A 40,532-nucleotide genomic window follows, 5' to 3' on the forward strand; every position below is an offset into this window, starting at 1 on the left:
CGCCGCCGACAATGGCGATGATATTGTGGTACATAATGCCTCCTCAGAGATCCAGTCCGGCGGCAACGTGACGAATCCCGCGAATGCCCAGACCGGCGTCGGCATTGATCATCACGCCGCTCAGCGTGCGGTTATTGCGCCGTGACGCCAGCATCACATACGGGCCGGTAAAATCTGCCGGCTCCGGGAAAAACTGCAGTGGCAAAATGGCGGCAATTTTTTCCGGCGTTAGCGACTGCATAATCGATGTATCGCTCTGACCCAGCGCCTGCGGGCCGCGCAGGTCGGTCGCCATACCGCATGGCCCCACGCCGTTGACGCGAACTTTGGGTGCCAGCTCGTAGGCTAACTGGCGAATCAGACCGGTTGCTGCATGCTTGCTGGCGGTATACAGCGGACCGCCGCCTCCGGGGTACCATGCTGCGTTGGACAGGGTAAATATGATGCTGCCTTCGCTGGCGATAAGCGCGGGGGCGCAGGCTTTGGCCCCCAACAGATAACCCAGCACGTTGACATTGAATAACTCGTGAAAGCCGGTTTCCAGCGCCTCGGCAGAGGTGTTTACCAGTGAGGCGTTATGATCCCAAATTCCCGCATTGCCGATAAAGCAATCGAGCGTACCGTATCGTGTGAGAATGTTATCCACCGCGCGCTGATAGTCGGCGTAGCGGGTGACATTCCCCTCCACCGCCAGCACATGCTCACCAAAACGCTCGCGCAGGTAGGCGACTTTGGCAGCGGAGAGCTCCAGTGTAGCGACCCGCGCACCTTCTTCAATAAAGCGCTCGACCAGCGCCAGGCCCAGGCCGGAACCGCCGCCGGTAATAAAAACGACGTTATCGCGCAAATCGCTCATCAGGCCTCCTCAGGCATATCAATAAATACCTCGCCGCCTTCCACATGCACCGCATAGGTGATCAGCTGATCGGTGGCGGGCAGGCACAACGCTTTGCCGGTTTTCAGGCAGAAACTGGCGGCGTGCAGTGGGCACTCCACGGTGGCATCGTCTTCCAGATACCCTTCCGACATCGAGGCATTACCGTGGCTGCAGCGGTCGTTAATGGCATAAAACGCACCGCCAACGTTAAACAACGCGATGACCGGCGAGGTGTCGAGCCGCAGCGCTTCACCCTCCGGCAAATCCCCTACGGGGCAGGCAAATACACGATTCATCAGAACAGTACACTCAGGTTATGGGAGGAGATCACCGCCTGATCCAGCACGATCTCACGCTCCAGTAAACGCCACTCATCGCCCGGCAAGCGGCGTACTTTGTCCACACGCATGCCAACGTATAAGGTTTCATCCCGCTCTTTTTGTGCGCGAGACAGCAGGTAGTTCAGTCGGACGCGAAACACATCGGGAACGTCGGTTTCGCTAACTTGCAGGTTGCTGATCATATGCCGAGTGCGCGACGGCGGCTCTTCTGCCCAGGCCATACCGGTTTCCAGACGTGCAATGCGGCGCTCGAGCTGATCTTTGTTGTCGTTGAAAATCCAGGTAGTCGGCGGCTGCACCCCTTTGCGGCGGTCGCGAGTCTGGGCATTCACCGTCGTACGCATGGTGTAACGGATCTCGTCGTCAAGCTGCGCCAGCCAGTCGCGAAACTTCCAGTCATCCAGCAAGCTGGCTTCGTGGTAGAGAAACTGGGTAATGCGATGATGTAGTTCCAGAGAAACTAACGCGCTCATTTCATTACCTCCTGCTGGTAAGCGGTGGTTTTTTCCTGCACTTCCTGCCAGCTTTCGCTGCTTAGCAAATCGGCCCAACGCTGGTACATCCCGCGTGCGGCGGTTTCCGAGAAGATGTAATTGGTGATCCCCGGAATGCCGTCTTCACGACGTTTTTCCTGACCTAAGCCCATTTCCAGACACAGCTGGCTGTTCCGAGCGCGGTGGCCTTTGAGCAGCTTCTGGATCTCGCACCAGTTTTCTGAATCATCTTGTTCAAGAAAACCGGCGGGGCCGAAGGCGCGCGTGGCGCTGTTTTCAAACGCGGCTTTCACGTCATCAGAGGCCGCTTTATCGGCAATACAGAACGCCCACACTTCGACCTGATCCGGCCCGCGCGGGTGCCAGATGCGTAGTGTGGCGGTGCCGTTCAGCCAGGACAGCGTCGGGAAAATGTTGTTATGACCCGCCAGACGCAGGGCGCGAACCTTGCCCAGACGTTGCTCGGCTTCGGCGTAGGTGTCGCGATAGTAGCTGGAGACGTCGCCGTCGACCCAGACGTTGGCATCGGGATTTTCAGTAAAGAAAAATCCGCTGCCGTGCCCATCCTGACCGAACTGCAGTGCATCTTTGGCGGTTTCCCACACCGGACGTGCGGTTTGCCCATCGCCGAGGCGTTTGTCGCTGCCGTCATCTTTGGCGCCGAGCACCTGCACGGCAGAAGCGTGGCTGAACAACGCGTGATACTGGTCGCTGGCGAACTGCTCAGCGGGGAATTTCCAGTTGCAGTCGATCACCCATTTCTGTACGCCGCCAACGATTTCGGTGCCGCCTTCGCGACGATCCAGCACGCCGTCCAGGTACCAGGCGATGTCGCCGAGATAATCACGCAGCGCAGGCGCGGTGGTGTCCCAGTTGCCGAAGATTAGCCCCTTGTAGCTCTCGACGCCGGGCACTTCGTTCAGCCCCCAATGGGACTTGCACAGCCCTTGCGGGTAGGCGCGTGGCTCCAGCGGCACGTCAATCAGCTCGCCGTTAATGCCGTAAGACCAACCGTGATACGGACAGGTAAAAGCGCGGGTATTGCCGCAGTCGGCGTAGCTGACACGCATGGCGCGGTGTCGGCACTGATTGAGAAAGGCTTTGATGCTGCCGTCTTTTTGTCGCACGACCACCACCGCATCCTCGCCCATGTAGGTATTGAAAAAGTCACCCGGCTTCGGGATCTGACTTTCGTGAGCGAGAAACAGCCAGCAGCGTCCGAAGATGCGTTCCAGTTCCAGTTGGTAAATGTCGGGGTCGGTATAAATCCGTGGGGTTACGCGACCATTTTGCGTGTCGATCAGTGAGTAGATGTCTAAATTTGAGGGTGTGGTCATATTTTTTAATCCCGAAAGCTAAGATGTATTGACCTTCTTTTTTTGTACCCCAAGGATGTTGCTGGTTAGTTATCAATCTGTGAAATAGTAAATATCTACCAGCTGAGACGTTTTTTCGATAACAAGGAGCAGGGTATGGAACTGAGGCACTTACGCTATTTCGTCGCGGTGGCGCAGGCGCTGAATTTCACCCGTGCGGCAGAGAAGTTGCATACCTCTCAGCCGTCGTTAAGCAGCCAGATCCGCGATTTGGAAGCCTGCGTCGGAGTGACGCTGCTGGTGCGGGATAAACGCAAAGTCGCGCTGACGGCAGCAGGGGAGTGCTTTTTGCAGGATGCGCTGGCGATCCTTGAACAGGCAGAAAATGCCAAAATTCGCGCCCGTAAGGCGGTGCAGGAAGACTGTCATTTCTCGATTGGGTTTGTCCCTTCCGCGGAGGTGAATCTGCTGCCGAAGGTTCTGCCGCTGTTTCGTTTAAAACAACCGGACACGCATATTGAACTGGTGAGCCTGATAACCACTGAGCAGGAAGAGAAAATTCTGCGCGGCGAGCTGGATGTTGGCTTAATGCGCCATCCGATTTACAGCCCGGAACTCGACTATCTGGAACTGATTCATGAGCCGCTGGTCGTGGTACTGCCAGTTAACCACCCGTTAGCCAGCGAGAAAACGATTTCAGCCCAGCAGCTGAACGGCGTGAACTTTGTCAGTACCGATCCGGCCTATTCCGGCGCGTTGGCGAAGATTGTCAAAGCGTGGTTTCAACAGCAGGAAAGCCAACCCAATATTGTGCAGGTCGCCACCAATATTCTGGTGACCATGAACCTGGTTGGTATGGGGCTGGGGGTGACTTTGATACCCGGTTATATGAATAATTTTAATACCGGCCAGGTGGTTTTTCGCCCTATCGCCGGTGATATACCGACCATTGCGTTGCTGATGGCCTGGAAAAAGGGCGAGTTGAAGCCCGCCCTGCAGGATTTTATCGCGTTGGCGCAGGATCGTTTAGCCGTGCCCCTGGCGGCATTATCATGACAGTTCGCTAAGCTGTGATTCCACATACAGATAGCCAATACCCATCAACTGCTGCGAGCGATTAAGCTGACCGAAACTTATTTGCGTGGCTCTGGCACGTGGGCTATCGCCGTGATCAAACGGATTAAACCCGGTTTGCTGTACCAGCGTATTGAGCCAGCTTTCGCCAAAGGCACAGCTGCGACCGTATAACCAAATCTGGTTAATATTTAATATATTCAAAAAGTTATATAAACTCAGGCCAATGGCGCTGGCAGCGTGCTCGGCCCACGCCTGAATACGGACATCGCCCTGTTGCCAGGCGTCAATCAGCTGATCGGTGGTCAGCGTTTCTGGATCGTAATGGGGGGCAGGCTGAGATTTCATCCACACGCGAGCCTGCTTTTTCAGGGCGCTTAATGAGGCGACCGTTTCCAGACAGCCGTAACGACCGCAGTCACAGGCGATGCCGTCAGGGTTGATTATGGTATGTCCAATCTGGCCGCTGCCAAACAAACTGCCGCGCCAGATGTTGTCGTTGATGACGAACGATGAACCAATGCCGTAATCAACGTTAATCACGCAAAAATCGCCGTTCGCCGCCGGGTTCTGCCACTTTTCCGCCAGCGCCAGCATCACGCAGTCATTATCCAGCAGGACCTGCACGCCGAGCATTTCTTCCAGCAAATACTTTATTTCCACCGCTGTTTTCCACGGTGCCTGTGGCATGGTCTTTGATGCGCCGGTAATCGGATCAACCTGACCGTGAACGCCCAGCGCGAGGTTGATTGTGACCTCAGGATAGTGCCGACGGTATTCCCGCCAGTGCGCTGCCAACGCGGTCAATAGCGCTTTTGGCGTCTCGGGATTGATCAGTTCATGCCGCCAGTCACCGACTGCGACCAGGCGCGCATCTGCCAACTGGCTGGTGATGCTGGTGGGGGTGACGTTGATGCATAATGTCCAGGCCCCTTTTTCCGGCAAATGAAAGCTGCCGCTGCTCAAACCGCGCTGGCTTAATGTCTCGCGGGAATGGTCGATCCGCCCTTCATCCATCAACTCTTCGAGAATATTGCTGACCGCCGGGATCGACAAGCCGGTGAGCTGTGCCAGTTGTGATTTGCTGAGCTGCTTTTCCCGCCACAGGTGCGATAAAAAGATCTGTTTATTCGCCTGGCGAACCCTGGCGTTGTTGAACCCCGAACGCTGCATTCACTTAACTCCCTTTACTGTATTGCGTGAGCATTGCGCATTTTAACGCCACTTAACTGCCGCAGAATAGCCTCAAGTTAAATTTTTACTTTTGTTTATTGAGTGGAGAGCGGCATGTACGGTTCAGTGAAGGTCTGGCAGGAAACGATCACCCTCCCAACGTGGACGGCAGGCGAGGAAGACGCTAACCCAATGTTCCTTGAGAAACGGGTTTATCAGGGATCTTCTGGTGCGGTGTATCCCTATGGCGTGATTGATACGCTAACCGGCAAGCGTGAAATGCGCGACTACAAAGCGGTGTGGATGGAGAATGACTTCATTCGCATCATGCTGCTGCCGGAGTTGGGGGGGCGTATTCATCGCGCCTATGACAAAGTACAACAGCGCGATTTCGTCTACTACAACGAAGTCGTCAAACCTGCGCTGGTGGGCCTGCTCGGGCCGTGGATCTCCGGCGGCATTGAGTTTAACTGGCCTCAGCATCACCGTCCCACCACCTTTATGCCGGTTGATTTTACTCAACAGCAGGGCGAGCAGGGCGAATACACGGTGTGGATGGGTGAAGTTGAGCCGATGCGTGGCTTGCAGGTGATGACAGGATTCACGCTGTATCCGGATCGCGCCCTGATTGAGATAACCGGAAAAGTGTTTAACGGTAATGCCACTCCGCGCCATTTCTTATGGTGGGCGAATCCTGCGGTGAAGGGCGGGGACGATCATCAGAGCGTGTTCCCGCCGGATGTGACTGCCGTTTTTGACCATGGTAAGCGCGATGTTTCCGCGTTCCCGATAGCGACCGGCACTTATTACAAAGTGAATTACTCCGCGGGCGTGGATATCTCACGCTACAAAAACGTGCCGGTTCCGACCTCCTATATGGCTGAAAAATCGAACTATGACTTTGTCGGCGCGTGGCACCATGGCGAACGCGGCGGACTGCTGCATGTCGCCGATCACCACGTTTCGCCAGGGAAAAAACAGTGGACCTGGGGATACGGTGAGTTTGGCGTCGCCTGGGATCGCAACCTGACCGATGACAACGGGCCGTATATTGAACTGATGACCGGGGTCTTTACTGATAATCAGCCGGACTTTACCTGGCTTGCGCCGTACGAAGAGAAAGTCTTCGTACAAAACTTCCTGCCCTACAGCGAACTCGGCATGGTGCAAAACGCCAGCACTCAACTGGCGCTGCGTCTGGTGCGTGACAATGGCCAGCTCTCTGTTGGCGTTTACGCTATTGCGCCGCTGCACGACGTGTTGGTTACGCTTTCTGCTGATGGGAAACCGTTTTATGAACAGATTCTGACCCTTGAGCCGGGGAAAAGCTGGCTGGCTGAGGTGTCCGATAGCGGTCACGAGCGGGTGACCATAGCCGTGACCCACGCGGATGGCTCGTCGCTGCTGCAATACGAAGAGCACATTGCCGAAGAATTACCGCTGCCTTCGGCCGCCGTTGCGCCGGCACTGCCAGAGGCGCTGTCCAATACCGATGAACTCTATTTTATTGGTCAGCATCTGGAACAATACAATCACGCCAGCCGTTATGCAGAGGATTATTATCGCCGCGCGCTGGAGGTTGATCCGCTGGATTACCGCAATAATGTGGCGCTGGGAACGCTGGCGCTAAACCGGGCGGACTGGGCATTGGCCGAGCACTGTGCGCGTGCGGCGCTTGAACGCGCGCATAAACTCAATAAAAATCCGCGTGATGGCGAGGCGAGCATGCTGCTGGCCGCCGCTCTGGAACGTCAGGGTGATAATGACGGTGCGTGGGAGAGTTACTACAAGGCAAGCTGGAGCGGTAACTGTCGCGATGCCGCCTTCTGGTCGCTGGCTCGTCTGGCAATGAAGCGTGCAGACTATGCTGGTGCGCTGGAGAAGGTCGATCAGAGTCTGCGTTTCAACGGCAGTAATAACCTGGCGATGGGGCTGAAAGCGTTGGTGCTGGCGAAGCTTGATCGCAGCGAGCAGGCGCTGGAATATATTCGCCAACAGCTGGCTGACTATCCGCTGAGTTACACCCTGCACTATGCGCGCTGGGCTATCGGCCAGGACGAAGATTCAGCCGCCGCACTGCTGTCCGTTACCGGGCGACGTGGTACCAATGCCTGCGAGCTGGCGGGTTGGCTGACTTCTTTGGGGCAGCAAGATGCGGCGCGCGATGTGCTGGAACTGCTCGACAGCCAGGAAACGCTGCCGATGTTGTGGCGGGCTTCACTCAGTGATAACCCTCAGTCTTTCATCATACGCGCTCGCGAGTGTCTGCAAAACCGTGTGCGATTCCCCAATACGCTGGATGAAGTGCAGATGCTACAAACGCTGGCGCATAGCGCGTTTGCCCGCTATTTGCTCGGCTGTTTCTGGTATAGCAAACGACGTTATGACGAGGCGGTCTCCTGCTGGCAATTCACGCTTGAGCAGGAGCCGGATTTTGCCCCGGTACACCGATTGCTGGGGATTTATGCCTGGAACAAGCAGCATGATGCTCAACTGGCAGAGCGTTATCTGTCGCAGGCCGTGGCGCTGGAGCCGAAAAATGCGCGCTTCCTGTTTGAGCTCGACTACCTCAATAAACTTCTGGCACAACCGGCTAAACAGCGTTTGGCAAGGCTGGAAGCCAGCAAGGAGGTGGTTTTCCATCGTGATGACCTGACGGTAGAACTGCTCAGTTTATGGAATGGCGTGGGTCACTATGATGCCGCGGCGGCCGTGCTCAACGAACGCGTGTTCCACCCGTGGGAAGGCGGTGAAGGCAAAGCCACCGGGCAGTATCTGCTCAATCAACTGCATCGGGCACTGGCCGCTATTCACATCAACGATTTCCCGGCTGCCATCGTCTTGCTGCAACAGGCGCTGCACTACCCGCAGAACCTCGGCGAAGGACGTTTACCCGGACAAACGGATAATGACATCTGGTATTTGCTGGGCCATTGCGCACAGCAGCAGGGACACCATGACGAGGCCCAGCGCTATTTTGTGCGGGCAACGCGGGGCGGTAGTTCGCTTGACGCCGGACGTTATTACAACGACCAGCCGGTGGACTATCTGTTCTGGCAAGGCATGGCGTTGAAAGCGATGGGGGACACCGCGCAAGCGGACACGCTGTTCCACAGCTTCCTGCAGTGGGTTGATACGCAGCATGACCAGGTACCGGACGTCGATTTCTTTGCCGTATCGCTGCCTGATTTAGTGGTGTTGGATACCTCTGCACACGAGAAACATCAGCAACACTGTCTGTTCATCAACGCGCTTGGGCACCTGGGGTTGGGCAATCTGCCTGCCTGCCAGCATGACCTTGATGCGCTATTGCAACGTCATCCGGCGCACGACAAAGCCTTGCTGCTGCGTCACGCCATCAACATATCGCTTTTCCAGTAACACCCTGATCGGGTGGGGGCAACCCCACCTGAAACCTTCTGTTCCCTGCGTTTCCCTGAAAGAGGAATGATAATGAATAACGCGCAGACACATTTAAAGATTGGCTATGTCTGGACTATCTGCCTGGTTGCGGCCTGCGGTGGTTTACTGTTTGGCTATGACTGGGTAGTGATTGGTGGGGCAAAACCCTTCTATGAGGCGTATTTCTCGATTACCGATCCGGCGCAGTCCGGCTGGGCGATGAGCTCGGCGCTGGTCGGCTGTATTTTTGGTGCGCTGATCTCCGGCTGGTGTGCCGACAAGTTTGGTCGAAAAATGCCGCTGATCCTCTCTGCGATACTCTTCAGTGCCTCTGCCTGGGGCACCGCCGTGGCCAGCAATTTCGATATGTTTATTGTCTATCGTATCGTCGGCGGGGTGGGGATTGGTCTGGCGTCGGCGCTGAGTCCACTGTACATCGCTGAAGTCAGCCCGGCTGAAAAGCGCGGTCGTTTTGTTGCCGTTAACCAACTGACCATCGTGATTGGCGTGCTGGCGGCGCAGCTTATCAATCTGATGATTGCTGAACCCGTTGCCACTGGCGCGACCCTGCAGGCGATTGTGGAAAGCTGGAACGGTCAGACGGGCTGGCGTTGGATGTTCGGTGCCGAGTTATTCCCCGCACTGGCGTTTCTTGTACTGATGTTCTTTGTGCCGGAATCTCCGCGCTGGTTGGTGAAGGCCGGGAAACCTGAGCGCGCACGCGCCATGCTGCAACGGATTGGCAGTACAGCGTATGCAGAGCAAACCCTGAAGGAGATTGAACACACGCTGCAAAAAGATAATCACAAGGTCGCCTGGTCTACGCTGCTGCAACCGCAGATCAAACCGATCGTGATTATTGGTATGGTGCTGGCCGTATTCCAGCAGTGGTGTGGAATCAACGTGATCTTCAACTATGCGCAGGAGATCTTTGCCTCCGCCGGGTTCGATATCAACGGTACGTTAAAATCGATCGTGGCGACGGGGATCATTAATCTGGTCTTCACCCTTGCCGCTCTGCCGCTGGTGGACAAAATTGGCCGTCGCAAACTGATGCTGTTTGGCGCATCGGGGCTGACCGTTATCTATGTGCTGATCGCCAGTGCCTACGGCTTGGGCATTATGGGATGGCCGGTGTTGGTACTGGTGTTGGCGGCAATCGCTATTTACGCCCTGACGCTGGCCCCGGTGACCTGGGTGCTTCTGTCGGAAATTTTCCCTAACCGCGTGCGTGGTCTGGCGATGTCGCTGGGTACGCTGGCACTGTGGATTGCCTGTTTCCTGCTGACCTACACCTTCCCGCTGCTCAATGCCAGCCTGGGTGCGGCCGGGAGCTTCCTGCTGTACGGTGTGATTTGTGCCATGGGTTATGTTTACGTTCTGCGCTATGTGCCGGAAACCAAGGGCGTCACCCTGGAAGCGCTGGAAGAACAGCTGGCGGCGCAGCATAGCAAAGCCAGCCCTTCGGCCCAACCACGTAGCGCCCGGTAATGGACAACCTTTTGATGCTACAAAACGCACATCTTCGGATGTGCGTTGACCCTCAGGGCGGGTCGCTGTTGAGTCTGGTGTCGTTACAACATCAACAACCGGTTTTACGTGAGGGCCAGGGGAAACAACCGGGGGATTGCGGCCTGTTCCCCATGTTACCGCTGGCTAACCGGGTGGCAGATAATCGCTTTCTGCTGCGGGGGGAAGAGGTGGTTTTGCCGCAGCATGAGGCGGACGATAAATTCTTCTTACACGGTGACGGCTGGCTGCGGCGCTGGGAGGTGGTGAATGCGACTCAAAGCGGCTGTTTGCTGCGCTTACGCGGCTGGCATCCGTGCGGTTACGACTATACGGCGCAGCTGTGCTATCAACTGGAAGCGTCCAGCCTGCATGCCTCGTTGACCCTCACCCACAGCGGTGAACGACCGATGTTGTACGGCTGTGGCTTCCATCCGTTTTTTGCCTTTGATGCGCGCAGTACGGCGCAGTTTTCTGCCAGCGGCTACTGGCCGGAAGGGGCGCAACACCTGCCGTTACCCTGGCAGCACGATATCCCACCAGCGGCTGATTTCACTCGCGCACAGTATGGCGAGGACGCTTGGCTGAACGTGGGGTATTCCGGCTGGGGCGGGCAGGCGGTCATTCAACGAGATGTGATGAAGCTCACGATTTTGGCGCAAACTCCGTGGCTTATGCTGTTCAGAATGTCGGGTGAGGAGTTCCTTTGCCTCGAACCGCAGACGCATCCGGTGAATGCCCACCACATGCCGGGCCAGCCGGGGTTACGCCTTTTAGCGCAGGGAGAACAGTGCCATTTTGCGCTGCAAATTCGCGTAGAATAGGGCAATTATCATGTTATCTGCCTGTTAATACTCGCTTGCGCCAGCCGGGGTTTATCGCCAGACTATCGCCTCCAAACGGGAGGGAATCATGGTTTTGCACTCCACGCGCTGGCTGGCGCTCGGTTATTTCACCTACTTTTTTAGCTACGGGATTTTTCTGCCTTTCTGGAGCGTGTGGCTCGAAGGGTTGGGGCTGACGCCTGAAACCATCGGCCTGCTGTTAGGCGCGGGGTTGATTGCCCGTTTTCTCGGCAGTTTGTTGATTGCGCCGCGCGTGAGCGATCCCTCTCGTCTGATTTCCGCTTTACGCATTTTAGCGCTGCTGACGCTGGTGTTTGCGCTGGCCTTCTGGGCGGGGACGCATGTGGCGTGGCTGATGGTGGTGATGGTCGGGTTTAACCTGTTCTTCTCGCCGCTGGTGCCGCTGACGGATGCGCTGGCGAATACCTGGCAAAAGCAAATCACCATGGACTATGGCCGGGTGCGGTTGTGGGGGTCTGTGGCCTTTGTGATTGGCTCGGCGCTGACCGGTAAGCTGGTGACCCTGTATGACTATCGGGTGATCCTGGTGCTGCTGTCACTGGCGTTGGCGTCAATGCTGCTGGGTATGATGATCCGCCCGAGCGTGCAGCCTGCGGGAGAAGTTCGCCAGCAGGAGAGTACCGGATGGCCAGCATGGCGTCAGCTGGTTATGCAGAGCTGGCGCTTTCTTGCCTGCGTGAGCCTGCTGCAAGGGGCGCACGCCGCCTATTATGGTTTCAGCGCTATTTACTGGCAGTCTGCCGGATATTCGGCGTCAGCGGTGGGCTATTTATGGTCACTGGGTGTGGTCGCGGAAGTGATTATCTTCGCACTCAGCCACAAGCTGTTCCGCCGCTTTAGCGCCCGCGATCTGTTGCTGCTCTCCGCCGTGTGTGGCGTGGTGCGCTGGGGGTTGATGGGCTGGAGCACCGAGCTGCCGTGGCTTATCGTGGTGCAAATCCTGCATTGCGGTACGTTTACCGTGTGTCACCTGGCGGCTATGCGCTACATTGCCGCACGCCAGAGCAGCGAAGTGATTCGTTTGCAGGCGGTCTATTCCGCCATTGCGATGGGCGGCAGTATTGCCATTATGACCGTGTTCGCTGGTTACCTGTACCAGAATATGGGCAGCGGTGTATTCTGGGTTATGGCGCTGGTGGCGCTGCCCGCCATCGTCTTGCGGCCTAAAGTGACGGCGCAATCACCGGTGTTATGATTCGAGGATTTTGCGGATCTGCTGCTGCTGATGCAGCGTAAGCGACAGATCCGCATGAATCAACGGCGGTGAAAACAGCGGTAGCGGCGTGGTGTACGGGGTAATAATCAGCGCCACGCCACGCGGCGAGCCCTGTTTCTGAAAGTCCTGCATCGGCATATGTTTTACGTTCAGCGGCAGCAGGGTCAGCTCACGCAATTGCTGCTCAATATGCGTCTCCAGTCGTTCATTATTGCCCGTCAGCAGAATGATTTGCTTCTCGTGCAGATCTTTTTCCTGCATCAGCCATGCGCCAAAAATGACGGCGACCAGCCCCGCTTCTTCTTCAGAAAAATGCACCTCGTATTCCGCTTCAAATCCCTTGAGCGCTTCTCGCGTGGTGCGCACCAGCCGGGGATAGAGCCGACTGAACTCCTCCGGCAGGGTGTTATCAATGCCAATCGCGAACACGCTACGGTTCAACGCCTGAGCAAGATGCACGTACAACTGGTCGTTCAATCCTTGTTCGTCGCTGAAGCGGACGTTGCCGCTCTCGCGAAAACGTAGCACCAGTCGGGCAATGGCCAGACGCAGGCGGCGGTCCTGCTGATGGTTATCGCGAATGGGATCGGGGATGCGGATCATCGAGAACAGCAGCGCCATAAACAGCGACTCGCCCGGTGGCGCACTTTGCATCACACGGCGCTGCCAGTGACGACCGATTTCTTCGGCGAGCGCATACTCGGCGCAGGATTGCGCCCAGCGCTGTTGTAGCGGGTTAAACTCCGGGTGGAGCCCGGCGTGATGTTGCAGCAGGCTGTACTGTAAAAACAGGCGCAGAAACTGGACATCCCGGCATTCAAACGGCTTTTGCAGTCGCCGGGAACAGAGGTTGATGAGCGCATGCAGATTGGTGTCGTCATACAGCGTGCGGGCGATGCCGCGTTGTTTGAGCTGCATTTTTAACGCTGGTGTGAACTGCCCGGTGATAAAGCCCGGGCACAGCCGCAGGCCGCGTCGTAGCCAGTGCAGAAAGCACAATCGTTGATTGAGTGCCGATCCTTCGATCTGGTAGCCACCATTCTGCGTGGCAATTATAGTAAGGCGATGATAACGCTGGATTTCAATCCCCGCGCCGATGATATCCTCGCGGACCACATCGTCTTCGACGCCATTGAGGGCGCTAAATGTCTGGGTGGTCGCGATTTGCCCCGGCTGGAACAGCGTCAGCAGCACATGGCAGCGGCGCTGGGGAGCAGAAAGTACAGATGGCGGGGCAAGCGTTGACATCATCTGTAGAGTCTCCCGAAAGTATGTTTGGTAAGAATAGCTAAAGTTTGCTCATAGAAATGAAGAATGGAATCCTTTCCGCCAGGAATGCTGGAGACCGTCACAGAATTTTTAACGCGAGGAACAGTGGGCGGGAGTTAAACGCAGCGCGTTAACACGCTTTTTCACTGTTTTATCTTTTGTTGCAATATAAAAAAACACTACCAGTGGCTGTACTGTTTGTCAGTTAAGCATTATGGAGAACATGTGATTCCGGCTCAGGGTCACGTTCACGGGTACTATCATTTCAGATAAGTGAAAAACATAAGGTGAACGTAGCAATACACCGGAGGCAACAGATCCATTACCTCCGGAACAGCTGTCTGGCGTTACTGCCCACGGCTCAGCGTTAATCCCACATCGCCGCCAGGATGCACGGCTAACAGCGTTTCTTTAGAGTAGCCACTCTCGCTCATCAGACAGGCGCAGGCGGCATCAAATATCGCCAGGACCAGAATAATGGAGGTGGTCGCCAGCATGTCCAGCGGATCGGCCTCGCGCTGTACGCCGGTGGAAATCACCAGCCGGGAGGCGCTGGCGATGGCGGAGTTTGGGTTTTCCGTCACGCTAATGATCGGCACGTTCCTCGCAGCCAGTCCCGGCAGCAGTCGGGTAAGCTCATCTGAATTCCCTCCGCGCGACAGCATAATCACCCGATCGTCTGCGCGTAAAAAACCCAGGTCGCCATGAGCGGCGTCGGTGGCATTGAGGTAAATTGCCGGGCGTTCGACGCAGGCCAGCATATGCGCCACTTTACGTGCGGCAATGCCGGACGTACCGACGCCAGTGACGACAATTTTTCCTGTGCAGTCGCGCAGTTCGGTCATTAAAGACTGCCAGGTCTGCTCTGTCAGATGCTGGCCCAATCCCGCCAGAGCCTCACTGTAGAGCTGCCATACGCCGGTCGCCTGGGACCATGAATCACTCATGCGTCCTCCTGCATCAACTGGCGGTATTTCATATGGTCCTGGTACATCTCGTGGAAAACCCGGTATTTGCGATCGTAGTACTGCTTAATACGGTTGGTTTGCGGGGTGACCGTTTTACCAATGCGGCTCATCGCTGACATCGCTTCCGGGAAGGTATCGAACACACCTGCGGCGAGGGTTCCCATCATGGCGCTGCCCAGCAGCATGGCTTCACTTTCTTCCGGTAGCAGCATCGCACAGCCGGTGGCGTTGGCATGTTCCTGCACGAAAATTGGGTTTTTCGTGCCGCCGCCGCTGGCCATAATGGTATCGATGGTATACCCGCTTTGGTTCATCGTTTCGATAATATGCCGCGTCCCCAGCGCAATGGCCTGAATGGTCGCCAGATACTGCAGCGCCATATCTTCCGGCGTCCGGGACAGCTTCAAGCCGGTAATTGCACCGGTGAGCGTAGGGTTGGCGCGCGGGGAACGGTTACCGTGGAAATAGGGCAGAATGTGCATATCGCGGGTCAGAAACGCGATATCTTCCGGTTCGCCGGCCATTTTACGCAGCAGCGCATTCAGCACTTCGTAAATGGTCTGTCCCTGTGATTTTGCCTGCGCCAGCAACGTGTCGTAGCACGGGTGTGACTGAATAACGTGGTCGATTAACGCGCCGGTGGCCGACTGTCCGCTTTCGTTGAGCCAGTATTGCGGCAGGACGGCGGAGTAGTAAGGACCCCAGACGCCGCTGATAAAGCGCGGCTCTTTAGAAATTGCCATATGACCGGTGGACGTGCCGCCAATCAGCGCGACGCGGCGGTCAAAATCAGCTACTTCGCCGGTCACACCGCTGGCGCCGAGGGTGCCCAGCGTTCCGGCGTGGGCATCAATAATCGACACGCTGACCGCGGTCCCTGGGATCAGACCCATTTCGCTGGCGGCCCGTGCAGAAAGGCCATGACCGAGCGGTTCCCCCATCGTTTTCACGTCGCGGCCAATTTTAGCGGCATCGTGCTCCAACAAGTCTTCCAGCCCAATCTGGCGGAAATAGCTGGCATCCCATTTGTCCTCATGACCCATATAGGTCCATTTACACACCGTCGAGCACAGCGAGCGCGTGTCGTCGCCGGTCGCGCGCCAGGTGAGGAAATCCGGCAGGTCAAAGTAGTAGCCCGCATTGGCCCAGGTGTTGGGCATATGCTGCTTCAGCCACAGCAGTTTTGGCGTTTGCATTTCCGGTGAGATAATCCCGCCGACGTAGTCCAGCACTCGATGATGCAGGGCGTTAATGCGCTCGGCTTGAGTAATGGCACGGTGATCCATCCACACAATAATGTTTTGTTCGCTGCGCCCGGAAGGGCTGATGGTCAGCGGTTTACCTTCTTTATCGAGCACCACCAGCGAGCAGGTGGCGTCGAAGCCCAGACCTTTCACCTGAATCGGGTTGATATCTGACTGGTTAATCGCATCACGAACCGCGTTACACACTGCCTGCCAGATGTTATCTGAGGATTGCTCAACGAAATCGGCCTGCGGACGGTAAATCTCAATCGCCCGGCTGGCCTGACCGACCATTCTACCGTTGAGATCAAACACGCCTGCACGGGCGCTACCGGTTCCGACATCCACACCAATAAAGTAACTTGCCATAATTTTTTCTCCTGGAATCAGGCTTTACGATTCTGTAATGCGATAAAGAGGATCAGCACCGCGCCCCACAGCGCCATCGTCAGATAGCTACTGACCCCCAGCAAGTTAAGGCCGCTTTCCAGCATTTGCAGCACAATGAGCGCCAGCACCAGGCCGATAATACGCCCGAAGCCGCCATCCGGGTTGATGCCACCCAGCACCGAGGCGAGGATGGTGACCAGCAGATAGGATTCGCCGTATCCGGCTTTTGCCGAGTTAAATTTCGCCATCATCAGGATGGCGGCTACCCAGCCGAGCAGGGCCGAAATGACGTACACGGAGATCTGTACCCGTACCGTATTCACGCCGCTGTAGCGGGTTGCCTGTTCGTTGGACCCGACGAGATACAGGCTGCGCCCAAGTGTGGTGTGTTCCAGCAATACCCACAGCAGGATGGCCACGAGGAAAAAGAGCAGTAGCGCCACGGGGATACCGGCAATCGTGCCGTTACCCAGGTATTGAATAGCGGTCGGGAAGCCGGAAATGACCGTGCCGTTAGAGAGCAGAATATTCAGCCCGGAGATAAGCGTCATGGTGCCGAGCGTGGCGAGGATCGGCGACACGCCGACCCAGGCGATCAGCGCGCCATTCAGCGTACCAATGGCTACCGCCACGGCAGCTCCCGCCAGCAGGGCGATGACCAGGAACAGAGGGTTATCCGGATGGGCGACAATGATTGCCGCCATTACCAGCGAGCAGGCGTTAGCTCCGGCAATAATGGACAGGTTAATGCCGCCGGTCAGCATGGTCATGCCCATTCCCAGCGCCAGCATGCCGAGGATCGGTAGCTGTGAGCTGATGGACTGGAAGTTAGCCACGCTGAAAAAACGGCTGCCAAGCAGGGCCGAGAAGACCAGCGCGACGACCACAATAATGATGCATTGCAGACGAATGATGGCATCACCGGGTAAAAATCTGGCGATTGTTTTCATCTCAAAGCTCCCTTGCCAGTTTACGTTTTTCGTTCCAGGCCGTGGCGCTAATGCTGACCAGGATAATGGCGCCGCTGAACACGGTGTGCCAGTAAGAGGAGACGCTCAGCAGCGTCAGGCCGTTTTGTAAGAAGGCCAGCAGGACAACGCCGAGCAGCGTTCCGGTCAGGGTACCGCGTCCACCGCTCATGCTGGTTCCCCCGAGCACGACCGCCGCCAGTACCGTCAACTCAAAACCGAGCAGGGAGTTGGGCGCGACGGATTGGGTGATTTGCGCCTGCACCACGGCGGCAACGCCTGCCAGAATCCCCATGTAGCCGTACACGTAGAAATGCAGCTTCAGCAAATTCAGACCCAGGCGCGACGCCGCGTCGCGGTTGCCGCCCATGGCGTAAACCTGGCGGCCGAGGCGGGTATAGTTCATCAGTACGGCAGTCACAATAATCACCGCCGCCAGACACAGCAGGGGCTGGGTCAGTCCGTAGTCGTAGCCGTCCGCTGCGGTGAACGAGAACCAGTTGATGCCGTTCATGAACCAGTCCGGGAAGCCATACAGCCAGGTACCTTTAGTGGCGTACACCAGCAGGCCGTAGTAGACGTTCAGCGTGGCGATGGTAATGATGATCGCCGGTACGCGCAGCCAGTAGACCAGAAAGCCGTTAATAAGCCCGAGCAGCAGTCCGACGGCAATGGCAATAACCAGCGCCAGCGCAAAGTTGCCGCCGTGGCCGATCACCCAACTGGCCATCGCGTACTGGGCAATGGCGGTCATCGCCGGGAATGAAATATCGATTCCACCGGAAATCAGCACCACAAACAGGCCGCAGGCCAGAATGCCGAGAATGGCGTAGCTGGTGGCGACGTCCGTAAGGTTCCCCAGCGACAGGAACTCATCGGTACTAACGCTTAGTCCTACGGCGAGTGCCACCACCAGCAGGCCCAGCCAGAATTCATGTTGCCCGAGCAAACGGGAGAAATGCAGACTATTCATTGATGACCTCGACCACTTCAGCAATCTCCTCTTCACGACACTGATGAGGATTAAATTCCGCCACCAGTTTGCCGCGACGCATCACCAGCACGCGGTGGCTGTTGTAATAGGCTTCCGGGATCTCATCGCAGATCATCAGCACCGCCATTCCCTGCTCGGCCAGATCGCGGGCAATCTGGTAAATGCCTTCTTTGTTGGCAATGTCGACGCCAACGGTGGGGGAATCGAGGATCAGGATGCGCGGATGGGTCGCCACCCATTTGGCAATGGCGATACGCTGGGCGTTGCCGCCGGATAGCGTTTTGACCGGCAGGTGCGGATCGGACACTTTGATGTTCAGCTCGCGGATAAGATCAGCGACCAGCTTCTGTGCTTTAGCATGGTCGAGCAGGCCGCTGCGGGTGTGCAGTTGATCGAAGACCGTGACGATAGTGTTGTCGTAGATCGACTGCTCCATGATCAGTCCCTGCGTCAGGCGATCTTCTGAGACGTAACCGATCCCGTGCTGAATGGCATCGTGGTTATTACGCAACCGGACCGGCTGACCGTTAATGCGCATTTCACCGCTCTCTGGGTGGGTCATGCCAAACAGGCTCAGACACAGCTCGGTGCGCCCGGCGCCCAGCAGGCCGACAATCGAGACAATCTCACCACCGTGCAGTGACAAATTAATATTCTGGTATTTTCCGCGACGGCTCAGGTTGCGCAGTTCCAGCAACGGTTCGTGGGAGTCGAATGACTTCTCCGGCAGCGGGCTGTAATGGAAGCGTTGCCCGGTCATCAGGAAGGCCAGTTCGTGGCTGTCCAGTTCGCTGGCAGGATACGTGCCGACCAGTTTCCCGTCGCGCATCACGCTGATCCGGTCAGCCACCTCCATCACTTCATCAAGACGATGGCTGACAAATACCACGCAAATGCCGGCGGCTTTCAGTTCGTTAACCACCCGCAGCAGGCCGTTGACTTCCTGACGGGTTAACGAGGCGGTGGGTTCATCCATGATGACCAGCCGTGCGTCGGCGGCAATCGCCCGGCAAATCGCCACCAGTTGGCGGTCGGCGATGGAGAGTTTCTCGACCTTTTTGTCCGGATCGAGGGTTACGCCAATGCGCTTTATGGCTGCCAGCGCTTGTTGTTTCATGGCGCCGCGACGTACCCATATATCACCGCCGGGCAGGTAGCGGTTAACCGCAATATTTTCCGCGACGCTAAAATTGGGGAATAGCGACAGATCCTGATAGATGACCTGGATGCCATAGTGAGAAGAAAGCTGTGGCGTCAGGTGATGGAACAGCTTGCCATCAAGTAAAATCTGCGCGCCTTTTTCAGGGTGATAGACCCCTGAGATCACTTTAATGATGGTGCTCTTGCCACAGCCGTTTTGGCCCGCCAGACAGTGAACTTCGCCTTTTTTCAGCGTCAGATTCACGTTATCCAGCGCCAGCACGCCCGGGAATTGTTTGCTGATATTCTCAAGAGTGATAAATGCGGTGGTGTCTGCCATGGACAATACCCCTGCGAGCGTCCTGACGGACGCTGAGTGTGAGTGTGGTGGATAGCGCCGACCAGGCGGTCGGCGTTAAGGTTCCCTGGTGTTGGCTAAAGCCTTAGAAACCGAGTGATTGCGCGTTGTCTTTGGTGACTTCGAGGATCTTGTTAAAACGGATCACTTTCTTCTCCATGTCGATATCGGCTTTCCCTAAACCATCGATACTCAGATCGGTATTGACCTCTTTGCCTTGCAGCAGTTGGTCAGCAACCGTCACCAGTGCGTAGCCCGCATCTTTCGGGTCCCACAACAGTGCTTTTTTGATATCTCCACGCATCAGGTAAGGTGCGGCCTGGGCTGGCATGGCGATACCGACGACGGCAATTTTATCCTTGGCGCGTTTTTTCTGTACGGCCTGGCCTGCCCCAATCGGACCCAGTGAACCGAAGCCGATAATCCCTTTCATTTGTGGATAGGTTTTCATCAGATCCAGCGTCGTGGAATAGGACTTATCAATACTTTCCGCTACCGGCAGACGCGAGGTCACTTCGAACATCTCCGGGTATTTTTCTTTCTGATACTTAATCGCATAGTCGGCCCATGCGTTATGCAACGGCACGGTCAGCGAACCGACATAGATTGCATAACCCCCTTTGCCGCCCATACTTTTCGCCAGCTCATCAACGTTGGCCTGCGCATATTTTTCACTGTCGATGGTTTCGATATCCCACTGGCCGATTTGCTCGTCCGGGGATTCGTGCGTCAGGACCACAATGCCTTTCTCGCGCGCTTTTTTCAGTACCGGCTCAAGGACCTTGGCATCGTTTGGCACTACGATTATCGCATTCACGTTTTTGGCGATCAGATCTTCAATCACTTTCACTTGCTGAGCCGGGTCTGGCGTAGACGGACCGGTCTGGTAAGCGTTCACATCCAGTTTTTTTGCTGCTTCGTTAACGCCGGTTTCCATACGGTTAAACCAGGGAATACCAGTGACTTTGGCAACCACAGCAATTTCATATTTTTCCGCCGCAAAGGACGTACCGGACAACATGCATGCAGAAACCAGGGTTGCACTAAGTAATGCGAGTTTGAATTTCATAGTTGTACCTTTAGTAGGGGGCAGGGCATGTCACGGCGTGAGGTTAACAACGAAGGGAAGAGGGAATGAATCATAAATTCCGTGAATGTGATCTATGCCCATTTTTGTAAAATACAGGATCTATTTGAGTTAATTTTTAGTTAAATGTGAAGGCTTTCGCGTGTGTGAAGTCAAATTTATTGTTATCAAACAATTAAAATGAAACCAAATATTAACATTTTGTTATCATTTGCATTAAGGGGATACGGTAAATCCTCTTTATTTTCGTTGCCAATGATGAACAAATTCTCGAAATTGAGAACTGAATCGATACCGGAAAAGGGGCCCAATATTTTATCGTTCAATGCTATCCTCAGCGTATTCTCGCCAACGACGTCCTTTTGATGGCGGGCTGGATTTATTGTGGAGAAATCATGCCGCGTGTTAAACGCATCATTGTCACGTTGTTTCTGGTCGTCCTGTCTTTTGGCGCGGGCGCGCATCCTCACAGTTTTATTCATCTGAAAACCGAAATGGTGAGTGAAAATAACCAGTTTGTGGCGTTGAAAATGCGCTGGACGATGGATGAAATCACCTCCGCTGACCTGCTGTACGATGCGGGCAATGCCAAACCGGGGGATGAGATCTGGAAAAAACTGGCTGCGGAAGTGATGGCCAATGTCCTCGGACAGCACTATTTCACCGAAGTGTGGCACAACGGGCAAAAGGTAAAATTTAAAAATCGCCCGACGGAATATGGCATGGAGCGCGAGGAACATCAGGCGGTGCTGACGTTTGTACTGCCGTTGGCCCAACCACAGCCGCTTGCCGGACAGACTTATAGTATTTCCACGTTTGATCCCACCTACTACGTGGATATGAGTTACGACCAGGACCGCGATGCCACGCTGGCGCCGGGCTTCAGCAAGCAATGCCGGATTAGCGTGCATACCCCGACGCCTAATGAACAAACGCTGAGCTTTGCGCAGTCACTGGATAAAGAAGACGCGCCGCCGGAGGATATGGAGTTGGGTAAACAATTTGCGCAGACGGTAACGCTACAATGTCAGTAGTTTATCAACAACGCGTAGCCAGACGCCGCTGGCTCATGCTATGGCCACTGGCGCTCTTTTTACTGCTGGCGATCGGTGGCGTGCTGTGGATCTGGCAGGCCTGGCCGCAGGTGATGGTGCAAAGTATTCTCTGGCAACGGGACGTTAACCAGCAGATGAGCGGCTTGCTGAAAGCGGTGGCCGCCAATCCCACCCGTGCGGGCGGATCGCTGCTGCTGTTTAGCTTTATTTATGGGGTATTGCACGCGCTGGGTCCGGGGCACGGGAAAATCGTCATTACCACCTGGCTGGCGACGCATCCCTCGAAGCTGAGGTCGAGCATCGGGCTGACGCTGGCCTCGTCCTTATTACAGGGGCTGGTGGCGATCGGTCTGGTCGTTGTGGTGCTCACGGTACTGCAACTGCCCGCCCGGCAACTGCATATGAGCAGTTTCTGGCTGGAGAAAGCCAGCTATGCGCTGGTCGGCGTGTTGGGGGTTTTACTGTGTTGGCGGGCGTTAAAAAAAATACGCGCGCTGCTGCGTCGCCCGACATTTACCGCTTTCACACCGCATCATGTGCATGATGAACGCTGTGGTTGCGGGCATCAGCATGTGCCCAACCCGGAACAGCTGCAAAGCGGCGATGACTGGCGCGCCCGGCTGATGATCATTCTCTCGATGGGAATGCGCCCTTGTTCTGGCGCCATAATGGTGCTGCTGTTTAGTAAAGTGGTGGGCGTCTTTGGCTGGGGCATGGCGTCGGCGCTGGCGATGGCAGCGGGAACCTCTCTGACCATTACTTCTCTGGCATTACTGGTACACAGTTTTCGGACGATGGCGCTGAAACTCAGCGGCAATAAAGCGCCGGTATTGTGGCGACAGATGGCCTGGACCACGCTGGCACTGGCCGGTGGTGCGATTTTAGTGGTTGCTGCGGTGGTGATGTGGGTGAGTGCGGTGCCAGTGGGAAGGGGATTACGACCGTTTTAGGTTAGTAAGCGGTATGAGTATGAAATGTAGGCCGGACAAGACGCGTCAGCGTCGCATCCGGCACCACAACTGATTAACGCTTCAGCGCGTCGCTCAGTTCGTCACGCATGTTCGCCAGCATGGCTTTCACTACGCGCGGGTTACCTGCAACGATGTTGCCGGTTGACATGTAGTTATGACCGCCGGTGAAGTCGCATACCAGTGCGCCTGCTTCACGTGCAATCAGTTCACCTGCGGCAAAATCCCACGGCTTCAGGCCGATTTCGAAGTAACCATCAACGCGTGCGGCGGCAACATAGGCCAGATCCAGCGCAGCAGAACCGGTGCGGCGGAAGTCAGCGCATTCGGTGTACATTTTGCCGAGGATCTTCATATAAGAAGGGGCGTGCTGTTTGGCTTTGAACGGGAACCCGGTGGCGATGATGGTGCCATCCAGATCGCGAGCGGTGCTGCCACGCAGACGGTAGCCGTTCAGTTGTGCGCCCTGACCGCGCGTTGCGGTGAACAGTTCGTTACGCATTGGATCGTAAACAACGGCGACTTCAGTACGGCCTTTAATGCGTACTGCGATGGATACCGCGAAGTGCGGCAGACGTTTTACGAAGTTGGTGGTGCCATCCAGTGGATCGATAACCCATTGAACATCCAGATCTTCACCAATATGTTCACCGCTTTCTTCGGTGATGATGGTGTGCTGAGGGTAAGATTTGCGGATTGTTTCGATAATAATCGCTTCTGCGGCTTTATCGACGTTAGTCACGAAATCATTGCTGCCTTTCTGGCTGGTTTCTACAGAGTCTGGTGTTTCGTAGTGTTTGGCAATTACATTACCCGCCTTGCGCGCTGCGCGCACGGCGATGGTCAGCATCGGATGCATCGGTCTCTCTCACTGGATGTTAAAGAACGGGAAAACGGCGCAGAGTATAGCAGCGAGTTCGGTATATGTCTTCGTTTTATGATAATATGGCCGAATAATCTTTAGCCGAAGAAAGACAATGCTGCAAAATATTCGAATTGTGCTGGTGGAGACCTCTCACACCGGCAATATGGGCTCCGTTGCCCGCGCAATGAAAACCATGGGTTTAACCAATCTGTGGCTGGTGAATCCGCTGGTCAAACCTGACTCCCAGGCCATCGCCCTGGCGGCCGGTGCCAGCGACGTGATCGGTAATGCGCAAATCGTCGATACCCTCGATGAAGCGCTGGCTGGCTGTAGTCTGGTGGTCGGAACCAGTGCGCGCTCCCGTACCTTGCCGTGGCCGATGCTCGACCCGCGCGAATGCGGTTTAAAAAGCGTCGCCGAAGCGGCGAACACCCCGGTTGCGCTGGTATTTGGTCGTGAACGCGTAGGGCTGACCAACGACGAACTGCAAAAATGCCATTATCACGTCGCGATAGCAGCGAACCCGGAATACAGTTCGCTGAACCTGGCGATGGCGGTTCAGGTCATTTCTTATGAAGTGCGAATGGCCTGGCTGGCAACGCAGGAAAGCGGTAAGACGGCAGAATACGAAGAAACCGAGTATCCGCTGGTCGATGATTTAGAGCGTTTTTACGGTCATCTGGAACAGACGCTACTGTCGACGGGCTTTATCCGCGAGAACCATCCGGGGCAGGTGATGAACAAACTGCGTCGTCTGTTCACGCGTGCGCGTCCTGAGAGCCAGGAGCTGAATATTCTGCGCGGAATGCTTGCTTCTATAGAGCAGCAGAATAAAGGAAAGTAGGCGTCTTGATGCCGTATAGCTGCACGATTTTGTAGGCCGGATAAGCGAAGTGCTATCCGCAAATGAAAACGGCACTGAAGGTTAAATACCTGACTAATTTAGTCAAGTAAATAGTTGACTGATTTAGTCGGGAATGTCAGACTTGCCCCTGCTATGCAATACCCCCATTTTACAATAAAAAACCCCGGGCAGGGGCGAGTTTGAGGCTAAGTAAGACATGAGACTGACATCAAAAGGGCGTTATGCCGTGACCGCAATGTTGGACGTTGCGCTCAACTCCGAAACGGGCCCGGTACCGTTGGCTGATATTTCTGAACGTCAGGGCATTTCCCTGTCGTACCTGGAGCAGCTGTTCTCCCGTTTGCGTAAAAACGGTCTGGTTTCAAGCGTACGTGGACCAGGCGGCGGGTATCTGCTGGGTAAAGATGCAAGCAGCATCGCAGTAGGTGAAGTCATTAGCGCTGTTGACGAGTCGGTAGATGCCACCCGTTGTCAGGGCAAAGGTGGTTGTCAGGGCGGCGATAAGTGCCTGACCCACGCGCTGTGGCGCGATCTGAGCGACCGTCTGACGGGTTTTCTCAACAACATTACGTTGGGTGAACTGGTGAATAACCAGGAAGTCCTGGATGTGTCTGGTCGCCAGCACACGCATGACGCTCCACGCAGCACCCGCACGCAAGACGCGATCGACGTTAAGTTACGCGCATAATAAAAGTATTTTAGAATCAGGCCGGGGTGTTGGACACCCCGTTAACTCGGCCGTACATCCAGCCGGTTGCCTGGTTCCTTGCATTGAAGCGATGTACGGAGTTTATAGAGCAATGAAATTACCGATCTATCTCGACTACTCCGCAACCACGCCGGTGGACCCGCGTGTTGCCGAGAAAATGATGCAGTGTCTGACCCTGGACGGAAACTTTGGTAATCCAGCGTCCCGTTCTCACCGTTTTGGCTGGCATGCTGAAGAGGCGGTAGATATCGCCCGTAATCAGATTGCTGACCTGGTGGGTGCCGATCCGCGTGAAATCGTCTTTACTTCCGGCGCGACCGAATCCGACAACCTGGCGATTAAAGGTGCGGCCAACTTTTATCAGAAAAAAGGCAAGCACATCATCACCAGCAAAACGGAACACAAAGCCGTGCTGGACACCTGTCGTCAGCTGGAGCGCGAAGGGTTTGAAGTCACCTACCTCGCCCCGCAGCGTAACGGCATTATTGACCTGAAAGAACTCGAAGCGGCGATGCGTGATGACACCATCCTCGTTTCTATTATGCACGTGAACAACGAAATTGGCGTGGTGCAGGATATCGCGGCTATCGGCGAAATGTGCCGTGCGCGTGGCATCATCTATCACGTTGATGCGACCCAGAGCGTGGGCAAACTGCCTATCGACCTGAGCCAGCTGAAAGTTGACCTGATGTCCTTCTCCGGTCACAAAATCTACGGTCCGAAAGGTATCGGCGCACTGTATGTTCGTCGTAAACCGCGTATCCGCATCGAAGCACAGATGCACGGCGGTGGTCACGAGCGCGGTATGCGTTCTGGTACGCTGCCTGTCCACCAGATCGTGGGTATGGGTGAAGCTTACCGTATCGCGAAAGAAGAGATGGAAACCGAGATGGCGCGCCTGCGCAGTCTGCGTAACCGTCTGTGGAACGGCGTGAAAGACATGGAAGAGGTCTACCTGAACGGTGATCTTGAGCATGGCGCACCGAACATCCTTAACGTCAGCTTTAACTACGTTGAAGGCGAGTCGCTGATCATGGCGCTGAAAGATCTGGCCGTTTCTTCCGGTTCTGCCTGTACGTCTGCAAGCCTGGAACCTTCCTACGTGCTGCGCGCGTTGGGTATGACTGACGAGCTGGCACACAGCTCAATCCGTTTCTCTTTAGGTCGTTTCACTACCGAAGAAGAGATTGACTACACCATCGATCTGGTTCGCAAGTCTATCGGCCGTCTGCGTGAACTTTCCCCGCTGTGGGACATGTTCAAACAGGGCGTAGACATCAACAGCATCGAATGGTCACATCATTAATCGGTACCGATAAGGAGAATTCATCATGGCTTACAGCGAAAAAGTAATCGATCATTATGAGAATCCACGTAACGTGGGTTCTTTTGACAACAGCGACGAGAACGTGGGCAGCGGTATGGTGGGTGCACCGGCCTGTGGCGACGTGATGAAGTTGCAGATCAAAGTCAACAATGAAGGTATCATTGAAGACGCGCGTTTTAAGACTTATGGCTGCGGTTCCGCCATTGCCTCCAGCTCCCTGGTTACCGAATGGGTGAAAGGGAAATCGCTGGACGAAGCACAGGCGATTAAAAACACCGATATCGCAGACGAGCTTGAACTGCCACCGGTGAAAATTCACTGTTCTATTCTGGCTGAAGACGCGATTAAAGCCGCGATTGCGGATTACAAAAGCAAACGTGAAGCAAAATAATTAAGAGTTGAGGTTTTATTATGTCGATTACCTTAAGCGACAGTGCAGCAGCGCGAGTAAATACCTTCCTGGCAAACCGTGGTAAAGGGTTTGGCCTGCGCCTGGGTGTGAGAACCTCCGGCTGCTCAGGTATGGCCTATGTACTGGAATTTGTTGACGAGCCGGCGGCTGAAGATACCGTGTTTGAAGACAAAGGCGTTAAAGTCGTGATCGACGGTAAAAGCCTGCAATTTCTGGACGGTACGCAGTTAGACTTCGTCAAAGAAGGTCTGAACGAAGGGTTTAAGTTCACTAACCCTAACGTGAAAGACGAGTGTGGATGCGGCGAAAGCTTCCACGTGTAACGTGCGTCACCCGAAAACCCCACCGTGGCCTTGCTGCTACGTGTGGGGTTTGTTCTAACAGGCTACCCCTGAGAATGTTATGGACTACTTCACCCTCTTTGGCTTACCGGCCTGCTATCAGCTCGATACTCAGGCGCTGAGCCTCCGTTTTCAGGATCTACAACGTCAGTATCATCCTGATAAATTTGCCAGCGGTTCCCAGGCGGAACAACTTGCTGCAGTTTCGCAGTCCGCCACGATCAACCAGGCCTGGCAAACGCTGCGTCATCCCTTGATGCGCGCTGAATACTTACTGTCTTTACACGGCTTTGATATCAGAAACGAGCAGCACACGGTGCGCGATACCGCGTTCCTGATGGAGCAACTCGAGCTGCGCGAAGAGCTGGACGAGATTGAACAGGCTAAAGACAGTGAACGTCTGGATGCGTTGATGAAACGCATCAACGAGATGTACCAGGTTCGCCATCAGTTGATGGTCGAACAGCTGGACAGCGAAGCGTGGGACGTGGCGGCTGAGACCGTGCGTAAACTGCGTTTTCTCGATAAACTGCGAAGCAGTGCAGAACAACTCGAAGAAAAACTGCTCGATTTTTAATTTCGGAAGCGAAAATGGCCTTATTACAAATTAGTGAGCCTGGTCTGAGTGCCGCACCGCACCAGCGTCGTCTGGCGGTAGGCATTGACTTAGGCACCACCAACTCTCTGGTCGCGACCGTACGCAGCGGCCAGGCCGAAACGCTGGCTGACCACGAAGGTCGCCACCTGTTGCCGTCAGTGGTTCACTATCAGCAGCAGGGCTACGCTGTCGGCTACGATGCCCGTGCCAACGCGGCGCTGGACACTGCAAACACCGTCAGTTCGGTAAAACGTATGATGGGGCGCTCGCTCGCGGATATCCAGGCGCGTTATCCGCATCTGCCGTATACGTTCCAGGCAAGCGAAAACGGCCTGCCGATGATCGAAACCGCAGCGGGTTTGCTCAATCCGGTACGCGTGTCCGCCGATATTCTCAAAGCACTGGCCGCACGGGCGACCGAAGCGCTGTCAGGTGAACTGGACGGTGTGGTGATCACTGTTCCCGCCTATTTTGATGACGCGCAGCGTCAGGGTACCAAAGACGCCGCGCGTCTGGCGGGCCTGCACGTGCTGCGTCTGCTGAACGAACCGACCGCTGCCGCGATTGCCTATGGACTGGATTCGGGTCAGGAAGGCGTGATTGCGGTCTATGACCTCGGCGGCGGCACGTTTGATATTTCTATTCTGCGCCTGAGCCGTGGTGTGTTTGAAGTGCTGGCGACGGGCGGCGATTCCGCGCTCGGTGGTGATGATTTCGACCATCTGCTGGCTGATTATATTCGCGAGCAGGCGGGTGTGGCCGATCGCAGCGATAACCGCGTACAGCGCGAGCTGCTCGATGCCGCGATTGCCGCCAAAATTGCACTCAGCGATGCTGAATCCGTCACGGTTAACGTGGCCGGGTGGCAGGGTGAAGTTACCCGCGAAACCTTTAACGAACTGATTTCCGCCCTGGTTAAGCGCACGCTGCTGGCCTGCCGTCGTGCACTGAAAGATGCCGGCGTTGAGGCGCAGGACGTTCTGGAAGTCGTGATGGTCGGTGGTTCAACACGCGTACCGCTGGTGCGTGAACGCGTGGGTGAGTTTTTTGGTCGCACGCCGCTGACCTCTATCGACCCGGACAAAGTGGTGGCTATCGGTGCGGCTATCCAGGCGGACATTCTTGTCGGCAACAAGCCTGACAGTGAAATGCTGCTGTTGGACGTCATCCCGCTGTCCCTGGGGCTGGAAACCATGGGCGGTCTGGTGGAGAAAGTGATCCCGCGTAACACCACCATTCCGGTGGCCCGCGCGCAGGACTTCACCACCTTCAAAGATGGCCAAACGGCGATGTCGATTCATGTGATGCAGGGCGAGCGTGAACTGGTGCAGGATTGCCGTTCTCTGGCGCGTTTTGCACTGCGCGGCATTCCGGCGCTACCGGCGGGTGGGGCGCATATTCGCGTGACCTTCCAGGTTGATGCCGATGGACTGCTGAGCGTCACGGCCATGGAGAAATCGACCGGCGTGGAATCCTCTATCCAGGTCAAACCGTCCTACGGTCTGACGGACAACGAAATCGCTTCCATGATCCAGGATTCGATGAGCTTTGCCGAGCAGGATGTAAAAGCCCGCATGCTGGCAGAGCAGAAAGTCGAAGCTGCACGCGTACTGGAGAGTTTATCCGGTGCGTTGAACGCTGATGCCGCGCTGTTAAGCGCCGCAGAACGTCAGGCCATCGACGCCGCCGCCGCGCATTTGAGCGAGGTTGCACAGGGTGACGATGTTGACGCTATCGAACAAGCCATTAAAAACGTAGACAAACAAACCCAGGAATTCGCCGCTCGCCGCATGGACAAGTCCGTCCGTAGCGCGCTGAAAGGCCATTCCGTGGACGAGGTTTAATATGCCAAAGATTGTTATTTTGCCTCATCAGGATCTCTGTCCCGATGGCGCAGTTCTGGAAGCTGAGACCGGTGAGACCATTCTCGACGTTGCCCTGCGTAACGGCATCGAGATTGAACACGCCTGTGAAAAATCCTGTGCCTGCACCACCTGTCACTGCATCGTGCGTGAAGGCTTCGATTCCCTGCCGGAAAGCACGGAAGAAGAAGATGACATGCTGGACAAAGCCTGGGGACTGGAGCCGGAGAGCCGTTTAAGCTGCCAGGCTCGCGTCACCGAAGACGATTTAGTGGTCGAAATCCCACGTTACACAATCAATCATGCGCGTGAGCATTAACAGAGGGTAGTATGGGACTGAAGTGGACCGACAGCCGTGAAATCGGCGAGGCGCTGTACGACGCGTTCCCCGATCTCGATCCCAAGACCGTTCGTTTCACCGATCTGCATCAATGGATCTGTGACCTGGAAGAGTTCGATGATGATCCGCAAGCATCGAACGAAAAAATCCTTGAGGCCATTTTGCTGGTCTGGCTGGACGAAGCTGAATAAGTCAACGGGCTGCCCACGGGTGGCCCGTTTTCCTGTATGCGCGAAAATAAGGATAAATAAAATGACAGAAGCCATGAAAATTACGCTTTCCACGCAGCCTGCTGACGCGCGCTGGGGTGAAAAAGCGACTTACAGCATTAACAGTGACGGCATTACCCTACACCTTAATGGAAAAGACGATCTGGGCCTTATCCAGCGCGCCGCGCGGAAAATCGACGGTCTGGGTATCAAACATATTCAGCTGGAAGGCGAAGGCTGGGACACCGAGCGCAGCTGGGCATTCTGGCAGGGCTACAAAGGACCTAAAGGCAGCCGTAAAGTTGAGTGGGCCCCGCTCGACGACGCGCAGCAGAAGGAACTGGATAGCCGCCTGAAAATCATTGACTGGGTACGTGACACCATCAATGCCCCGGCGGAAGAACTCGGCCCGGAACAGCTGGCGCAGCGCGCGGTTGATCTGCTGTGCAGCGTGGCGTGCGATAACGTCTCTTACCGCATCACCAAAGGCGAAGATCTGCGCGAGCAGAATTACATGGGTCTGCACACGGTAGGTCGTGGATCTGAACGTCCACCGGTACTGTTGGCGCTGGACTATAACCCAACCGGTGATAAAACCGCTCCGGTTTACGCCTGCCTGGTCGGCAAAGGGATCACCTTTGACTCCGGCGGTTACAGCATCAAGCAAAGCGCGTTTATGGACTCAATGAAGTCCGATATGGGCGGCGCGGCCACGGTAACGGGCGCTCTGGCGTTTGCCATCACTCGCGGTCTGAACAAACGTGTGAAGCTGTATCTGTGCTGTGCGGATAACCTGATCAGCGGCAATGCCTTCAAGCTCGGCGATATCATTCGCTATCGCAACGGCAAAAATGTTGAAGTGATGAACACCGACGCCGAAGGCCGTTTGGTGCTGGCAGATGGCCTGATTGACGCCAGTGCGCAGAAACCGGAATTGATCATCGATGCCGCGACGTTGACCGGTGCGGCGAAAACAGCTCTGGGTAACGATTACCATGCGCTGTTTAGCTTTGATGACCAGCTGGCAGCTCGTCTGATGGCAAGCGCGGCGCAGGAGAATGAAGCGTTCTGGCGCCTGCCGTTGGCGGAATTCCACCGTAACCAGTTGCCGTCCAACTTTGCCGAGCTGAACAACACCGGCAGCGCGGCCTATCCTGCGGGCGCAAGCACCGCGGCGGGCTTCCTGTCGCATTTCGTGGAAAACTATCAGCAAGGCTGGCTGCATATCGACTGCTCTGCAACCTATCGCAAGGCACCGGTTGAGCAGTGGTCCGCGGGCGCGACCGGTCTGGGTGTGCGCACCATCGCGAATCTGCTGACTGCCTGAAAGGTGTTTTTGTAGGCCGGGTAAGCGAAGCGCCACCCGGCATTTTGCCTGATGCGACGCAGTGCGTCTTATCAGGCCTACAACCCATATGTACAAAATTTGTGATCTTATGTCCGAAATAAAAAATGAATTAGAAACGTTGCTGGAAAAAGCAGCGACGGAGCCTGCGCATCGTCCGGCCTTTTTCCGCACGTTGCTAGAATCCACCGTCTGGGTTCCGGGTACGGCTGCAGAAGGCGAGGCGATAGCTGAAGACAGCGCACTGGATCTGCAGCACTGGGAAAAAGAAGACGGCACCACCGTGATCCCGTTTTTCACCTCCCTTGAAGCTCTGCAGCAGGCCGTTGAAGACGAACAGGCGTTTGTTGTGATGCCAGTACGCACGCTGTTTGAAATGACGCTGGGTGCGACGCTGTTTCTCAACGCCAAACTGCCGACCGGCAAAGAATTTATGCCGCGTGAAATCAGCCTGCTGCTCGGTGAAGAAGGCAATCCGTTGAGTACCCAGGAAGTGCTGGAAGGCGGCGAGTCGCTGATCCTCTCCGAGGTCGCGGAACCTCCGGCGCAGATGATCGACTCGCTCACGACGCTGTTTAAAACCATTAAACCGGTAAAACGGGCGTTTATCTGCTCGATTAAAGATAGCCCGGATGCCCAGCCTAATCTGCTGATTGGCATTGAAGCCGAGGGCGATATTGAAGAGATTATTCATGCCACGGGCAGCGTAGCGACCGATACGTTACCGGGTGATGAACCGATTGATATCTGCCAGGTGGTGAAAGGTGAGAAAGGGGTCAGCCACTTTATTACCGAACACATCGCGCCGTTCTACGAGCGCCGCTGGGGCGGTTTCCTGCGCGATTTTAAACAGAACCGGATCATCTAAAAGATCTTGCCGAATGGCCACACATACGTCTTATCCAGCCTACGATTTACACTATTTTGTAGGCCGGATGCGCGACGCGCCATCCGGCATTTCCAGCTTTATAATATCGGTTCTACCGGTAAATCATTGCGTGCACCCCATTCGCTCCATGCCCCGTCATACAGGGCCACGTTAGGGACACCCAGCGTGGTAAGCGCCAGTACCACCACGGCGGCGGTTACGCCGGAGCCGCAACTGGCGATAATCGGTCTGTCAAAGCTCACGCCGTGGCTAAAGAAGATAGCGTCCAGTTCCTCGGTGGTTTTTAACTCGCCGTCGCGAACCAGTTCAGTCCACGGTACGTTTAGCGCACCGGGAACATGACCACGCCTCAGGCCAGGACGTGGCTCATCAACTTCCGCATTGAAACGCGCAGCCGGACGCGCATCAACAATCTGTGCTGTTTTTTCATGGCTGGCCAGCAGGACATCGGTCACTCGCACCACGGCTTCCGGCGTAAACGTAGCGTCAAACTCGCCTTCTGACAAATCAACGTTCCCTGCCTGCAGCGGGAATTCATCACGCTGCCAGCTTGCGAAACCGCCCGCCAGAATGGAGACATTTTCCACGCCAAACGTGCGCAGCATCCACCAGGCGCGCGGGGCAGAAAACAAATTGCCGTCATCGTAAATGACCAGGTGTTTATCCTGATGTACGCCCAGTTCGCGCATGGCTACGGCGAACGCCTCCGGGCGTGGCATCATATGCGGTAATGCTGAGGTATGGTCGGAGAGCGCTTCGATATCAAAAAAGACCGCGCCAGGGATATGGCCAGCGCGATACTCCTCGCCAACATCACGATCTTCCTGCCCTGGAGGCGCCATCCGGGCATCAAGAATCTGTATTTCCGGATCGTCAATGTGTTCGACAAGCCAGTCGGCAGCGACAAAGAAGGCGGTGGTCATAGGCATCTCCATTTTTACCAGGTTTCGACAAATTGTCGGCTGTTTACCGTCAAGGGACAAGTAAAAGAGGCTGATTTGTCAGGGTGGATCGACATTATTCACGAAAATTCAGATAACGTTGATTGGTTACAGACTTCCACATCCTGAAATCTCACGCATAATAGGGGTTCTACGTAGCTAACGGGCCGCTCAGGCCAGGGATGAAAAATGAAACATTTACGCGTAGCGGCTTGTATGCTGATGCTTGCGCTGGCGGGGTGCGATAATAATGATAAGCCGTCGACGGACGCGAAAAATGATACGCCTGCCCCACAGACCTCGTCGGTAAAAGATCCAGCGCAATTACACAAGCTGACACAGCAAAATCAGGGTAAACCGTTGACGCTACTGGATGCCTCCGAAGTCCAGTTAGACGGCGCGGCGACGCTGGTGCTGACGTTCTCCATCCCCCTCGATCCTGAGCAAGATTTTTCTCGCGTACTGCACGTTGTCGATAAAAAAAGCGGCAAAGTGGACGGGGCCTGGGAATTGGCGCCCAACCTGAAAGAGCTACGCTTACGTCATCTGGAGCCCAACCGCGAACTGGTGGTGACTATTGAGCGCGATTTACTGGCGCTGGATAAGGCGACGTTTGGCACTGAATATGAAAAAAACATCACCACGCGCGATGTCCAGCCGAGCGTCGGATTTGCCAGTCGTGGCTCGCTGTTGCCAGGCAAAGTGATCGAAGGTCTGCCGGTGATGGCGCTGAACGTCAACAGCGTGGATGTGAACTTCTTTCGCGTGAAGCCGGAGTCGCTTGGTGCGTTTATCAGCCAGTGGGAATACCGCAACTCATTGTCTAACTGGGAATCCGACAACCTGCTGAAAATGGCAGAGCTGGTTTATACCGGGCGCTTTGACCTTAATCCGGCACGCAATACCCGTGAGAAACTGCTGCTGCCGCTGGGCGAAATCAAGCCGTTGCAGCAGGCGGGGGTGTACGTTGCGGTGATGAACCAGGCCGGGCAATACAATTACAGCAATGCTGCCACGCTATTTACGCTCAGCGATATTGGCGTATCCGCACACCGTTACCACAATCAGCTGGATGTCTTTACCCAGAGCCTGGAAAACGGCGCTGCGCAGCAGGGTATAGATGTTACCTTGCTCAATGAGAAAGGGCAGACGCTGGCGCAGGCGACCAGCGATGCGCAGGGACACGTGAAGCTCGAGACGGATAAAGACGCCGCCATATTGCTGGCGCGTAAAGACGGGCAAACCACGCTGCTGGACCTGAAATTACCGGCGCTGGATCTGGCTGAATTTGATATCGCGGGGGCACCGGGATACAGCAAACAGTTCTTTATGTTCGGTCCACGCGATCTCTATCGTCCCGGTGAAACGGTGATCCTCAACGGATTACTGCGCGACAGCGATGGCAAAACGTTGCCCGATCAGCCGGTGAAGCTGGAAGTCGTTAAGCCCGACGGGCAGGTATTACGCACGGTGGTCAGCCAGCCCGAAAACGGTCTGTACCGTCTGACCTGGCCGCTGGACAGCAGTGCGCCAACCGGTATGTGGCATATTCGCGCCAACACCGGCGATAACCGCTCACGGATGTGGGATTTCCACGTCGAAGATTTTATGCCCGAGCGGATGGCGCTCAACCTCACTGCCAATAAAATGCCGATTGCACCGGCTGACGATGTGAAGTTTTCGGTGGTGGGTTACTACCTGTACGGTGCGCCTGCGAATGGTAATGCCCTGCAAGGTCAGCTATTCCTGCGACCACAGCGTGAAGCGGTGTCTGCATTGCCGGGATTCCAGTTTGGCAATATTGCTGAAGAGAATCTCTCCCGCAGTCTGGATGAAGTTCAGCTGACGCTGGATGAAAACGGTCGTGGCGAAGTCACAACCAGCAGTCAGTGGCAGGAAGCTCACTCGCCGTTACAGGTCATTTTGCAGGCCAGCCTGCTGGAGTCGGGTGGCCGTCCGGTGACCCGTCGGGTAGAACAGGCTATCTGGCCTGCAGATACCCTGCCGGGTATTCGCCCGCAATTCGCAGCCAAAGCCGTTTATGATTACCGCACCGATACCACGGTGAATCAGCCGATCGTTGATGAAGACAGCAACGCCGCGTTTGATATTGTTTATGCCGATGCAAAAGGCGAGAAAAAAGCGGTTTCCGGCTTGCAGGTGCGGTTGATCCGCGAACGTCGGGATTACTATTGGAACTGGTCTGAAGGAGAGGGCTGGCAGTCGCAGTTCGATCAAAAGGATCTGGTCGAAGGCGAGCAAACACTGGATCTTACCGCTGATGAAACCGGTAAGATCAGCTTCCCGGTGGAGTGGGGCGCTTACCGTCTGGAAGTGAAAGCACCCAACGATACGGTGAGCAGCGTGCGCTTCTGGGCCGGATACAGCTGGCAGGATAACAGCGACGGCAGCGGGGCGGTGCGCCCGGATCGTGTCACTCTGAAGCTGGATAAACCCAATTATCGTCCTGGCGACACCATGAAGTTGCACATTGCCGCGCCTGCTGCCGGTAAAGGCTATGCAATGGTGGAATCCAGCGAAGGCCCGCTGTGGTGGCAAGAGATCGATGTCCCTGCAAATGGTCTGGATCTCTCTATTCCGGTCGACAAAACCTGGAACCGCCATGACCTCTATCTTAGCGCGTTGGTGATCCGCCCTGGCGACAAATCCCGCTCGGCTACGCCAAAACGCGCGGTCGGGTTACTGCATTTGCCGCTGGGCGATGAAAATCGTCGCCTGGATTTGACGCTGGAAAATCCGGCTAAAATGCGCCCGAATCAACCGTTGACCGTTAACGTTAAGGCCAGCGTCAAAAATGGTGACGTGCCTAAACAGGTTAACGTCCTGGTCTCCGCTGTAGACAGCGGGGTGTTGAATATCACCGATTACGCTACCCCGGATCCGTGGCAGGCATTTTTCGGCCAGAAACGCTATGGTGCGGATATTTATGATATTTACGGCCAGGTAATCGAAGGGCAAGGGCGTTTGGCGGCACTGCGTTTCGGTGGCGATGGTGATGAGCTAAAACGCGGCGGCAAACCGCCGGTTAATCACGTCAATATCGTGGCGCAACAGGCGCTGCCGGTCACGCTCAACGAGAAAGGTGAGGGCACGGTGACGTTGCCGATTGGCGATTTTAACGGTGAACTGCGGGTGATGGCGCAGGCCTGGACCGCAGATGACTTTGGCAGCAGCGAGAGTAAAGTGATCGTCGCTGCACCGGTGATCGCGGAACTGAATATGCCACGCTTTATGGCCGGCGGTGATACCTCGCGCCTGACGCTGGACGTCACCAATCTGACAGATAGGCCGCAGACGCTGAATATTCAGCTTACCGCCAGCGGCTTAGTGTCACTGATGGGCCAAAACCCTGCCCCGGTGGATCTGGCACCTGGCGTGCGTACCACGTTGTTTATTCCGGTACGGGCACTGGAGGGATTCGGCGATGGTGAGATTCAGGCCGTTATTAGTGGTTTGACGCTGCCAGGTGAAACGCTCCCCGTTCAACATAAACAGTGGAAGATTGGCGTGCGTCCGGCGTTCCCGGCGCAAACTCTCAATAGCGGCGTGGCGCTGCAAGCCGGTGAAACCTGGCAGTTACCGGACGGGGAACTGACCAACTTCTCCCCGGCAACGGTGCAGGGGCAACTGCTGTTCAGCGGCAAGCCGCCGCTGAATCTGGCGCGCTATGTTCGCGAATTGAAAGCCTATCCTTACGGCTGCCTGGAGCAGACTGCCAGCGGATTATTCCCATCGTTGTATACCAACGCCGCACAGTTGAAGGCGTTGGGTATAGCGGGTGATAGCGATGAAAAACGCCGCACGGCGGTTGAAATAGGTATTTCCCGGTTACTGCAAATGCAGCGTGACGATGGGGGATTTGCGCTGTGGGATAAGAACGGGCCGGAAGAGTACTGGCTGAGTGCCTATGTCATGGACTTCCTCGTCCGGGCAAATGAACAGGGCTACAGCGTCCCGAGCGAGGTGATCAACCGGGGCAATGCGCGTCTGCTGCGTTATTTACAGGATCCGGGCATGATGTCGATTCGCTACACCGACGACACCGCAGCCAGCCGGTTTGCCGTACAGGCCTATGCCGCGCTGGTACTGGCCCGTCAGCAGAAAGCGCCGCTGGGCGCTCTGCGTGAGATCTGGGAACGTCGAGCTCAGGCCGCCTCTGGCCTGCCGCTGCTGCAATTGGGCATTGCGCTGAAAAACATGGGCGATGCGAATCGCAGTGAACAGGCGCTGACGTTGGCACTCAATACGCCGCGCCGAGATACGCAGCAGTGGATGGCGGATTACGGCAGTCAGCTACGCGACAACGCGCTGATGCTGGCCTTGCTGGAAGAGAATAAACTGAAACCCGACGTGCAAAATACTTTGCTGAATACGCTGTCGGAGCAGGCTTTCGGTCAGCGCTGGCTCTCCACGCAGGAGAATAATGCGCTGTTCCTTGCTGCCCGTACGCTGCAGGATCTGCCGGGCACGTGGCAGGCGCAGACCTCTCTCTCTGAACAACCGCTGGCGGGTGATAAATCGCAAACCCGAAATCTGGATGCGGAACAGTTAGCGACGCTGGCGGTGACCAACACGGGTAATCTGCCGCTGTGGCTGCGTCTGGACGTCAGCGGCTATCCGCAAAGCTCACCGCAGCCTGCCAGCAATGTACTGTTCATTGAACGTCAGGTGCTGGGCACCGATGGGCAGAGTAAATCGCTCTCGTCTCTGCGCAGCGGCGAGCTGGTGCTGGTCTGGTTGACGGTTAGAGCCAGCCAGAATGTTCCGGATGCGCTGGTGGTCGATCTTCTGCCTGCTGGTCTGGAACTGGAAAACCAGAATCTGGCCAACGGTAGCGCCAGCCTGCAGGATAGCGGCAGCGAAGTGGCGAATTTGCTTAATCAAATGCAGCAAGCGGATATCCAGCACGTTGAATTCCGCGACGATCGCTTTGTCGCGGCGGTGGCAGTCAACGAAGGGCAACCGGTCACGCTGGTGTATCTGGCGCGCGCGGTCACACCGGGGACGTATCAGGTACCTGTACCCCAGGTTGAATCGATGTATGTTCCGCAGTGGCGTGCCACCGGCACGGCTGAGGGCCCGATGATTGTCAGACCGTAAATGATGCATCGGTGGGTTAAACGCAGCGGCTGGCTGGTAGCCGCTGCGTTGCTGACAGGGGCAGCGGTGTGGACGGCGGATAAAATCTGGCCGTTGCCACTGCATGAGGTTAATCCTGCGCGAGTAGTGGTGGCTCAGGACGGGACGCCGCTGTGGCGCTTTGCCGACGCGGACGGTATCTGGCGTTATCCGGTCACGCTTGAAGAGGTCTCGCCCCGTTATCTTGAGGCGCTCATTAACTACGAAGATCGCTGGTTCTGGAAACATCCCGGCGTCAATCCGTTTTCTGTGCTTCGCGCCGCCTGGCAGGATCTCACCTCCGGGCGCGTGGTCTCCGGAGGCAGTACGCTCACCATGCAGGTGGCGAGGCTGCTCGACCCACATCCGCGCACTTTTGGCGGTAAGTTTCGCCAGCTATGGCGTGCATTCCAATTGGAATGGCATCTCTCCAAACGCGATATCCTGACGCTGTATCTTAACCGCGCGCCGTTTGGTGGGACGCTGCAAGGCGTTGGTGCCGCAAGCTGGGCGTATCTGGGTAAATCACCGGCACAACTCAGCTACTCCGATGCCGCATTGCTGGCTGTACTGCCGCAGGCGCCGAGCCGTCTGCGTCCGGACCGTTGGCCGGATCGGGCGCAAGCCGCGCGCAATAAAGTGCTCGATCGCATGGCGACGCAGGGCGTCTGGTCGGCAAAACAGGCGCAGGAATCACGCGAAGAACCGGTCTGGCTGGCACCGAGGCAGATGCCGCAATTGGCGCCGTTATTCTCACGCATGATGCTGAACAAAAGCAGCAGCAACAAAATTGTCACCACGCTGGACGCCGGGCTGCAACGTCAACTGGAGGAGATGGCGCAAAACTGGAAGGGGCGGCTTCCGGCGCGCAGTTCGCTGGCGATGATTGTGGTCGACCATACCGATATGCGCGTACGTGGCTGGGTGGGCTCGGTGGATATGAATGACGACACCCGCTTTGGGCATGTGGATATGGTGAGCGCGATCCGCTCACCGGGATCGGTGCTGAAGCCCTTTGTCTATGGACTCGCGTTGGAGGACGGACTGGTTCACCCGGCCTCATTATTGCAGGATGTACCGCGGCGTACCGGGGATTATCGTCCGGGGAATTTTGACAGCGGTTTTCATGGCCCGGTAAGCATGAGCGAGGCGCTGGTGCGCTCGCTGAATCTGCCGGCAGTCCAGGTACTGGAAGCCTACGGCCCGAAACGTTTTGCCGCCAGGCTGCGTAACGTGGGGTTACCGTTGTATTTACCGGCAGGGGCTGCGCCAAATCTGTCACTGATCCTCGGGGGCGCGGGAGCCAGGCTTGAGGATATGGTCGCGGCGTACAGCGCCTTTGCCCGTCAGGGAAAAGCAGGAAAGCTCCGTCTGCAGCCGGAAGACCCGCTGCTGGAACGCCCGCTGATGTCCGCTGGTGCGGCGTGGATTATCCGGCGGATTATGGCGGACGACGCGCAGCCCCTGCCGGATAACGCCCTGAGTCGTGTGGTACCGCTGGCGTGGAAAACGGGCACCAGCTACGGCTATCGCGATGCGTGGGCGATTGGTGTTAACTCACGTTACGTGATTGGCATCTGGACCGGCAGGCCCGACGGTACGCCGGTGGTGGGGCAATTTGGTTTTGCCAGCGCCGTGCCTTTGCTGAATCAGGTTAACAACATGCTGCTGGCTCGTGGAACAAACCAGCCTGAAGACCCGCGACCAGAGTCGGTCAGCCGGGGCGTGGTGTGCTGGCCGGGTGGGCAATTTTTGCCCAACGGGGACGGTAACTGTCGTCGCCGTTTAGCCACCTGGCTACTGGACGGTAGCCAGCCGCCTACGCTGTTATTACCCGAGCAGGAAGGGGTTAACGGTATTCGTTTTCCCGTCTGGTTAGATGCGTCAGAAAAACGCGTGGCGCCAGACTGCCCGCAAGCGCGGGAACAGACGTTAATTGTCTGGCCGTTGCCGCTGGAGCCCTGGCTGCCGCCATCCGAGC

General features: G+C 56.0%; 34 protein-coding genes. 20 read left to right on the plus strand and 14 right to left on the minus strand.

All coding sequences use genetic code 11. The features are described 5' to 3' along the window. Positions 1–43: 43 nt before the first annotated feature. From hcaB to hcaE, 4 genes are read right to left on the minus strand one after another with little or no spacing between them, the layout of a single operon-like run. A complete protein-coding gene (gene hcaB / locus FDW95_RS10125) occupies positions 44–856 on the minus strand; it encodes a 3-phenylpropionate-dihydrodiol/cinnamic acid-dihydrodiol dehydrogenase (protein WP_115257764.1) in 813 nt (270 codons plus the stop codon). After that, positions 856–1,173, minus strand: coding sequence for a 3-phenylpropionate/cinnamic acid dioxygenase ferredoxin subunit (gene hcaC, locus FDW95_RS10130; protein ID WP_115257765.1), 318 nt, complete (start codon positions 1,171–1,173; stop codon positions 856–858). The genes hcaB and hcaC overlap by 1 nt, the downstream gene beginning before the upstream one ends. Then, the gene (gene hcaF, locus FDW95_RS10135; protein WP_115257766.1) at positions 1,173–1,691 is read right to left on the minus strand and encodes a 3-phenylpropionate/cinnamic acid dioxygenase subunit beta; all 519 of its coding nucleotides are present in this window, start codon (positions 1,689–1,691) and stop codon (positions 1,173–1,175) included. The genes hcaC and hcaF overlap by 1 nt, the downstream gene beginning before the upstream one ends. Beyond that, positions 1,688–3,049 (minus strand): 3-phenylpropionate/cinnamic acid dioxygenase subunit alpha, encoded by a 1,362-nt coding sequence (gene hcaE, locus FDW95_RS10140; protein WP_115257767.1) that lies wholly within the window; start codon positions 3,047–3,049, stop codon positions 1,688–1,690. The genes hcaF and hcaE overlap by 4 nt, the downstream gene beginning before the upstream one ends. Positions 3,050–3,184: 135 nt before the next feature. Between hcaE and hcaR the strand changes: the two genes are divergently transcribed. Beyond that, on the plus strand, positions 3,185–4,084 hold the full coding sequence (gene hcaR / locus FDW95_RS10145; protein ID WP_115257768.1) for a DNA-binding transcriptional regulator HcaR: 900 nt from the start codon (positions 3,185–3,187) through the stop codon (positions 4,082–4,084). Here hcaR and FDW95_RS10150 read toward each other — a convergent pair. Beyond that, positions 4,079–5,275: an ROK family transcriptional regulator gene (locus FDW95_RS10150; protein WP_115257769.1), complete on the minus strand. Its 1,197-nt coding sequence runs from the start codon at positions 5,273–5,275 to the stop codon at positions 4,079–4,081. The two genes, hcaR and FDW95_RS10150, sit on opposite strands and share 6 nt — an antisense overlap. 114 nt (positions 5,276–5,389) lie before the next feature. On the opposite strand from FDW95_RS10150, the gene FDW95_RS10155 reads away from it, so the two are divergent. From FDW95_RS10155 to FDW95_RS10170, 4 genes are all read left to right on the plus strand, one after another. Next, entirely contained in the window at positions 5,390–8,656 is a 3,267-nt protein-coding gene (locus tag FDW95_RS10155) for a DUF5107 domain-containing protein (protein WP_115257770.1), read from the plus strand. A 72-nt stretch (positions 8,657–8,728) separates the two neighbouring features. Continuing rightward, positions 8,729–10,168, plus strand: coding sequence for a sugar porter family MFS transporter (locus tag FDW95_RS10160; RefSeq protein ID WP_115257771.1), 1,440 nt, complete (start codon positions 8,729–8,731; stop codon positions 10,166–10,168). After that, complete coding sequence (locus FDW95_RS10165) at positions 10,168–11,010, plus strand: aldose 1-epimerase (RefSeq protein ID WP_115257772.1); 843 nt, start codon at positions 10,168–10,170, stop codon at positions 11,008–11,010. Before FDW95_RS10160 ends, FDW95_RS10165 begins: the two co-directional genes overlap by 1 nt. 88 nt (positions 11,011–11,098) lie before the next feature. Next, entirely contained in the window at positions 11,099–12,247 is a 1,149-nt protein-coding gene (locus FDW95_RS10170) for a 3-phenylpropionate MFS transporter (RefSeq protein WP_096756153.1), read from the plus strand. On the opposite strand, the gene csiE is transcribed toward FDW95_RS10170, so the two are convergent. The 7 genes from csiE to FDW95_RS10205 form a co-directional block, all read right to left on the minus strand. Beyond that, positions 12,242–13,519, minus strand: a complete 1,278-nt coding sequence (gene csiE, locus FDW95_RS10175) for a stationary phase inducible protein CsiE (protein WP_115257773.1) — start codon at positions 13,517–13,519, stop codon at positions 12,242–12,244. The genes FDW95_RS10170 and csiE overlap by 6 nt on opposite strands. A gap of 365 nt (positions 13,520–13,884) precedes the next feature. Next, the gene (locus FDW95_RS10180; protein ID WP_115257774.1) at positions 13,885–14,484 is read right to left on the minus strand and encodes an SIS domain-containing protein; all 600 of its coding nucleotides are present in this window, start codon (positions 14,482–14,484) and stop codon (positions 13,885–13,887) included. Further along, positions 14,481–16,118: an FGGY-family carbohydrate kinase gene (locus FDW95_RS10185; RefSeq protein WP_137363491.1), complete on the minus strand. Its 1,638-nt coding sequence runs from the start codon at positions 16,116–16,118 to the stop codon at positions 14,481–14,483. Before FDW95_RS10185 ends, FDW95_RS10180 begins: the two co-directional genes overlap by 4 nt. A 17-nt stretch (positions 16,119–16,135) precedes the next feature. Continuing rightward, complete coding sequence (locus tag FDW95_RS10190) at positions 16,136–17,089, minus strand: ABC transporter permease (protein ID WP_096756157.1); 954 nt, start codon at positions 17,087–17,089, stop codon at positions 16,136–16,138. Between the two features lies 1 nt (position 17,090). Continuing rightward, positions 17,091–18,080 (minus strand): ABC transporter permease, encoded by a 990-nt coding sequence (locus FDW95_RS10195; protein ID WP_115257775.1) that lies wholly within the window; start codon positions 18,078–18,080, stop codon positions 17,091–17,093. Then, positions 18,073–19,581 (minus strand): sugar ABC transporter ATP-binding protein, encoded by a 1,509-nt coding sequence (locus FDW95_RS10200; protein WP_115257776.1) that lies wholly within the window; start codon positions 19,579–19,581, stop codon positions 18,073–18,075. Before FDW95_RS10200 ends, FDW95_RS10195 begins: the two co-directional genes overlap by 8 nt. Positions 19,582–19,684: 103 nt before the next feature. Beyond that, the gene (locus FDW95_RS10205) at positions 19,685–20,668 is read right to left on the minus strand and encodes an autoinducer 2 ABC transporter substrate-binding protein (RefSeq protein WP_096756160.1); all 984 of its coding nucleotides are present in this window, start codon (positions 20,666–20,668) and stop codon (positions 19,685–19,687) included. A gap of 413 nt (positions 20,669–21,081) precedes the next feature. On the opposite strand from FDW95_RS10205, the gene FDW95_RS10210 reads away from it, so the two are divergent. Then, positions 21,082–21,720: a DUF1007 family protein gene (locus FDW95_RS10210; protein ID WP_115257777.1), complete on the plus strand. Its 639-nt coding sequence runs from the start codon at positions 21,082–21,084 to the stop codon at positions 21,718–21,720. Continuing rightward, positions 21,711–22,691 carry a nickel/cobalt transporter gene (locus tag FDW95_RS10215; protein ID WP_115257778.1) on the plus strand — a complete coding sequence of 327 codons (981 nt, stop codon included), beginning with the start codon at positions 21,711–21,713 and terminating at the stop codon, positions 22,689–22,691. The genes FDW95_RS10210 and FDW95_RS10215 overlap by 10 nt, the downstream gene beginning before the upstream one ends. A gap of 73 nt (positions 22,692–22,764) precedes the next feature. Here FDW95_RS10215 and suhB read toward each other — a convergent pair whose 3' ends face one another. Next, positions 22,765–23,568 carry an inositol-1-monophosphatase gene (suhB, locus tag FDW95_RS10220; RefSeq protein WP_096756163.1) on the minus strand — a complete coding sequence of 268 codons (804 nt, stop codon included), beginning with the start codon at positions 23,566–23,568 and terminating at the stop codon, positions 22,765–22,767. Between the two features lie 118 nt (positions 23,569–23,686). Between suhB and trmJ the strand changes: the two genes are divergently transcribed. From trmJ to sseB, 11 genes are all read left to right on the plus strand, one after another. Next, on the plus strand, positions 23,687–24,418 hold the full coding sequence (gene trmJ, locus FDW95_RS10225; RefSeq protein WP_115257779.1) for a tRNA (cytosine(32)/uridine(32)-2'-O)-methyltransferase TrmJ: 732 nt from the start codon (positions 23,687–23,689) through the stop codon (positions 24,416–24,418). Positions 24,419–24,635: 217 nt separating this feature from the next. After that, positions 24,636–25,127: a Fe-S cluster assembly transcriptional regulator IscR gene (gene iscR / locus FDW95_RS10230; protein ID WP_115257780.1), complete on the plus strand. Its 492-nt coding sequence runs from the start codon at positions 24,636–24,638 to the stop codon at positions 25,125–25,127. A gap of 112 nt (positions 25,128–25,239) precedes the next feature. Next, positions 25,240–26,454 carry a cysteine desulfurase gene (gene iscS / locus FDW95_RS10235; protein WP_096756165.1) on the plus strand — a complete coding sequence of 405 codons (1,215 nt, stop codon included), beginning with the start codon at positions 25,240–25,242 and terminating at the stop codon, positions 26,452–26,454. Between the two features lie 25 nt (positions 26,455–26,479). After that, positions 26,480–26,866 carry a Fe-S cluster assembly scaffold IscU gene (gene iscU / locus FDW95_RS10240; RefSeq protein ID WP_002913991.1) on the plus strand — a complete coding sequence of 129 codons (387 nt, stop codon included), beginning with the start codon at positions 26,480–26,482 and terminating at the stop codon, positions 26,864–26,866. A 20-nt stretch (positions 26,867–26,886) separates the two neighbouring features. Then, positions 26,887–27,210: an iron-sulfur cluster assembly protein IscA gene (iscA, locus tag FDW95_RS10245; protein ID WP_003835203.1), complete on the plus strand. Its 324-nt coding sequence runs from the start codon at positions 26,887–26,889 to the stop codon at positions 27,208–27,210. A 79-nt stretch (positions 27,211–27,289) separates the two neighbouring features. After that, a complete protein-coding gene (gene hscB / locus FDW95_RS10250) occupies positions 27,290–27,805 on the plus strand; it encodes a co-chaperone HscB (RefSeq protein ID WP_115257781.1) in 516 nt (171 codons plus the stop codon). Between the two features lie 14 nt (positions 27,806–27,819). Then, the gene (hscA, locus tag FDW95_RS10255) at positions 27,820–29,670 is read left to right on the plus strand and encodes a Fe-S protein assembly chaperone HscA (RefSeq protein WP_096756167.1); all 1,851 of its coding nucleotides are present in this window, start codon (positions 27,820–27,822) and stop codon (positions 29,668–29,670) included. A gap of 1 nt (position 29,671) precedes the next feature. After that, the gene (fdx, locus tag FDW95_RS10260; protein ID WP_003037690.1) at positions 29,672–30,007 is read left to right on the plus strand and encodes an ISC system 2Fe-2S type ferredoxin; all 336 of its coding nucleotides are present in this window, start codon (positions 29,672–29,674) and stop codon (positions 30,005–30,007) included. 11 nt (positions 30,008–30,018) lie between these two features. Then, the gene (gene iscX, locus FDW95_RS10265; RefSeq protein ID WP_003037694.1) at positions 30,019–30,219 is read left to right on the plus strand and encodes a Fe-S cluster assembly protein IscX; all 201 of its coding nucleotides are present in this window, start codon (positions 30,019–30,021) and stop codon (positions 30,217–30,219) included. A 61-nt stretch (positions 30,220–30,280) separates the two neighbouring features. Next, positions 30,281–31,564, plus strand: a complete 1,284-nt coding sequence (gene pepB, locus FDW95_RS10270; protein WP_115257782.1) for an aminopeptidase PepB — start codon at positions 30,281–30,283, stop codon at positions 31,562–31,564. A 109-nt stretch (positions 31,565–31,673) separates the two neighbouring features. Next, a complete protein-coding gene (sseB, locus tag FDW95_RS10275; protein WP_115259912.1) occupies positions 31,674–32,450 on the plus strand; it encodes an enhanced serine sensitivity protein SseB in 777 nt (258 codons plus the stop codon). A gap of 98 nt (positions 32,451–32,548) precedes the next feature. On the opposite strand, the gene sseA is transcribed toward sseB, so the two are convergent. Next, a complete protein-coding gene (gene sseA / locus FDW95_RS10280; RefSeq protein WP_096756169.1) occupies positions 32,549–33,394 on the minus strand; it encodes a 3-mercaptopyruvate sulfurtransferase in 846 nt (281 codons plus the stop codon). Positions 33,395–33,601: 207 nt separating this feature from the next. Here sseA and FDW95_RS10285 point away from each other — a divergent pair, with 207 nt between their 5' ends. Both FDW95_RS10285 and pbpC read left to right on the plus strand, forming a co-directional pair. After that, positions 33,602–38,533, plus strand: coding sequence for an alpha-2-macroglobulin (locus tag FDW95_RS10285; protein WP_115257783.1), 4,932 nt, complete (start codon positions 33,602–33,604; stop codon positions 38,531–38,533). Positions 38,534–38,536: 3 nt separating this feature from the next. Then, positions 38,537–40,532 (plus strand): peptidoglycan glycosyltransferase PbpC (gene pbpC, locus FDW95_RS10290; RefSeq protein ID WP_249359026.1); only part of this gene is annotated, 1,996 nt, incomplete at its 3' end.

Origin of the sequence: Citrobacter sp. wls718 (genome assembly GCF_005280945.1) — a bacterium.
GTDB classification, from domain to species: Bacteria; Pseudomonadota; Gammaproteobacteria; order Enterobacterales; family Enterobacteriaceae; genus Citrobacter; species Citrobacter gillenii.

Excerpts from the sequence above, each read along its gene's own strand:
- fdx (WP_003037690.1), top strand. The coding sequence starts at position 29,672 with ATGCCAAAGATTGTTATTTTGCCTCATCAGGATCTCTGTCCCGATGGC.
- FDW95_RS10155 (WP_115257770.1), top strand. The coding sequence starts at position 5,390 with ATGTACGGTTCAGTGAAGGTCTGGCAGGAAACGATCACCCTCCCAACG.
- iscU (WP_002913991.1), top strand. The coding sequence starts at position 26,480 with ATGGCTTACAGCGAAAAAGTAATCGATCATTATGAGAATCCACGTAAC.
- FDW95_RS10200 (WP_115257776.1), bottom strand. The coding sequence starts at position 19,581 with ATGGCAGACACCACCGCATTTATCACTCTTGAGAATATCAGCAAACAA.
- FDW95_RS10285 (WP_115257783.1), top strand. The coding sequence starts at position 33,602 with ATGAAACATTTACGCGTAGCGGCTTGTATGCTGATGCTTGCGCTGGCG.
- FDW95_RS10180 (WP_115257774.1), bottom strand. The coding sequence starts at position 14,484 with ATGAGTGATTCATGGTCCCAGGCGACCGGCGTATGGCAGCTCTACAGT.
- FDW95_RS10205 (WP_096756160.1), bottom strand. The coding sequence starts at position 20,668 with ATGAAATTCAAACTCGCATTACTTAGTGCAACCCTGGTTTCTGCATGC.
- sseA (WP_096756169.1), bottom strand. The coding sequence starts at position 33,394 with ATGACCACCGCCTTCTTTGTCGCTGCCGACTGGCTTGTCGAACACATT.
- iscX (WP_003037694.1), top strand. The coding sequence starts at position 30,019 with ATGGGACTGAAGTGGACCGACAGCCGTGAAATCGGCGAGGCGCTGTAC.
- iscR (WP_115257780.1), top strand. The coding sequence starts at position 24,636 with ATGAGACTGACATCAAAAGGGCGTTATGCCGTGACCGCAATGTTGGAC.
- FDW95_RS10160 (WP_115257771.1), top strand. The coding sequence starts at position 8,729 with ATGAATAACGCGCAGACACATTTAAAGATTGGCTATGTCTGGACTATC.
- sseB (WP_115259912.1), top strand. The coding sequence starts at position 31,674 with ATGTCCGAAATAAAAAATGAATTAGAAACGTTGCTGGAAAAAGCAGCG.
- hscB (WP_115257781.1), top strand. The coding sequence starts at position 27,290 with ATGGACTACTTCACCCTCTTTGGCTTACCGGCCTGCTATCAGCTCGAT.
- iscA (WP_003835203.1), top strand. The coding sequence starts at position 26,887 with ATGTCGATTACCTTAAGCGACAGTGCAGCAGCGCGAGTAAATACCTTC.
- hcaR (WP_115257768.1), top strand. The coding sequence starts at position 3,185 with ATGGAACTGAGGCACTTACGCTATTTCGTCGCGGTGGCGCAGGCGCTG.
- hcaC (WP_115257765.1), bottom strand. The coding sequence starts at position 1,173 with ATGAATCGTGTATTTGCCTGCCCCGTAGGGGATTTGCCGGAGGGTGAA.
- FDW95_RS10190 (WP_096756157.1), bottom strand. The coding sequence starts at position 17,089 with ATGAAAACAATCGCCAGATTTTTACCCGGTGATGCCATCATTCGTCTG.
- FDW95_RS10150 (WP_115257769.1), bottom strand. The coding sequence starts at position 5,275 with ATGCAGCGTTCGGGGTTCAACAACGCCAGGGTTCGCCAGGCGAATAAA.
- FDW95_RS10170 (WP_096756153.1), top strand. The coding sequence starts at position 11,099 with ATGGTTTTGCACTCCACGCGCTGGCTGGCGCTCGGTTATTTCACCTAC.
- trmJ (WP_115257779.1), top strand. The coding sequence starts at position 23,687 with ATGCTGCAAAATATTCGAATTGTGCTGGTGGAGACCTCTCACACCGGC.
- iscS (WP_096756165.1), top strand. The coding sequence starts at position 25,240 with ATGAAATTACCGATCTATCTCGACTACTCCGCAACCACGCCGGTGGAC.
- suhB (WP_096756163.1), bottom strand. The coding sequence starts at position 23,568 with ATGCATCCGATGCTGACCATCGCCGTGCGCGCAGCGCGCAAGGCGGGT.
- FDW95_RS10210 (WP_115257777.1), top strand. The coding sequence starts at position 21,082 with ATGCCGCGTGTTAAACGCATCATTGTCACGTTGTTTCTGGTCGTCCTG.
- FDW95_RS10215 (WP_115257778.1), top strand. The coding sequence starts at position 21,711 with ATGTCAGTAGTTTATCAACAACGCGTAGCCAGACGCCGCTGGCTCATG.
- FDW95_RS10185 (WP_137363491.1), bottom strand. The coding sequence starts at position 16,118 with ATGGCAAGTTACTTTATTGGTGTGGATGTCGGAACCGGTAGCGCCCGT.
- hscA (WP_096756167.1), top strand. The coding sequence starts at position 27,820 with ATGGCCTTATTACAAATTAGTGAGCCTGGTCTGAGTGCCGCACCGCAC.
- pepB (WP_115257782.1), top strand. The coding sequence starts at position 30,281 with ATGACAGAAGCCATGAAAATTACGCTTTCCACGCAGCCTGCTGACGCG.
- FDW95_RS10165 (WP_115257772.1), top strand. The coding sequence starts at position 10,168 with ATGGACAACCTTTTGATGCTACAAAACGCACATCTTCGGATGTGCGTT.
- csiE (WP_115257773.1), bottom strand. The coding sequence starts at position 13,519 with ATGATGTCAACGCTTGCCCCGCCATCTGTACTTTCTGCTCCCCAGCGC.
- hcaB (WP_115257764.1), bottom strand. The coding sequence starts at position 856 with ATGAGCGATTTGCGCGATAACGTCGTTTTTATTACCGGCGGCGGTTCC.
- hcaF (WP_115257766.1), bottom strand. The coding sequence starts at position 1,691 with ATGAGCGCGTTAGTTTCTCTGGAACTACATCATCGCATTACCCAGTTT.
- hcaE (WP_115257767.1), bottom strand. The coding sequence starts at position 3,049 with ATGACCACACCCTCAAATTTAGACATCTACTCACTGATCGACACGCAA.
- FDW95_RS10195 (WP_115257775.1), bottom strand. The coding sequence starts at position 18,080 with ATGAATAGTCTGCATTTCTCCCGTTTGCTCGGGCAACATGAATTCTGG.